The sequence below is a fragment of the Thauera humireducens genome (genome assembly GCF_001051995.2).
In the GTDB taxonomy this organism is placed as follows: domain Bacteria; phylum Pseudomonadota; class Gammaproteobacteria; order Burkholderiales; family Rhodocyclaceae; genus Thauera; species Thauera humireducens.
Genome location: NZ_CP014646.1, coordinates 3,791,182 through 3,847,993 on the forward strand (window position 1 = coordinate 3,791,182; position 56,812 = coordinate 3,847,993).

Below are 56,812 nucleotides of genomic sequence, written 5' to 3' on the forward strand. Positions count from 1 at the left end.
GTCTGATCGAGCGCCATGTCCGTTTCGCCGGCAGCGTTCGCGCCCGCGAGATCCTCAACAACTGGGCGACCTGGCGCAAGAAGTTCGTCAAGGTGTTCCCGCACGAGTACCGCCGCGCGCTGGCCGAGATGGCGCAGCAGCGCGAAGCACAGAAGGAGGCCGCATAAATGGGCAAACCAACTGGTTTCATGGAGTATCAGCGCCTGTCGGAGGCCTACGAGCCGGTCGGCAAGCGCCTGAAGAACTACAAGGAATTCGTCGTTCGCCTGAGCGACGAGCAGGCGTCGATCCAGGGCGCGCGTTGCATGGACTGCGGTATCCCGTTCTGCAACAACGGCTGCCCGGTCAACAACATCATTCCGGACTGGAACGACCTCGTGTATCGCGGCCACTGGCGCGAAGCGATCGAGGTGCTGCACTCCACCAACAACTTCCCGGAGTTCACCGGCCGCATCTGCCCCGCGCCCTGCGAGGCAGCGTGCACGCTGAACATCAACACCGAGGCGGTGGGCATCAAGTCGATCGAGCACGCGATCATCGACAAGGCCTGGGAAGAAGGCTGGGTGGTGCCGCAGGTTGCGGATGTCAGGACCGGCAGGAAGGTCGCCGTGGTCGGCTCTGGCCCGGCGGGCCTCGCGGCCGCGCAGCAACTGGCCCGTGCCGGCCATGACGTGACGGTGTTCGAGAAGAACGACCGCATCGGTGGGCTGCTGCGCTACGGCATCCCCGACTTCAAGATGGAGAAGTGGCTGATCGATCGCCGCGTCGAGCAGATGCAGGCCGAAGGCGTCGTGTTCCGTACCGGTGTGCTGGTGGCGGCCAAGGAAATGCCGGCCGGCATTGTCAGTGACGCCAGGGAAGTGGTCAGCGCCGAGCAACTGCAGAAGGACTTCGATGCCGTGGTGCTGGCGGGCGGCGCCGAAGTACCGCGCGACCTGCCGGTGCCGGGCCGCGAACTCGGGGGCGTGCATTTCGCGCTCGAGTTCCTGATCCCGCAGAACAAGCAGGTCGCCGGTGACAAACCCAATCCGATCTCGGCCAAGGGCAAGCACGTGGTGGTGATTGGCGGTGGCGACACCGGCTCCGACTGCGTCGGCACGTCCAACCGCCACGGCGCGGCGAGCGTGACCCAGTTCGAACTGATGCCGATGCCGCCCGAGGAGGAGAACAAGCCGCTGACCTGGCCTTACTGGCCGACCAAGCTGCGCACCTCGTCCTCGCACGAGGAAGGCTGCGAGCGCGACTTCGCCGTCGCCACCAAGGAGTTCATCGGCAAGAATGGCAAGGTCAAGGCGCTCAAGGCCTGTCGCCTGGAGTGGAAGGACGGCAGGATGTCCGAGGTGCCGGGTTCCGAGTTCGAGATCAAGGCCGACCTGGTCCTGTTCGCGATGGGCTTCACCCAGCCGGTGGGCGGCGTGCTCGAGGCCTTTGGCGTCGGCAAGGACGCGCGTGGCAATGCCAGGGCGACGACCGATGGCGAAGGCTGCTACGCCACCAACGTGCCGAAGGTGTTTGCTGCGGGTGACATGCGTCGCGGCCAGTCACTGGTGGTGTGGGCGATCAGGGAGGGGCGCCAGTGCGCCCGCGCGGTGGATGAGTTCCTGATGGGCGAGAGCCTGTTGCCGAGGTAAGGCGGAGAGCAGGCGTCGAGCCCGGAGGGGGCGGATCGGGTAAGTGATCCGCCCCCTCCGTCCGTTCACGGCGGCAGGGTGTGCCGCATACCGCCTGGCTAAGAACCCGTCCTCAAGGGCGCCCCTTCAGCGCCACCGCAGTGCGGCGAGATCATGGACGTAGATCGGATAGTTCACCCACAGCCCTTCCAGCCCCTTGCGTGCCACGGTGGACACCTGCGGCGCATAGATCCAGGCATTGACGGCATCGTCCGCCAACTTGCGCTGGATGTCGGCAAGCAGGCGGTTGCGCTGGCGGGGGTTGTCGGCGTTGCGGTGGGCCTCGACCAGCGCGCGGAAATCGGCGCTGTCGTAGCCGAAGTAGTAGGACGGGTCGGTGTAGATGTCGTAGTCGAGCGGCTCGACGTGGTTGATCAGCGTCAGCTCGAAGTCGCCCTTGAATGCGCCGTTCAGCCATTCGGCCCAGCTGACCAGTTCCACGTCCGTGTCGATGCCGATTGCGGCGAGTTGTTGCACGAGCAGTTGCCCGCCGTCCCGCGCGTAAGGGGTGGGCGGCAAGCTCAGCTTGAGCCTGAGGCGACCCTCGATGCCGGCCTCCGCCAGCAATGCCCTGGCGCGACCGGGGTCGTGGGGGTAGCGGTCGGCCAGATGCAGATAGCCGATTTCGGTGGGTGAGAAGTGGCTTCCGATCGCGCTGCCGCGACCATCGAGGATGTGCTGGATCACGGCGGCACGATCGATGGCATGGTTGATCGCGCGGCGTACGCGGACGTCGTCGAGCGGTTTGTGGCGGTTGTTGATCGCGAGCAGTGCCTTGCTGCTCGAGCCGCCGATGAGTACCTGATAGCGTTCGTTCAGCCGGTTGCGCAGAACCGTTTTTGTGGCGAAGTTGAAGAACACATCCACTTCGGGTGGCAGCTCGACTTTGTCGACGAAGGAGTTGGTGAAGCGGAACACCGCGCGCTGCAGGCGGACGGCATCGGCGTCGCGGTAGTCAGGCCATTTGACGAGCGTGATCGAGTGCCCCTTGTCCCATCGCTCGAAGCGGAAGGGCCCGGTGCCGATCGGGGCGGCCATGGCGCGATCGGCGCTGGCGGGATGCAGGATCACCGCGGGGCTCTCGCCGAGGCGATACAGCAGGTGAGGATCGGGATGACGCAGCACCAGCACGACCGTGAGCGGGTCGGGAGTGCTGATGCGCTCGATCTTGTCGAACAGTTTTTTTCGCGACTTGTTGCCGGAATCGGGTCGTCGGGCGCGCTCGAACGAGAACTTCACTGCGGCCGAATCGAACGCCTGTCCGTCGTGAAAGCGCACGCCGGGCCGCAACCGGAAGGTGTAGGTCCTGCCGTCGACCGACATGTCCCAGGATTCCGCAAGCATCGGGCTTGTCTGGCCGTTCTCTTCGATCTTTACAAGCCCCTCCAGCACGTTGTAGTGCACGACTTCGCCGATTGCCGCTGCAGGCGCGCTGGTCGGATCGAGCCGGTCGGGTTCCAGCGTGATCCCGAACACGACCTGGTCTTTCGCAGCAGCGTATCCTGAAACAATTGCCATCCCGCTGACCAATCCAGCCAGCAGGCAGCGTGCGAGCACTCGCCACGCGTTGGAGCATGCAGTCCTTGTCATGCGATTTCCTCGTTGATTCCCGAATTCTCTCGAGCCGGCCTTGCCTAGCGTACCCCCACCCGCATCCGATTCTGCCCTGAAGCGCCGCAAGGGGGCTTTTGCCGCCGCCGCGTTGCTCGTGCTGCTGGTGATCTGCCTGACTGCATGGCTTCACAGGGTGTATGTCGAGCGCGAGAACCGCCACCGCCATCAGGCCGAGAGAGAACTGCAGTCTATCAACCAGTTGCAGTTGCAGGCGGTCGTCGGCTGGCAGCAGCAATCATTGCGCGATGCGGAGATGCTGGTCGAGGACACCCTGCTGTCGGCCGCTCTCGGCCGCTGGTTGGGCGACGGCGAGGTCAGCGCTCGCGAAGGCGTGCGTCGCCGCTTGCGGGCGCTCAATGAGCTCGGGCACTACACCGCGGTGCATTTCGTCGATTCCGCGGGCACCGTCCTGCTGAGCAATCGTGCGGACGACGGTCGGGAAGGGACGCGGGTCCCCTTGGCCGATCTGGGCGCCTTGCGGTCGGCGCTTTCATCGGCCAAGGCCGTGATGGCGGAGCCGGTGTCCGATCGGGCTTTTGCCTTTCCCTTCATCAGTGTGTTCGCGCCGCTTTACGACGACGAGGTGGCAATCGGCGCGGTGTGGCTGGTGCAGGACCTGCGTTCGGTGCTCTTGCCGCTGCTCGAGCCCTGGCCGACGCCGAGCCAGACGGCGCGTTCCGGCGTTGTCTGGCGCGACGGTGAGCAGGCGCGCTATCTCAATGCGCCGCGCGGGGTCAAAGCGGCGGTGCTGCAGTATCGCTACCCGCTTGACGGCAATCCGGCCGCGGTCGTGCAGGCGCTGGGGGGCGTGCGGGGCGTGTTCTACGCAAGCGATGAACAGGGCCGCGCAGTGATGGCGATGGCCAGTCCGGTGTTCGGTACGCGCTGGCTGCTGCTGTCCTCGGTCGAGGTGGCCGAGGTGTTTGCCGACGTGCGCAGGCGGGAGATTCTGGCGTTGGCCTTGCCGGTCAGCCTGTTGCTGCTGGCTTCGGCCGGCGTGTTCGGCATCGTGTTGCGGCGTGCCTGGCAGCGCGAACGGGTGTTGACCCAGGCCCTGCAGCGCAGTCTTGGGGGACTGGAGGCGCAACTGCGGGTCGACCCGCTGACCGGCGTGGCGAACCGCCGGGCGCTCGACGAAGCCGCGAGCTTCCAACTGGCGCTCGCCGTGCGCGGCGAAACCCCGCTCGCGCTGCTGATGATCGATGTCGATCACTTCAAGCTCTATAACGACCACTATGGCCACCCGGCGGGTGATCAGTGCCTGAAGACCCTTGCCGCCGCGCTTCAGGCTCACGTCGGTCGTGCCGGCGAACTGGTGGCGCGCTATGGCGGTGAGGAGTTCGCGGTCCTGCTGCCGCTCACGGACGGGAAGGCCGCGCTCGACCTGGCCCAACGCATGTGCGAGGCCGTACGCAGGCTGCAGATTCCGCATGCTGCATCGACGGTGGCGTCGCATGCGACCGTCAGCATCGGCGTAGCCTGGTTGAAAGCCGACGCCGTCACGGTCGAGTACGCACGGACGCATCGGGTCGCGCCCGAGGGCGGGCCCGAGGGTGGACTCGAGTGGCCGCTCATGCGTGAGCTTTTCGAGCAGGCGGACGCGGCATTGTATGAAGCCAAGCGGCTCGGGCGGGACCAGGCAGTCCTGAACGTGGATCCGGATGGGGAGGTCCGATGAGCATGGATGTCGCAGGCTGGGTGGTGACCGCGATCGCGATCCTGCTCACCGGCATTTCCAAGGCGGGCCTCGGCGGCGCACTGGGCGGACTTGCCGTTCCCTTCATGTCGATGTGGATCCCGCCGCGCGACGCGGTGGCGGTGGTGTTGCCGGTCCTGATCGTGATGGACATGGCCGGTATCCGCGCCTGGCGTGGCAAGGCCGACTGGCGCGACCTGCGCATGCTGATCCCCGCCGCCCTGCTCGGCATTGGCGTCGGAACGCTCGCGTTCGGCGTCCTGTCGGACCGCATGGTCAAGATCGTGCTGGGTCTGATCGCGATCGGGTTCGCGGCCGACCGTCTGCTGCGCACCGGGCGGGCCGATGGCACCGGCGAGCTTCCCGCATCGCGTCGCTTCGCCTGGCTGTGCGGAGCTGGCTCAGGCTTTACCAGCACGCTCGCACATGCCGGTGGGCCGCCGATCATGGCCTACCTGCTCAGCCGTCGGCTGCCGAAGGACACCTTCGTTGCCACGTCCGTGTTCTTCTTCACCGTCATCAACCTCGCAAAACTGCCGTTCTACCTGTCGATCGGACTGTTCTCGCGCGACGGGTTGATCATGTCGGCAATGCTGCTGCCGCTGGTCCCCATCGGGGTCTGGCTCGGCTTGAGGCTGATTCGCCGCATCCCGGAGCGCCCGTTCTACCTTTTCGCCACGTTGGCACTCGGCCTGTCGGGGCTGAAGCTGCTGTGGGACGGGATCGTCGGCGCCTGAGTTCGCGCCGCGGGGGCGTCGAGCACGGCTGGGCGGCGCATCGATGCCGGTGCAGGGCACCGCTGTGATCCCGTGGCGACAGCGCCGCATCCGGTAACATGCATTCCGACTCACGCTTGTGTTACAGCGGTATTATCGGAGCCCCAGAATGGCTCCGGAAATCCGCCGTGCATCGATTCATTCATTCCTCGTCGTCGAACTGTCCGGGTGGAACGGGGGCCGCGACCGCGCGGGTGCGCGAGTGGATGTGGGCGCTGGGTCTGGTCACGCTGTGGTACCTGCTCGCGCAGATAGGTATCGCATTTGCCCTGGGCGTGTCGCCGGAAGCGGGTGCATGGCCGCGCGATCTTGGCGCACACCTGTTCGTGGGCGGGCTGCTGTTCATGATGGCGCGCAGCGTGATGCGTTTTGCGCTGGCAATGGGGGTGCTGTTCTCGGCCTTCACCGTTTCCAACGCAATCAAGCTCGCGGTGCTCGGTGGCCCGGTGATGCCCGACGACTTCGTTGCCGCGAAAAACCTTTTCCTGTTGCTCGAAGGCTGGCAGCTGTGGGGCAGCGTCGCGATGCTCGCCCTGCCGGTGGCCAGTTTGCTGTGGATGTTCGCATGGCGGCAACCCAGGGCCTGGGTCGCACTCGGAGGCGCGGTCCTGGCGGTGACGGCCGTGGTGTCGCATCCGGCGCCGGTGGTCGGCTGGATGGACGCGCGTTTTGGCGACTGGGTCTGGAATCAGCGTGGCAACTATGAAATGCGGGGCCTGCCCCTGCACCTCGTGCAGGAGACGGCGCGCAATCTCTCGCGCCGCGCGCAGCCACCGCAGATGGCCGAGGTCGATCAGGCCTTGAGCCTGCTCGGCGCGAAGCCCCCGGGCAGGCTCTTCAAGGCTGCGCTGCAACACCCTGACCGCGCCGGGCGCAACGTGCACATGTTCGTGCTCGAATCCTTCTGGGACCCCCTGCCGCTCAAGGCTGCCGGACTGTCCGCCGATCCGCTTGATCCGGCCTTCCGCAAGCTATGGAAGGCCGCGGGCAATGCGCGGGCGCTATCGCCCGTGTTCGGAGGCTACACCGCCAACGCCGAGTTCGAGGCGCTGTGCGGCTTCCCGGTGCAGACCGACGCGGTGTTCTTCGAAGGCCGCTTGCGCCGCGATGTGCCCTGCCTGCCCCGTCACCTGGGCGAGGCAGGGTATCGCAGCGTGGCCTCGCATCCCAACGCCGCGCCGTTCTGGAACCGCATCAACGCCTATCGCCGTGTCGGCTTCGAGCAGTACTGGTCCGACCGCAACTTCGTGCTCGACGACATGAATGGCGAGTTCCTCAGCGATGCCTCCCTGTATCGCCAGGTGCTCGAGCGCATCGGTCCCGAGCTCGACGGTGGTCGGCCGCTGTTCAATTACGTGCTGACCTACTTCGGGCATCTGGACTACCCGCTCAACGAAGCACGCCCGCCGGTGATCACCGCCGCGACCGACAACGGCCTGGTGAGCGCCTACGCGAACACCGTGTATTACAAGTCGCGAGAGTTGATGCACTTCCTGGCCGAGCTGCGAAGGCGCGATCCCGACGCGATCGTCGTGCTGTTCGGTGACCACCTGCCGTCGCTGGGCTGGAACCATGGTGGCTATGCCGAATCCGGGCTCCTCGCCGCGAGCCGCAGCGAGTTTGACGATGCAATGTTCCGTACCCTCGTCGCCACCCCGCTGATCGTCATCGACGGCCGGCGCGGCCCGGTCCGCACCGGCGACCTGCCGATCTACGCCTTGCCGGCATTGGTCCTCGACCTGCTGGGCGATGAACGCGAGACCATGTTGCGTTTTGCCGCGCATGCCGATGACGTGGTGCGCGTGCGCCCCTTGCCCGGCGTGCACTTCACCGTGGAAGGGAAGGCGCTGACCGTGTGCCGCGACGGCGAAGCGCAGATCGGCTGCGAGGCTTCTTCCGCCTGGGTTGAAGCCATATCGGTACTCAAGCGCGATCTGTTCAACGGCGGACAGCACGCCTTGCAGGCGCCCGACCGCCTGCGTCGTCTGCAGACCGTGGAGCTCGAGGTCGAGGAACTCGGCAGCGACGGGCTGGACGACGGCATCGCCAACGAAACCGACAACGACGTCTGACACGGCAGCCGTCGGATGCCGGACTGGTGTCGCGCTGGCGCATGCTCAGCCCTCGGTCAGTTGCGCGCTGGCAAGGGCGCCGAGCGTGCCCAGTGCCTGCACATGGCGTTCGGTGAACGGATAGCAGCCTGACAGGCGAAGGTGCCGGCTGTAGCGACCGCTGGGGGCGTAGAGCTTGCCGGGCGTGATGCCGATGCCAAGCGGCAAGGCCGCGTCGAACAGCGCGTTGGTGTTGCAGCCCTCGGGCAGTTCGACCCAGAGCAGGAAGCCGCCGCTGGGCTGCGTGGCGAGGGTGCCGCGTGGAAAGGACGCATCGATCAGGCCGCGCAGGCGTTCGATCTGGCCCGCATACACCCGCCGCAGCCGGCGCAGGTGTTGGGCGTAGCCGCCATTTTCCAGGAACCTGCCGACGGCCTCGGCCAGCAGCGCCGGCTGCGCCACCGAGGAGCAGAACTTCAGTTCCGCCAGCGCCCGGCCGAAGCGGCCGCCCTCCATCCAGCCGATCCGAAAGCCCGGTGCCAGCGTCTTGGTATAGGAGGCGCAGACGATGATCCAGCCGTCGCGGTCGAAGGCCTTGGCCGTCGGCTGCAGGGGCGTGGCGAACTGCAGTTCCGCGTACAGGGCGTCCTCGATCACCGGCACCCGGTACTGCGCGGCCAGGGCGGCGAGCCGGCGCTTGGCGGCCAGCGGCATGCCGGTGCCGAGCGGGTTGTGGACGTTGGGCATCGCCACCACAGCCTGCAGGCGCCCCTCGGACAGCAAGAGCTCGAGCGCGTCGAGCGAAAGTCCGGTGTCCGGGTGCGTGGGCAACTCGATGGTCTTCAGTCCGAGGCGGTCGATCAGCGGAATCAGGTTGAAGTAGGTCGGCGACTCCAGGCCCACCGTATCGCCCGGGCGGGTGACGGCGCGCAGCGCGAGTTGCAGCGCTTCCATGCAGCCGTTGGTGATCAGGATGGCGTCGGGGGACAGGTTCATGCCCAGCGCAGCGGCATGGAGGTAGATCTGTTCGCGCAGCAAGGCGGAGCCCGGTGGCAGCGAATAGTCGGTGAGCAGGGCGGGCCGGCGCCGCGACAGGTCGGCGACGATGCGCGCGAGGCGTTCGCCGGGATAGAAGTCACCGCCCTTCGGGCAGGCGAGCGAAAGGTCGATGGTGTCGGGGCGGGTCTGGGCCGCCAGCACGGTCGCGATGCGACTCAGCACGGCGCCATCGGCCGGGCGCCCTTCCTCCGGCAGTTGCCCGGCTGGCGCAGGGGGCGGCGAGGGCAGGCGCGAGCGCACGAAATAGCCCGACTGCGGGCGGGCCTCGACGAGGCCCGCGGCTTCCAGCTGACGGTAGGCGGCCAGTACGGTGTTGATGCTCAAACTGCGGCTGGAGGCCGCCTCCCGTACCGAGGGCAGGCGGGCGCCGGCAGGCAGGCGGCCGTCGCGCATCGCGTCGCGCAGTTCGTCGGCCAGTGACTGATACAGCGGCAGGGCTTCGGTGATGGACATGGATACAGATCGGTGAGCTGGCGGCGGATACAGAGCTGCATTTCTGCAGGCTGTACCCAATATAGACGACAAGCTCTGGCTCTGTATCTGTATTTGCCGTGCGCATAGAGTGGTTCTGCAGCGGGTCGTCCGGACCCGCCATGCAAGGAGACCGCCATGCTCGACCTGCCCCTCATGACCTACGTGGCCACGATGTCCGTCACGCCCGGACCGAACAACATCATGCTCGCCGCGAGCGGGGTCAATTTCGGCTTCCGCCGCACCCTGCCGCACATGCTGGGCATCAGCGTCGGGCATGGCGTGCAGGTCGTGCTGGTAGGCGGGACGGTGGCCTGGGCGATGAACTGGATCGAGGCCCTGCGCCTGCCGCTGGTGCTGCTGGGCTGCAGCTACCTGCTGTGGCTGGCGTGGCGACAGGCGCAGGCCGGGCGCCCGGGCAACGCTGGGCGGGCGCGACCGCTCGGTTTCGTCGGGGCGGCGCTGTTCCAGTGGGTCAATCCCAAGGCCTGGATGATGGTGCTCAACGTCGCGATCCTGTTCCTGCCCCAGGGAGCCGGCTGGGCTGCGGTTGCGCTGCTCGGCCTGTCATGTGCCGTCATCAACCTGCCGTGCATCGCATTGTGGGCCGGTATCGGTGACCGCATGCGCAGCCTGCTGGAACGGCCGGCTGCGCTGCGGACGTTCAACCTCACGATGGCGGCGCTGCTGGGCGCCACCGCCGTGTGGATCCTCGTCGATGAGTTGCCCGCAGGCGTGCTGGCCTGAACCGTCTACTGCTTCTGCACGATCGCGCTGCCGCCGCCGTGACGCAGCGGTTCGCTGACGGCGGTCACCGTGCCGTCGGTGTTGAAGCGGATGCCGTTGGCAGCGCCGATCTGGTCCGTCTCACGCCATCGGTGGCCCAGTGCTTCGAGCGCCTTCGCCTGTTCGCTGCCGGGGAAGCCGAGCAGCGTCTCGACCAGCGTGGTGTCGCCGTTGCGCTGGCTCATGCGGGGTGCGGCAAGGGCATCGGCCAGGCTCATGCCGAGGTCGATGTGGTTCACGAGGGTCTGCAGTGCGGTGGTGATGATGGTCGAGCCGCCGGGCGAGCCGATCGTGAAGGCCGGCGCACCGTCCTTGAGCACGATGGTCGGGCTCATGCTGGAGCGTGGCCGCTTGAAGGCCTCGGGCACGTTGGGGTGCGGACCGCTGAAGTCGAAGTCGGTAAGCTCGTTGTTGAGCAGGAAGCCGCGTCCCGGCACGACGATGCCGCTGCCGCCCCAGTCCTCGATGGTGAAGGTGTAGGCGACGACGTTGCCTTCGCGGTCGGACACCGCCAGGTGGGTGGTGTGCATCGACTCCCGTGCCAGTGGCTTCGGTTGCGGCCGCAGCGGTACCGACAGATCGTCCTCGAAGGGGTAGGGGTCCCCCGCGTCGACCTTGCCCGGCGCGGCGCGCGGGCCGATCTGCCGGGCACGTTCGCGCGCGTATTCCTTCGACAGCAGGCCGGCCTTCGGGACATCGACGAACGCCTCGTCGGCCACGTAGGCGTTGCGGTCGGCGAAGGCCAGGCGCGCAGCCTCGAGGTAAAGATGCTCGATCTCGGCGCGCGATCGGCCCGACAGGTCGAAGGTCTCCAGCATGTTCAGCGCCTGTGCGATCGCGATGCCGCCGCTGGAAGGCGTGGGCATGCCGTGGATCTCGTAGCCGCGGTAGGTCGAGCGGATGGGCTGGCGGATGCGCGCCTCGTAGTCCTTGAGGTCGGCCATCGTCATGTCGCCGGCTAGGACCGCGACACCGGGGTTGGCTGGCGGGTGGTTGACCGCGGCGACGATGCTGGCCGCGATCGGGCCCTCGTAGAAGGCCTTGACCCCGCCGCGGGCGATGTCGCGGTAGGTCTGCGCCATGTCCGGGTTGCGGAAGTGCGTGCCGACCGGCAGCGCCTTGCCATCTTTCAGGTAGAGCGCCGACGCGGTGGAGAAGCGGGCGAACTTGGCCTCGTTGGCGGTGTTGATGCGGTGGAAGTTGGGGCCGACCGCAAAGCCCTGTTCGGCGACGCGGATCGCCGGGGCCAGGACCCGCTCGAACCCCATCGTGCCGTAGCGCGCCAGCGCCTCGTGCCAGCCGCGCACCGTGCCGGGCACGCCGACCGAGAGACCGTTGGGGACGGCGGCCTTCCATTCCATCTCACTGCCGTCCGCGTTGCGGAAGATGCTGGGGTGGAAGGTCGCGGGCGCCACCTCGCGGTGATCGAGTGCGATCACACGCCGGTCCTTCGCCGAGTAGATCAGCATGAAGCCACCGCCGCCGATGCCGCAACTGAAGGGGTCGGTGACGCCCAGCGTTGCAGCCGCGGCGACCGCCGCGTCGATGGCATTGCCGCCGGCGTCGAGGATCTCCATCGCCGCCAGGCTGGCTTCGTGCGAGATGGTGGCGACGGCGCCGCCGTGGCCGGTGTCGACCGCCTGTTTTGCCCAGGCGCCGAAGGCGGCCATCAGCAGGGCGGTGGCGAGTAGGCTGCGCGTTTTCATGTCGTGCTCCGTCATGCGGGGAGCATGACGTTAGCACTGCGGGGGAGGGGCCTCAAGCAGGGATAACCCGGCAGAGCGCCTGGGAGGGGAGGGGGCGGATGGGCGCAGTCCGGCGGACTGCGCCCGGTGCGGATTACAGGCCGAGCGTCTCGACCGTGTAGCGCGCGATCATGCGCTCCTCGTTGGTCGGCACGACGGCGACGGCGACCCGGCTGTCCGCGGCGTCGATGCGGCGGGCGTGGTCGGCATTGGCGGCCGCGTCGATCTTCACGCCCAGCCAGGCCGACAGTTCGGCCACCTTCTCGCGCACCGCTGCGGCGTGCTCGCCGATGCCGCCGGTGAACACCAGTGCATCGAGCCCGCCGGCAGCCGCTGCCAGCGAGCCGAGTTCGCGCGCAATGCGATAGCAGAACAGGTCGACCGCTTCCTTCGCCTCAGGGGCGCCGGATGCAAGCAGCGTACGCATGTCCTGGCTGATGCCCGATACGCCGAGCAGACCCGATTCCTTGTACAGCAGGTTGGTCAGCGCCTTGGCGTCCATCGCTTTCTGCTCCATCAGGTAGAGCATCACGCCGGGATCGAGGCTGCCGGTGCGGGTGCCCATCATCAGGCCCTCGACCGCGGTGAAGCCCATCGTGGAGGCCACGCTCTTGCCGTCACGCAGCGCACACATCGACGCGCCGTTGCCGAGGTGGGCGATGACCACCGCCCCCTTCGCACGCTCGCCGATGATGTCGGGCAGCTGGCGCGCGACATAGTCGTAGGACAGGCCGTGGAAGCCGTAGCGCTTGACGCCTTCGGCCGAGATGCGGCGCGGCAGCGCGAAGGCCTGGGCGACGGCGGGCTGGGTGCGGTGGAAGGCGGTGTCGAAGCAGCCGACCTGTGGCACATCCGGCATCAGCGTTCCGACCGCGCGCACTGCGCGCAGGTTGTGCGGCTGGTGCAGGGGCGCCAGCGGCACGAAGGTGTCCAGCGTGCGCAGCACCGCCTCGTCGAGCCGGGTCGGCGCACTGTAATGGTCGCCGCCGTGCACGACGCGGTGGCCGGCAGCCACGATCTCGAGGTCGGGATTGTGCTGCGTCAGCAGGCCGAACACGTGGTTCAGCGCGTCGCGGTGCTGCTCGCTCTGGCTACCGGAGGTGCGTACGGCTTCCTGTATGCGGGCGCCGGACGCGGTCTTGAGGGTGATTTCGGGCGTCGCACCGATGCCCTCGACCTGACCGGAGAAAGCCGGCTCGGCAGCGAGTTCGCCGTTGATCGGGTACAGCGCGAACTTCAGGCTGCTGGAGCCTGCGTTGAGGACGAGGACGGCTTTCATCGCTTCAACATCTCCCGCTTCTTGTGCGCCATCAGTTGCACCACGGCGCACGAGGCGGCGCGGGTTTCGGCGGTGTCGGCACGGCTGGTCAGCACGATGGGCACGCGTGCGCCCAGCACCACGCCGGCCATCAGCGCGTTGGCCAGGTACTCGAGCTGCTTGGCGACCATGTTGCCGGATTCGAGATCGGGCACGACGAGGATGTCGGCATTGCCGGCCACCACCGACTTGATGCCCTTGGTCTTGGCGGCGACCAGCGACACCGCGTTGTCGAAGGCCAGCGGGCCGTCGAGCAGGCCGCCCTTGATCTGGCCGCGGTCGGCCATCTTGCACAGCGCCGCCGCTTCGATGGTGGAGCGGATCTTGGAGGTGACCGTCTCGACCGCCGACAGGATCGCCACCTTGGGCTCGGGCAGGCCGAGGATGTGGGCGAGTTCGATCGCGTTCTGGATGATGTCGACCTTATCTTCAAGCGTCGGCTCGATCATGATCGCGGCGTCGGTGATCATCAGCGGGTGCGGGTAGGTCGGCACATCGGCGAGGAAGACATGGCTGATGCGGCGGCCGGTGCGCAGGTGCTTGATGACCTGGCTCATCATCTCGTCGGTGTGCAGCGAGCCCTTCATCAGCGCTTCGGCGCCGCCGTCACGGCACAGGCCCACCGCGATCTCGGCCGAATTGTGGCTGTGCTCGGCATTGACGATGCGGAAGCCCTTGATGTCGATGCCGTGCTCCTCGGCCACCGCGCGGATCTTGCTCTCCGGCCCGACCAGAATCGGGTCGACCAGGCCGGCCTTGGCCGCCTGCACGGGACCGGACAGGGACTCCTTGTCGCACGGATGCGCCACGGCGATCGGAATCGGCGACAGGCCAGCCGACACTGACAGCAGGTGGCGGTAGCGCAGTTCGCGGTCGTTGATGGTGACTGCCGGAAGCACCACGCGCTCGCGCTTGATCTTCTGCGTCGGGGCCATCACTTCGGCAACGCCGTCGATGACCTTGAGACCGTCCTGGTTGAGCGCCTGGCAGTCGAACACGATGTGATGGTTGTGCTCGTACTTGGCCTTGCAGGTCACCGTGATCGTCAGCGTGTCGCCGATCGTGATCGGGCGCCAGAAGTTCAGTCCCTGCGACACATAGACGGTGCCGGGGCCGGGAAACTCCGTGCCGAGGATGGTCGAGATCAGCGTGCTGCCCCACATGCTGTGGCCGACCACTTCGCGGAACTGGCTCGATCGTGCGTACTCGACGTCGACGTGGGTCGGGTTGACGTCGCCGGACATCGCGGCGAACAGGTGGATGTCTTCGGGACGCAGGGTGCGTATCAACTGGGCGAAGTCGCCAACCTGGATCTCGTCGAAGGTGCGGTTCTGGATGAACTGGGTGGTGGAGGAATGTTCCATGGCGGATCTCTTGGATGTGCTTTGCAGCATGGGATTCTAGATGCGGTCCATGACCAATATAAGCGCTAAACGGTGGCGATTGTGCAATGCGTCAATCTAGGTGCAATTTGCTGCGCCGGCATTGTGGTTTTCACGCATTCGCCATGCGTTCGTTCACGGAGCCTCGCCCGTCACGATGATAAACTCCGGCCCCATTCGCCAAACCGCTGGAAATACATCCATGGAAGTCGTCGTTCTCGCTGCCGGCCAGGGCAAGCGCATGCGTTCGGTCCTGCCCAAGGTGCTGCAGCCCATCGCGGGCAAGCCGATGTTGGCCCACGTGCTGGATACGGCGCGCACGCTCGATGCGCAGCGCATCTGCGTGGTCTACGGCCATGGCGGCGAAGTGGTGCGTGAACGCCTCGATGCCCCCGATCTCGCCTGGGCACGCCAGGCACCGCAACTTGGCACCGGTCATGCGGTGCAGCAGGCGCTGCTGCACCTCACCGACGGCGAAATGGCGCTGGTGCTGTACGGCGACGTGCCGCTGATCGGTGTGCCGACACTGCGTCGCCTGATCGCCGCCGCCGGCGGTGAGCGCCTTGGGCTGCTGACCGTCGAGATGGACGACCCGACCGGCTACGGCCGCATCCTGCGCAATGCCGCGGGCGACGTCACCCGCATCGTCGAGGAAAAGGACGCGACCGACGACGAGCGCAAGGTGCGGGAGGTGAACACCGGCATCCTGGTCGCCCCGGTCGCCCGCCTGCGCGACTGGCTCGGCCGCATCGGCAACGACAACGCCCAGGGCGAGTACTACCTGACCGACATCATCGGCCTCGCGGTCGCCGACGGCGTCGAGGTCGCCACCGTGCAGCCCGACGCCTTCGCCGAGACCCTGGGTGTCAACAACAAGCTGCAGCTCGCCGAGCTCGAGCGCATCCACCAGGGCAACATCGCCCGCCGCCTGATGGAAGAGGGCGTCACCCTGATCGACCCGGCGCGCATCGACGTGCGCGGCAGCCTCACCGTCGGCCGCGACGTCGAGATCGATGTCGGCTGCGTGTTCGAGGGCGAGGTCGAACTCGGCGACAACGTGCGCATCGGCGCCCACTGTGTCATCCGCAATGCCCGCATCGGTGCCGGCACGCGTATCGAGCCCTTCTGCCACGTCGACAGCACCACCATGGGCCAGGCCTGCGTGATCGGGCCCTACGCCCGCACCCGGCCGGGCACCGTGCTGGGCAGCGACGTGCATCTGGGCAACTTCGTCGAGATCAAGAACAGCGTCATCGCCGACCACTCCAAGGCCAACCACCTGGCCTACGTGGGCGACGCGGACGTCGGCAGCAAGGTCAATATCGGCGCCGGCACCATCACCTGCAACTACGATGGCGCCAACAAGCACCGCACCATCATCGAGGACGAGGTCTTCATCGGCTCGGACACTCAGCTCGTCGCGCCGGTGCGCGTGGGACGCGGCGCCACGCTGGGCGCCGGCACCACGCTGACCAAGGACGCGCCCGCCGGTCAGCTCACCGTGTCGCGCAGCAAGCAGATCAGCCTCGAAAACTGGAAGCGTCCGGTCAAGCAGCCGCGTTGAGCGCGCCCTGTTGCCGAACCCCACGAATCACGCCTTCAAGGAAGCTTCGCCATGTGTGGCATCGTCACTGCAATCGCAACGAACAACGTCGTCCCCATGCTGCTCGAAGGGCTGCGCAAGCTCGAGTACCGCGGCTATGACTCGGCCGGCCTGGCCGTGCTGTCGGGCGAGCTGACCCGCCTGCGCTCCGCCGGCCGTGTCGCCGAACTCGCCGCGCTGGCCGATGCGCGCCAGCTGTCGGCCAGCATCGGCATCGCGCACACGCGCTGGGCCACGCATGGCGTGCCGTCGGAGCGCAACGCCCACCCGCACATCTCGGACGGACTGGCGGTGGTGCATAACGGCATCATCGAGAACTTCGAGGCGATCAAGACCAGCCTGCAGGCGCGCGGTTACGTGTTCACCTCCGAGACCGACACCGAGGCCATCGCCCATCTCATCCACAGCAAGCTGCAGGGCACGCCCGACCTGTTCGAGGCGGTCCGCCTGGCCACCAACGAGCTGGTCGGCGCCTACGCCATCGGCGTGCTCGCCGAGGCCGATCCCTTCCGCGCCATCGTTGCGCGCCGCGGCTCCCCCTTGCTGCTGGGCGTGGGCGAGGACGGCGTGTACGCCGCGTCCGACACCGCGGCGCTGCTGCAGGTGACGCGCAAGGTGGTGTATCTGGAAGATGGCGATCTCGCCGAGCTGCGCCGCGACAGCTACCGCATCGTGCTGGCCGACGGCACGCCGGTCGAGCGCGAGGTGCACCTGTCCAGCCTGTCGGCCGATGCGGTCGAACTGGGCAAGTTCCGCCACTACATGCAGAAGGAAATCTTCGAGCAGCCGCAGGCGCTGGCCAATACGCTGGAACTCATCGCCGGCGGCGGCGGCATCAGCCCGCAACACTTCGGCGCCCGTGCGGGCGAAGTGTTCGAGGGTGTGCGCCGCGTGCTCGTGCTGGCCTGCGGCACCAGCTACCACGCCGGCCTGGTCGCGCGTTACTGGATCGAGGCCATCGCCAAGCTGCCGGTCACGGTCGAGATCGCCAGCGAATACCGCTACCGCGAATCGGTGCCCGACCCCGACACCCTGGTCGTGGTCATCTCGCAGTCGGGCGAGACCGCCGACACCCTGGCCGCGCTCAAGCACGCGAAATCGCTCGGCATGGCGCGCACGCTGGCCATCTGCAACGTGCCCGAGTCCGCCATCGTGCGCGAGACCGCGCTGCGCTTCATCACCCGCGCCGGCCCCGAGATCGGCGTCGCCTCGACCAAGGCCTTCACCACCCAGCTCGCCGCCTTCGCGCTGCTCACGCTGGCGCTGGCCAAGATCAACGGCCGCCTGCCGGCCGCCGACGAGGAACGCCACCTCGCCGCGCTGCGTCACCTGCCGGTTGCGGTGCAGAAGGTGCTCGAGCTCGAGCCCGAGATCGAGAAGTGGGCGCAGCGCTTCGCCGGCAAGGAGCACGCGCTCTTCCTCGGCCGCGGCAGCCACTGGCCGATCGCGATGGAAGGTGCGCTGAAGCTCAAGGAAATCTCCTACATCCACGCCGAAGCCTACGCGGCCGGCGAGCTCAAGCACGGTCCGCTGGCACTCGTGGACAAGGACATGCCGGTCATCGCCGTGTCGCCGCACGACCAACTGCTGGAAAAGCTCAAGTCCAACCTTCAGGAAGTCCGCGCCCGCGGCGGCGAACTGTACGTGTTCGCCGATGCTGGCAGCGAGATCCCCGAGTCGGAAGGTGTGCACATCCTGCACATGCCCGAGCACTACGGCATGCTGTCGCCGGTCCTGCACGTGATTCCGCTGCAGCTGCTGTCGTACCACGCGGCGCTGGTGAAGGGGACCGATGTGGATAAGCCCCGCAATCTGGCCAAGTCGGTCACCGTGGAGTGAGCGGAAGGCCGCGTCCGGCCGTTGTTCCTTGCCATTAAAGTCGAAAACGTGGCAATAAAGTTGAAAACGCCCGGGCATCTCGTCCGGGCGTTTTCGTTTGCGTGGATTTGTAGGTCTCTGACCACCGATTTGCGCACGGATCGCCGAGCGGGGAGCCTTCGGCTGTGTGCGACATCGGTGAGTGGCTGGTGATCGGCCTTTGCAGTCGGTGGCCTGCTGGAGGAAGTCAGGCCGCAAAGCGCCGGTCACCTGCCATTCGTCCGTGACGCGACCGCGAACGACAGCTTCCACACTCTGCGTGCTGGAGCTATCGACCCAGACCCGGCGGTCGCTAATGCGACAGTCAGGTGGCTCATTCCTGAGCGAACCCGCCGTTTGCCAGCGACTTTACGCCGCTGGCAAACGCCCGCCCGCTTCCCGGTGCGCCGGTCGGCCTCCTCTACGGGCAGTGAAGCGGAGGTGTCATGCGCTTTAACACTTCCGGGTTCTGCTGTCGAAGGGGTCGGAAGTCCTCTTGGCCGAACCCGCTGTGGGAGTGACGCTGCATCTCGTGGCGGAACTGGCGGACCCGGTCATCGACCTGGCGGTGATCGATCTCCTTGTGGCGCTACATGTTGTTTGACTGTTCAGTGAGTGGGCAGGATGAAGGTGCTCTTTTCGCGCACGGCAAGACCGGGATCGTGCAGCGCGACCGTCTCGAACGCGATCGGCTGTACGCCGGTGGGCATGCCTCCGACTGGGGATGACAGGGTGAGCGTGACGCTGTGGACGCGCCCCGGCTCGACCACGAACTCGGTGGCCCCCTCGATCCGCAGCCCCGGCAGGCCGCTCACGCCGATGCGGAACCGACGAGTCGCCTCTTCCATGTTGATGAGCTTGAGTGTGTAGCTGTTCTCGATCCTGCCGTCGATGGTCTCCTGCATTAGGGTGCCGCGATCCCGGTGCACCTCCACCCGCAGCAGCACACGCTCGGTCAGCGTCCACGTACCCAGCGCCGTGAACACGAGCAGCAGGCCGACATAGACCAGGGTCCGTGGCCGGGACCAGGCCCCGGCGACCTTGGGCTGGCCGGCAAGCTCGCGCTCGCTCGTGAAGCGGATCAGGCCGCGCGGTGCGCCGATTTTGTCCATGACTTCGTCGCAACCGTCGATACACAGACCGCAGTTGATGCACTGGTATTGCAGGCCGTCGCGGATGTCGATGCCGGTCGGACACACCTGCACGCAGATGCCACAGTCGATGCAGTCGCCCTTGTTGACGGCACCGGCCTGGCGCAAAGCGCCGCGGGGCTCCCCGCGCTTGGCGTCGTAGCTGACGTTTGCCGTCTCCGGATCGATCATCACGCCCTGGAAGCGCGAGTACGGACACATGTGTTGGCATACGGCCTCGCGCGCCAGCCCGGCCTGCAGGTAGGTGAAGGTCGCGTAGAAGATCAGCCAGAAGGTTTCCCACGGCCCGGTCTGGAAACTGGCGATTGCCGGCAGCAGTTCCCGCATCGGTGTGAAGTAGCCGACGAAGGTGATCGCGGTCCACGCAGCCACCAGCGCCCAAATGCCGTGCTTGACCGACTTGATCAGCAGCTTGCGCGCCGACATGGGGCGCTGGTCGAGGCGCAGGCGCGCGAGGTGATCGCCCTCGATCTTGCCTTCGATCCACACGAAGATGGACGTATAGACCGTCTGCGGACAGGCAAAGCCGCAGAACAGGCGCCCTGCGATGGCGGTGGTGAAGAACAGCGCGGTCGCGGCAAGGATCAGGACGATGGCGAGCAGCAGCGCATCCTGCGGCCACAGCACCAGATCGAAAAGGTAGAGCTTCTCGTCGACGATGTCGAACAGGATCGCCTGCCGCGCGCCGGCTTCCGTCGTCCACGGCAACCAGCAGGCGCCGTAAAACACGATCTGGGTGAGCCACACCATGGCCCAGCGCAGGCTGTTGAAACGGCCCTGCACCGCTTTGGCGTGGATCTTTCCCTTCTTGCGATAAAACTCCAGCTTAGCTTCGCGCACCTTGCTGACGGCTGGGTTCATGAATGTGCTCCGGCTCTGAGGATGGCTGGGAGTACATCACCCTGGGCGAAACAGGTGCAGATTCAGATCGGTTGATTTTGAACAGGTACAGATTCGGACTGGGCGTCTTGCTGTGCCTGCTGACTATCCGCCCGAGTGTTCCTGTCCACGCCTCGGCAGGCGCCCACAATCACGGTATCGAGTCAGGAGTGGAACACCGTGATCGCCAATACGATGAGTTTGCCCACCACGTTGGGCGACGCCCCCCCAGCCACCGGTCGGGTGCCCGGCAACAAAGGAATCTGGGTCGGGATCTGCTGCGAGTTCGTCGAGTTTCTAGTGCTGTTCATCGTGTATTTCGTCGCCCGCGCGCACTTTCCCGACGCCTTCCATAGCGGGGCGGAGCGGCTCTCTCAGACCGCAGGCGTGGCGATCACCTTGCTGATGGTGAGCAGCAGTTTCTTCATCGCCTGCTCGGTGACGAGCCTGCGTGCCGGGCGCGGACGTGAATCGATCGCCTGGCTGATCGCGGGCCTAGTCGCGGCGCTGGGCTATCCGGTGGCGAAATACCTCGAGATCCAATGGAACCTCGCGCACGGTATCGACGGCGAGTCGGGGATCTTCTTCACCGTCTACTACTACCTGACCTTCACCCATATGGTGCATGCATTTTGGGGCATCCTCGGCATCCTGTGGGTTCTGACGCGTCATTCATTCGGGATCTATACGGCCGACGAGCACAGCGGTCTGGAGGCGCTCGCGAGCTACTGGCACGCGACCGACATCATCTGGCTGGTCATCTTCCCCTTCTTCTACGTCCTGGCCTGATCATGGAATCCATCGAGCGCAAACCCGTCACTTCACTCCGGCCCCTGGTCCTGACCTGGCTGGCCCTGGTCGCGCTGACCCTCGTCAGCCCGCAACTCGGCGACGGTCTCGGGGGGCAGGAGGTCATGCAGTTGATCGTGGCCGCGATCATCTGGATCAAGGGTCACCTGGTCGCACGCCACTTCATCGAGGCGGAACTGGCGCATCCCTTCCTGCGCAACGTACTGCGCTTCTTCATCGCCTTTGCGCCGATCGCGATCGTGGTGACGACCTTCTTCGGCGACCGCTTCGCCCGTTTTGCGACTCTATAGCTGGCGCTTGATCAGCCTGCCGAGCGTCGCCAGAGCCTGATCCTGGCAGGGCGTCGTGGGATGACCGAAGTTGAGCCGCAGGTAGTTTGTAAACTCCCGCTTCGCCGAAAAGATCGGGCCGGGTGCGATGCTGATGCCGTGTGCGAGTGCTTCTTCGTGCAAGCGCAGCGTATCGACCTGACCGGGCAGTTCCAGCCACAGGAAGTATCCGCCATCCGGCCGGGCCAGGCGGATACCGCCAGGAAAGTGCCCTTCGATGCCGGCCAGGAGTTGCACTTCCTGGGCGGCAAGCTGCCTGCGCAACTGACGCAGGTGATTGTCGAAGCCACCATGCTTCAGGTAGTCGGCCAGCGCGATCTGCAGCGGGACGGCGGTGGCCAGGCTGGTCGAGTATTTCTGCCGCTGCACCTGCTTGGCGAAACGCCCGGCCGCAACCCAGCCCACCCGGTACCCCGGGGCGAGGCACTTCGAGAACGACGACACGTGCAGCACCAGTCCATCGGTGTCCATCGCCTTGCTGCACAAGGGCGCCTCTCGCCCAAAATACAACTCAGCATAGACGTCATCCTCGATCAGCGGTACCTGGTGCCTGTGCAGCAGCGCCACCAGCGCACGCTTGTTCTCGTCCGAGACGCAACTGCCGGTCGGGTTGGCGAAATTCAGCATGAACAGGCAGGCCTTGATCGGATGATGGCACAGCGCATCGGCCAGCGCATCCAGGCTGACCCCTTCGCGTGGGTGGCTCGGGATCTCGATGACCTTGAGTCCTAGGCGCTCGCTGGCCTGCAGCCCCGCATAGAAGGTGGGCGATTCGATAGCGATCAGATCGCCGGGTCGGGTCAATGCTTGCAGGCAGAGGTTGAGCCCTTCCAATGCGCCTGACGTGACGACGATTTCCTGCGGCGATACCGAGGCGCCATGGGCGAGGTAACGCAACGCGAGTTGCCGGCGCAGTTCGTCGTTGCCCGGCGGCAGGTCGGTCACCGTGGCCAGCGGATCCAGATGACGCGCCGCCGCAGCGAGGAAGCGGCCGAGCTTGTCGAGCGGATAAAGCCGCGCATCGGGAAAGCTCGACCCCAACGGAACGATGGCGGGATCGCGCACGCTGTCGAGAATCTGGAAGATGAAGTCGCTGACCTCGAGTGCCGTCGACCCGCCCACGGGATGGGTCATCTCCGGCTCGGGCAGCTTGCTGCCAAGCCGCGCGCGCACGAAGTAGCCAGACTTCGGCCGCGCCTCGATCAGGCCTCGGCTCTCGAGCAGGTGGTAGGCCTGAGTGACCGTGATCGGGCTGATGCCATGGGTCTTGCAGGCCTGGCGGACGGAAAGCAGCTTCTCGCCGGGGCGCAAGACGCCCTCAGCGATCAGCTTCGCGGTCCGGTCGGCATAATCATGGTAGAGGCCCATACGCGGATCTTAGCTGTAAAGCAGTGGAACACCTTTGGCATAGATCATTCCTCAGGGACGCTTTGTATAACGGTCGAAGACTCGAGTTCAATCAACTGAAGGTCCTCCGTCCAGTTGCACTGCTCCCGGCAAATCTGTGGGCATGTTTCCCCATAGCCGCCGCAAGCCACGGGTTCAAGAATCAGACTCCGATCAACACCAAGGAGTCTGTCATGGAAACCCGAGAACATCCGCATCGGGAAGCCTGGAACAAGGGGAAGCTGGTTGGCCAGAAGGCGCCGCTCAAACCCAAGGACATCTGGGCCATCCGTATCCATCTGCAGAACGCGCATAAGGTGCGCGATCTCGCCATGTTCAACCTCGCAATTGACAGCAAGCTCCGAGGCTGTGACCTCGTCAGCCTGCGGGTGCGTGACGTGACGCATGGAAACCAGGTTCTCTCACGTGCCATGGTCGTGCAGCGGAAGACGCAGCGGCCTGTGCAGTTTGAACTGACCGAGCCCACGCGCACGGCCGTGGCTGCCTGGATCGAAAAGGCGGCCTTGAGGGCGGAAGACTTCCTCTTTCCGAGCCGCCTGCACGACTCTCCGCATGTCTCTACCCGGCAATACGCGAGGATCGTCGAGCACTGGGTGGTGGCCGCCGGCCTCGATCCGTCCGCCTACGGTACGCACTCCATGCGGAGGACGAAGGCGACCTTGATCTACAAACGCACGAAAAACCTGCGCGCCGTTCAGCTCTTGCTCGGCCACTCCAAACTTGAGTCGACGGTGCGATACCTGGGCATCGAGGTCGATGACGCCTTGGAGATCTCCGAGCAGATTGAGATCTGAACCCGGAGCGGCTTCCCGCCGAGCACCCTGTACCGGCGGGCGGCTGCTTACGGCGGTGATGCTGAGAGCGTACTATCGGCCATTTGCTGCCACACATGGTAGTGGCAGAGTCGTCATTCGAGCGAACGGTGAGATCCGAAACGAGCCATATGACGAGTTGAGACCAGCGTGGTCCGTAAGTGGGCCGGCACTGCGCTTTTAAAGCCGATGTTCGTCAGCGCTGCCGTCAGTGTCGGGCAAAAACCGTCGCGCTTCCGTCAAGCCCAACCAGAAGCGTCTCGTAGGGTTGCGGGGTCGAGGTCTCCATTCCCGGAGATCCCTGTGGCATGCCGGGCGTAGCCAGTCCGATTGCCTTTGGGGACCCCGAGAGAAGACGTCGGATGTCGTCCGCAGGGACGTGCCCCTCGACGGAGTAGGACCCGACCTTAGCCGTGTGACACGAGCCGTATTTTTCCGGCATACCCAGTGCCTTGCGGGCTGCGGGGACATTGTCGACGTCCTTCGTCACGACATCGAACCCGTTCTTTCTCAGGTGCTCGACCCATTTCCCGCAGCACCCGCAGTAAGCGCTCTTGTAGACCTCTACACGAATGGGTCCCTGCGCAGACGCTGCGCTTCCCATGATCATCAGGCTTGCCAGGAGTCCGCCGAGCAAAGTCTTCGTCTTCATGTTCATCTTCCGGTTGATGGCGTCGAGACAGAGTTTGGCACTTCGAGCCCAACAGGAAGCTGACTTCAAAATTACATTTCCGTCAGACAGCCTGAACACCAGTCGACTTTGCCGGATCAGGAAGGCGATGAGGCTTCGAGGCGAGGCAAGGTGATCGCGAAGCAGGTGACACCTTCAGCGGAGTGCGCAGTGATTTGCCCCCCGTGGGCCTGGACGATGGAACGCGTGATCGCAAGCCCGAGCCCGGCGCCTTCACCGCGAGACTCGCGCTGAGCGCTACCACGATGGAAGCGTTCGAAGATCCGCTCGATCTGATCGGCGGGGATGGGGTCGCCGACATTGCAAACGGCGAGACCTACGCCGGCTGCGTCCGCGTCGATCCTGATCGTGATCTGTCCCTCTTTCGGTGTGTGACGAAGCGCATTCGAAATCAGGTTCGACAAGGCGCGCCGCAGCATCAGGCGATCACCCTGAACGCTCGCCTGGCCTTGGCGCACGATACGGACTTGGCCCTCTTCGGCCAAAGCTTCGTAGAAATCGATCAGCGCATCCGCCTCGAGGGCAAGGTCGACAGGTTCGCCGGCATGCGCGAGGGTGTTCTCCTCGGCCTTGGCGAGAAACAACATGTCGCTGACCATGCGTGCGATGCGCTCGTATTCCTCGAGGTTCGACGCCAGGATGTCCTGATATTCGTCATTCGTGCGTGGCCGCGACAGCGCCACCTGGGTCTGCGTCATCAGGTTCGAGATCGGCGTACGCAGTTCGTGGGCGATGTCCGCCGAATAGTCACCGAGGCGCTGGAAAGCAGCCTCGAGCCGGGCGAGCATGCCATTGAAGGCTTCGATGTGGTCGCGTACCTCCAGCGGTGCATCATCGATGGCGAGACGCTCGGCCAGTTGCCGTGCAGACAGCTTGCGGGCGGTTTCGGTGACCTGGCGCAGCGGGGCGAGGCCGCGGTGCGCAGCAAACCAGCCGAAGAGCGCCGCCGCCAATGCTGCGACGACGACGCCCGCCCACGTCGCATTTCGCACCGACGCGAGGAAATGGACGTGATGCGACAGATCGAGTGCGACCAGCGCCTCGATCGACTGGTCCCTCGATGCGAGGGGCGGTAGCGTGATGCTGACCTCAACCCCTCGATGTGGATGCCCGTCGACCGTCCAGTCAGTCAGCCCGCCCGAAAGTCGTTCTCCAGCCCGCTGGGCAGCGGTGAAGTGCTCGGGGTGGATAACGTGGATGACGCGTCCCTCGACGTCGCGAAGCAGGACACCCACACTCTCGTGTCCAACGAAAGAGCGAGCGAGTGCCTGGATGCGTTCCGATCGCCCCCCAGTCGCAGTGTCATCCTGCAGCGCGTTGCGTATGAGTGCGGCCTTGCCCTGCAATTCGTGCAGGTCTAGCTCCTGGAAATGCGCGTCCAGCATGCGCCCAAAGAGTACCGCCACCAGGACAAGCAGGCTCGCAGCGAGGACGGCAAAGAGCGTTGCCAATCGCGCCGTCAGCGAGTGAATACGGATCATCGTTAGCTCGGCTCCATCGCTTCGAGCACGTAGCCCATGCCGCGCACGGTGCGGATCAGCTTGGGCTCGAAGGGGTCGTCGACTTTCACCCGTAGCCTGCGCACTGCGACCTCGATCACGTTGGTGTCGCTGTCGAAGTTCATATCCCACACCTGCGAAGCGATCAGGGAGCGCGGCAACACTTCACCTTTGCGGCGCAGCAGCAGTTCCAGCAGGGCAAACTCCTTGGCGGTCAGATCGATGCGCTGCCCGCATCGCGTCACCCGGCGGCGAAGCAGATCGAGTTCCAGGTTTGCCGAGCGCAGGATCTCCGGTTCATGACCCCGTCCCCTGCGCAGCAGGGTGCGGACTCGCGCGAGGAATTCCGAGAACGCGAAGGGCTTGATCAGGTAATCATCGGCGCCGAGTTCGAGGCCACGAACCCGATCCTCAACCTGGTCACGGGCAGTCAGGAACAGCACGGGCGTCTCACGACCGCCGCGCCGAAGCGTCTGCAAGATGCCCCAGCCGTCGAGCGACGGCAGCATCACATCCAGCACGATGAGGTCGTAGTCGCCAGCAAGCGCGAGGTGAAGCCCATCGAGGCCATCTCTTGCGAGGTCGACGACGAACCCGGCCTCGGTCAGCCCCTGGCGCAGATAGTCGCCGGTCTTCACTTCATCTTCGACGATCAGCATTTTCATTATTTCGCTCCTACGCGCTTCGTGCGGCCGGTGACCGATTTTGCCCCGGGGTGCCGGATAGCGCCCGGGTTTACAGAAATGTAATTTCCCGGTCAGGCCAATGACAGGCAGGCAGGCGCAAGATGCTCTGCGTGGCACAGCGTTCCGTACCACGACGGAACCCCGCAACTGATGGGAGAACGATCATGGAACTGCGTTATTTCCGACTTGCCGGGCTCATGCCCGTCGTCGCTCTGGCCGCAGCCCTGCATGGCAGTCCGGTCGTCGCTCAGACGACTGATCAGGCGCAAGCCTGGCCGCCCGCAGCGAGTGTCCCCGCGCTTCAGGCGCGGATGAAGTCGATCCGTGCCGAGTCCGATCCGGAACGGCGGATGGCTCTGATGGAAGAGCAGATCAAAGCCCTGGACGCGGCATCGCAGGGCACCCCCGCTGGTTGCCCAATGATGGGTGGGCAGATGAGGGCAGGTCCGATGATGAAGGATAGTGGTCCTGGACCCGGGGCTGGACCTATGGGCGGCATGATGATGGATCCCAAGCTCATGCAGGAGCACATGAAGTTGATGCAAGAGCACATGGGCATGATGCAGAACATGATGAAGATGAATCCGGCCGCCAGGCCGGCAATGCCCAACTGAGCATCGAGACGCGGAGCGGCGGTTGTCGATCGCCCCGCGTCCGCTTCACCACAAGACCAACAAAGAGACATTCCCCATGCAGAGACGACTCATCCACCTCGGTGGAGGATTGGCCGTCGCCGTGACGCTCGTGTCGGGCGTACAGGCCGAGTCCTCCTCGCCATCGAGCCCCGCTCACCCCGCGCTCGGCGCGACCCAATCTGCGCCACCGAGTGAGCAATCCAAGCCCCAGGTCCTTCCGGTCTATCGCTCGCCCCTGAACGAATATCGCTCCTACCGTGTCGACGAGCCCCTGCGCTCGTGGAAGGACGCCAACGACGAGGCCGGGCGCCTGGGCGGGCACATGGGTCACCTTACGCCGTCTGCCGAAGGAGGCGAACGATGAGAGCCAGCCTCCCCATATCCTTGCTGGCTGCCACCGTGCTAACCGGGTGTGCCAGCGTTGCGATTGATGAGAACTTCGCTGAGGTCGAACGCTTTGCCCGTGACGAGGCTGGCAGCGAAGTGCGCTGGCTGCGCTCGGACGCCGAGCGCGAGGCGATGCGCGCCGAGGTAGATCGTCTGCTCGCCCAGCCGCTCGCGATCGACGACGCCGTGCGCATCGCGCTCGGCTACAGCCCGGCGTTCCAGTCCCTGCTGGCGGAGGCTGCCGTGGTCTCGGCGGATGCGACCGGGTCGGCCCGCATCGGCAATCCGGTGTTCACCTTCGAGCGCCTGTTTCGTTCGGGTGCCGAGGGGCGCGAACTCGACATTGGCCGTTCGCTCGGCATTTCGCTGTTCGACTTGCTGTTCCTGCCCGCGCGGCTGGAGCAGGCCGAATTTCGCCAGCAGCAGACCCGGCTGCAGTCCTCCATTGCGCTGTTGAGCACCGTCACCGAGGTGCGTCAGGCCTGGGTCGATGCGGTCGCGGCGCGACAGGTCGCCCGCTACCGCGAGGAAGTGGCCACGGCCGCTGGTACCGCTGCCGAGCTCGCGCGTCGCATGCAGGCCACGGGCAACTTCAGCCGCCTGCAGCGTGCACGCGAGCAGGCCCTTGCCGCCGAGGAGACGGCCAACCTGATCCGTGCGCGCCAGAACGCCACCGCCGCGCGTGAGGCGCTGATCCAGCGCCTGGGCCTGACCCCGAGCCAGGCGCAGGCGCTGCGCCTGCCAGATCAGTTGCCGGCCTTGCCCGAGGCGCCAATGGATGAAGCGACCACCGGCGCGGCGCTGCTGGAGAACCGTCTCGACGTGCGCATCGCCCGCACCGATCTCGACCGGACGGCGAAGAGCCTGGGTCTCACGCGGGTGACCAGCGTGGTGAACGGCCTGCATGTGGCGGGCGTACGCAACAGCGAAACAGGTGAATCGACGCAACGTGGCTTCGAGATCGAGCTGCCGCTGCCCCTGTTCGACTTCGGCGATGCGGTGCGCGCCGGCAGTGAGGCGCGCTATCTCTCAGCCTTCAATCGCACGCTCGAGCTTGCCAACAACGCCAGTTCGCAGGTCCGGGTGGCCTACGAGGGTTACCGCAGTGCGTACGATCTCGCGCGTCACTACCGGAACGAGGTGGTCCCACTCCGTCAGAACATCACCGAAGAGTCGGTGCTTCAGTACAACGGCATGCTGATTGGCGTGTTCGAGCTGCTTGCCGCTGCCCGCTCCCAATCGGCCAGCGTGGTGCAGGCGATTGAGGCCGAACGCGACTTCTGGCGTGCCGAGGCGGCGCTCAAGGCCAGCCTGCTCGGCCAGCCGATCGTGCCGCTCACCCTTCAATCGGGCGCATCGCCGGCAGAAGCCGGCGGTGGCCACTGAGCTTTCCGGAGACGCTGATGACCACCCGACGCAGCTTTCTCGCCGGGGCAGGCCTGCTGGCCGCTGCCGGAACCGTCAACCGCACCGCGCTCGCCGCGCTGCCCGAACCCGTGATTCAGACCAGCGCCGCGACGGCCGCGCCGCTGACACCACCCAATGGCCGCCCCTACGACCCGGTCGTCACCTTGAACGGCTGGACCGCGCCCTGGCGCATGCGCAACGGCGTGAAGGAATTCCACCTCGTCGCCGAGCCGGTCGAGCGCGAGATCGCGCCCGGCATGGTGGCGCGACTGTGGGGCTACAACGGCCAATCGCCCGGGCCGACGATCGAGGTCGTTGAGGGCGACCGCGTGCGTATCTTCGTCACCAACCACCTGCCCGAGCACACCACCATCCATTGGCACGGCCAGCGCCTGCCCAACGGCATGGACGGCGTCGGCGGCCTCAACCAGCCGCAGATCCCGCCCGGCAAGACTTTCGTCTATGAGTTCATCGCCCGTCGCCCTGGTACCTTCATGTACCACCCGCACGCCGACGAGATGGTGCAGATGGCGATGGGCATGATGGGCTTCTGGGTCACGCACCCGCGCGAAGCACACCCGCACATCGCGCGCGTGGACCGCGACTTCTGCTTCCTGCTCAACGCTTACGACATCGAGCCGGGCAGCTACGTGCCGAAGATCAACACCATGCTCGACTTCAACCTGTGGACCTGGAACAGCCGCGCCTTCCCCGGCATCGACACGCTCAATGTCCGGAAAGGCGACCGTGTGCGAGTGCGGATCGGCAACCTGACGATGACCAACCACCCGATCCACATCCACGGTCATGAGTTCGAGGTCACCGGCACGGACGGCGGGCCGACGCGGCCGGAGTCGCGCTGGCCCGAGGTCACCACCGACGTGGCGGTGGGCCAGATGCGCCAGATCGAGTTCATCGCCGACGAGGAAGGCGACTGGGCGATGCACTGTCACAAGTCGCACCACACCATGAATGCGATGGGCCACGACGTGCCGACCATGATCGGCGTCGACCATCGCGGCCTGGTCGAGGACATCCAGAAGCTGGTGCCCGACTACATGCTGATGGGTGAGCGCGGCATGGCCGACATGGGCGAGATGGAGATGCCGCTGCCCGACAACACGCTGCCGATGATGACCGGGCAGGGGCCCTTCGGCGCAGTGGAGATGGGCGGCATGTTCACCGTTCTCAAGGTGCGCCGTGACCAGAAGCCGGGCGACTACCGCGACCCGGGCTGGTTCAAGCATCCGAAGGGCACGGTGGCCTACGAGTGGGCCGGCGCCGGCCTCCCTGAACCCGCTCGTAGCGACGCAGCGGGCTCCTCGAGCATGCCGCGTACAGGGGGGCGACAGTCTGTCGAGATGACCGTACGCAAGCCCACTGGTCATCAAGGTCATTGACGTCGAACGCCGTGCAATCGGTGCAAACCCCGGGCGCAAATGAAGCCTCACCCACGAGAGAGATGGAGATCCCCATGAAAAGTCGTCGTCGATTTCTCGCCACCAGCCTTGCCGCCGGTGCGCTTGCCGTTCACCGCAGCACGTTCGCCCATGGAAATGCCGAGCATGCCGACAAAGCATCGTCCGATACCCCCAAGGAGCAGCAGCAATGGGGGATTGCGGGGGACGCGAAATCCGTTTCGCGCACGATCGCCATCGCGATGACCGATGAAATGCGCTTCGTGCCGGACCGCATCGAGGTGCGCCTGGGGGAGACGATCCGATTCACCCACGAAAATCGAGGCGCGGTGATGCACGAGATGGTGGTCGGTACGCCCAAGACGCTTGCCGAGCACGCGGAGATGATGCAGCGCTTTCCGGAGATGGAGCATGACGAACCGTGGATGTCGCATGTCGCTCCGGGTGGGCGCGGCGAGATGATCTGGCACTTCAACCGTGCGGGGGACTTCCAGTTCGCCTGCCTGATCCCCGGCCACTTCCAGGCCGGCATGATCGGCACGATCAAGGTCGGCTGACAGAAATGTAATCCGTGCGTCAGCGTCCTGTCGGGGAGTGCTTCGCATAATTGTGCTCACTCTCGAACTGACACAGCAATTCAACCTTTGGAGAACCTCATCATGAAGAAGACCCTAATTACCACTGCGCTCTTGGCCTTGCTCGGCGGCGGTGCTCCGCTTGCGTTCGCACAGGCCGATCACGATGCACATCATGGCGGGGCGAGTGCCCCGGCCGAAGCCGACGCGAAGCTGGCCGAGGGCACGGTCAAGAAGATCGACAAGGCGGCCGGCAAGCTCACCATCGCGCACGGCCCGCTCGAATCGCTCGGCATGCCGCCGATGACCATGGTGTTCCGCGCGGCAGAGCCGGGCCTGCTCGATCAGGTCAAGGTGGGCGACAAGATCCGCTTCGCGGTCGAGAAGGTCGGCGGTGCGCTGACCGTGACGTCGCTCGAAGCTGCTCAGTGACGCCGACCCCGCAGGTGCGTCGTATTCCACTCTGACCAGTCACTCCGGGGGAGCCCCTCGGTGGGTGAACGATGAGGCGGGTAGCGAAGGGCCTGCGCATGCACTTCACCGCCTGCCGGAATCGTTTCCCGATGAAATCCCCGTTCGCAGTACCCTCATCGCTCCTGCCGCGCCCCGCAGCGCTTGCGCTTGTGTTCGCGCTCGCGTTGGGAAGTGGTCGTGCCTGGGCTCAGGGCTCACCCGACACTCCAACGCTCGGCGCGAGCCCCCATGCGCTGATTGAATATGCGCGCCAAAGCAACCCCGGCTTTGCCGCTGCACGCGCGGAAGCATCTGCAGCGCAGGAGCGTGTGACGCCCGCCGGCGCGCTGCCCGACCCGACGTTCGAGGTCGAGTTGATGGATGCCACCAACACCATGAGCGGACGTTCGGCTTCCCTGCTGCCCGGCCAGGTGGGCGAGACGCGCTACCGTATCACCCAGCCGCTGCCCGGGTGGGGCAAGCGCGAGCTGGCGGTGAAAGCCGCTGAGGCCCAGGCAATCCAGGCTGATGCGATGCGCGATACCTCCTGGGCTGAGCTCGCGGCAAAGATTGAGGCGCTGTGGTTGCGCTACTACGCGGCCAACCGCGAGCTCGTCCTCAACCGCGACGGCTTGGCCTTGCTGAAGAGCCTGGAGGAACTCAGCCTGGCCCGTTACGCGTTGGGTCTGCTGCCGCAGCAGGCGGTGTTGCGCATGCAGCGAGAGATCAGTGCCCAGCGCCTCGCGCTCGTCGAGATCGAACAGCGGCGCAAGGGCCTGGCAGCAGGGCTGAACGGCCTGCTCGGCCGGTCGCACGACGCGCCGCTGGCTGCACCAGCTGATCCCGCCCCCTTGCCCGAGCATCTGGACGCTGGTGCCCTTTTCGAGGCAGCGGCGAGCGCCAACCCGGAAGTGAATGCTGCCACCTACGGCATCGATGTTGCGCGTGCCGAGCGCGAACGGACCTATCAGGACCGGCTGCCGGACTTCGCCGTCGGCGTGCGCAACAACCGCCCGGATGAAGGTAAGTCGTCCTGGGACGTGATGTTCGAGGTGATGATCCCGCTGCAGCAGTCCAGCCGTCGCGCCAGGGAGCGCGAAGCCGAATACATGCTGATGGCGGCCGAGGCGCGACGGGAGGATGCCAAGGCGCGCGCATCCGGCGAACTTGGTATCGCCTGGTCGATGTACGCGCAGGGTCGCGAAACCTTGCGCCTGCTCGAACATACGCTGCTGCCGCAGGCTCAGGCCACCCGGGATGCAAGTCAGGCCGCGCTCAGCAGCGGCAAGGTTGACTTCGACAGCGTGATCGAAGCCGAGCGCCAGCTCATCGACATCCGGACTCAACGATTGAAGACAGAGCTCGACACGCGCCTGGCGCTGACAGAAATCAAGAAACTAACAGGGGATCTGAAGTGAGCTCAGCCGTTCGAATGACGGCGATCGCTGTGGGCGTGGCGATTGCCATAGGTGCGGGGTACGGGATTGCGCACCTGCAAAATACTGGAAATGCAGCTCCCATGATCAGCGAAAGCCAGGCGCAAAGCGTTAGCGCAGTCCCGGCCGATGGCGAACGCAAGATCCTCTACTACCGCAACCCGATGGGCTTGCCCGACACCTCGCCGGTGCCGAAGAAGGACTCGATGGGCATGGACTACATCCCCGTCTATGCCGACGACAAGCCGGACGACAGTGGCGCGGTGGTGGTGAGCCCGGCGCGCATCCAGACCCTGGGGGTGAAGACCGCAGAGGCCGAACTGCGCGCCGTGGATGCGGCGGTGCGCGCGAGCGGCCGGATCGAGCTCGACGAGCGCAGGCAGGTGGTGGTGGCACCGCGCTTCGAGGGCTGGATCGAGCGCCTGCATGTGAATGCGGTCGGCGATCCGGTGAAAAAGGGCCAGCCACTTTTCACCGCCTACAGCCCCGAGCTGCAATCCACCGGCGAGGAACTGCGCATTGCCGAGCGCCTGGCGAGCCAGAGTGAGTCGCAAGATCCAGTCGCGAGCGAATCCGCCCGCCGCCTGGCCGAGGCGACGCGTGCGCGCCTTCGCAACCTGCAGGTCGCCGGCCAGGCGGGGGCGCGCCAGGTGTTCCACGCCCCGGCGAGCGGCGTGGTGCTGGAGAAGGAGGCAATCGAAGGCGGACGCTTCATGCCGGGAGACGCACTGTTCCGCATCGCCGACCTGTCGAAAGTGTGGATCATTGCTGATGTGTATGAACAGGACCTCGCTCGCGTGCAGGTTGGTCAGACTGCGCAGGTGGCGCTCGAGGCCTATCCTGGTCGCAGCTTCGCGGCGCGGGTCGATTATCTCTATCCGACGTTGGACGCCGCGACGCGCAGCACCCGCGTGCGGCTGGCAATGGACAACACGGAAGGCCTGTTGCGCCCGGGCATGTTCGCCCAGATCGCGCTGGCGACAGGTGATGCCACTCCAAAGGTTACCGTGCCGACCTCGGCGATCATCGATGATGGCGAGCGCCGGGTCGTTCTCCTCGCCCTCGCTGAAGGCCGCTTCAAGCCGCAGGCAGTGAAGCTCGGCCAGCGCGGACGTGATGTGGTCGAGGTGCTCGACGGCGTGGCGGCGGGCGATCGCGTGGTGGTTTCGGCCAACTTCCTGATCGACTCGGAGAGCCAGCTCAAGGCGGCACTCTCCAACCTCGTCGAGCCCGATGCCGGCGAGCAGCCCCAAGCGAGCCCGACGCGTTACGAAGCGCAAGGGACGTTCGATGCCCTCGATGCCGAAGCCGGCAACGTGACGATGACGCATGGTGAGATCCCGGCCCTCCAGTGGCCTGCGATGACCATGGACTTCATGATTGCCGATCCGGCGCTGGTCAAGAGTATCGCCCCGGGCTCGCCGGTGCGTTTCGTCTTCGAGGCGGGTGAGCCAGGCGAGTACATCGTCACAGGCATCGAGCCGGTTGCAGGTGTTGCACCTTCACCTGCGGCGACCGCCGCCGGTCACGGGGGACACTGAAATGCATGCCCCCGTGACGGACACTTCGGGCCCCGTGCCGACCGATGCTGCAGCTGGACCGGCAGCACCCGGCCTGCTCGATCGCATCATCGACTGGTCCGCGCACAACGTCTTCCTGGTGCTGCTCGCCACGCTGTTCCTGATCGGCGGTGGCCTCTACGCGGTCAAGCACACCCCGCTCGACGCGTTGCCCGACCTGTCGGACGTGCAGGTGATCGTATACACCGACTACCCCGGCCAGGCGCCGCAGGTGGTGGAGGATCAGGTCACCTATCCGCTCACCACCTCGATGCTGGCGGTGCCGCGCGCGAAGGTGGTGCGCGGCTTCTCGATGTTCGGCGCGTCCTATGTGTATGTGATCTTCGAGGACGGCACCGACATCTACTGGGCGCGCTCGCGCGTGCTCGAGTACCTGAGCACCGCCGCCAGCCGCCTGCCGCAGGGCGTGGCGCCGCAGATTGGCCCGGACGCCACCGGCGTCGGCTGGGTCTATCAATATGCGGTGCTGGGCAAGGACATGAGCCTGGCCGACACCCGCAGCCTGCAGGACTGGTACGTGCGCTACCAGCTCACCAAGGCGCAGGGCGTGTCCGAGGTCGCGAGCCTGGGCGGCTTCGTGCGCGAGTACCAGGTCACCGTCGATCCGCTGCGCCTCGCGGGCTACGGCATCACCCTTGATCAGGTGACACAGGCGATCCGCGCCTCCAACCGCGACGTCGGCGGGCGGGTGGTGGAGCTCGCCGAGAAGGAATATATGGTGCGCGGTCGGGGCTACCTGCAAAGCGTGCAGGACATCGCCGATATCGTGCTCAAGGCCGAGCGCGGCACGCCGGTCCGCGTGGGCGACGTGGCCCGCGTCGAGCTGGTGCCGGCCGAGCGGCGCGGCATCGCCGAGCTGAACGGCGAGGGCGAGGTGGCCTCCGGCATCGTGATGGCCCGCTTCGGCCAGAACGCGCTCGATGTGATCGCCAACGTCAAGGCCAAGATTGCCGAGATCGCTCCCGGGCTGCCGGCAGGCGCGGAGATCGTGCCGGTGTACGACCGCTCCGAACTAATCGAGCGCGCGATCGGCAACCTGCAATGGACGCTGCTCGAGGAAAGCCTGATCGTCGCTGCCGTGTGCGTGATCTTCCTGCTCCATGTGAGGAGCGCGCTGGTGGCGATCATCACGCTGCCGCTGGGCATCCTGTTTGCCTTCATTGCCATGCGTTCGCTCGGCCTGGGCTCCAACATCATGAGCCTGGGCGGGATCGCGATCGCGATCGGGGCGATGGTGGACGCGGCGATCGTGATGATCGAGAACGCGCACAAGCACATCGAGCGCCTGCCCGCAGGGGCGACCCAGAAGGCGCGCGGCGCCGCGATCGTGCTGGCGTGCAAGGAGGTCGGGCCGGCGCTGTTCTTCTCGCTGCTGATCATCACCGTGTCCTTCCTGCCGGTGTTCGCGCTCGAAGGCCAGGAGGGCCGGCTGTTCTCGCCGCTCGCCTTCACCAAGACCTTCGCCATGGCCGGCGCCGCGCTGCTGTCGGTGACCCTGGTGCCGGTGCTGATGCTGTTCTTCGTGCGCGGGCGCATCCTGCCCGAGGCGAAGAACCCGGTGAACCGGCTGCTGATCTGGCTGTACCGGCCGATCATCAAGGGCGTGCTGCGCTTCAAGGTCCTCACGCTCGTGCTCGCCGTGCTGGCGATGGCTGCCACCATCGTGCCCGCGCGCCAGATCGGCTCGGAGTTCATGCCGACGCTCAACGAAGGCACGCTGTTCTACATGCCGGCGGCGCTGCCGGGCATGTCGGTGACCGAGGCCGGGCGCCTGCTTGCGACCACCAACCGCATCATCAAGGCCTTCCCCGAGGTCGAGTCGGTGTACGGCAAGGCCGGCCGCGCCAACACCGCCACCGATCCGGCGCCGCTCGAGATGTTCGAGACCGTCATCAACCTGAAGCCGCAGGACCAGTGGCGGCCGGGCATGACCACCGACAAGCTCATTGCCGAGATGGACGCCGCGCTCAAGTTCCCCGGCCTGGCCAACTCGTGGACGATGCCGATCAAGGCCCGCATCGACATGCTCAGCACCGGCATCCGCACGCCGGTGGGGGTCAAGGTCTTCGGCAAGGATCTGGAGACGCTGGAGAAGGTGGCGCAGGCGGTGGAGGCGGCGGTGCGCAAGGTGCCGGGCGCAAGCAGCGCCTACGCCGAGCGCGTGGCCGGCGGCTACTACGTGGACATCGTGCCGCGCCGCGACCAGCTCGCGCGCTACGGGCTCACCATCGGCATGGTGCAGGACGTGATCGCCACCGCGCTCGGCGGCGAGATGGTGACGACCACGGTCGAGGGCCTGGAGCGCTACGGCGTGTCGGTGCGCTACGCGCGCGGCCTGCGCGACGATCCGGCGCGGCTCGCGTCCGACGTCCTCGTGCCGACCATGAATGGGCCCATTCCGCTCGGCCAGCTCGCCGAGGTGAAGCTGACGCGCGGCGCCCCGGGCATCCGCACCGAGAACGCGCTGCTGGCGGCCTATGTGTATGTCGACACGCGCGAGGCCGACCTCGGCGCCTTCGTCAAGCGCGCGCAGCAGGCGGTGGCCGAAGAGGTCGAATTCCCGCAGGGCTACTACGCCACCTGGAGCGGCCAGTTCGAGAACATGGAGCGTGCCAAGGAGAAGATGAAGATCGTGGTGCCGGTCACGTTGGCGCTGATCTTCGTGCTGCTCTACCTCAACTTCCGGCGGCTGACCGAGACGCTGATCGTGATGCTGTCGGTGCCTTTCGCGCTGGTCGGTGGGGTGTGGCTGATGTGGTGGCTGGGCTACCAGATGAGCGTCGCCGTTGCGGTGGGTTTCATCGCCTTGGCTGGGGTGGCGGCGGAGACGGGCGTCATCATGCTGATCTACCTCGATCATGCATGGAAGGAGGTTCGTGAGCGCAGGCACGCCGAAGGCCGCGAGGCCGGGGTCGCCGATCTGTACGAGGCGATCATGGAAGGCGCAGTCGAGCGCGTGCGGCCGAAGATGATGACCGTGGTCGCGATCATGGCCGGCCTGTTGCCGATCATGTGGAGCACCGGTACCGGCGCCGAGGTGATGAGCCGCATCGCCGCGCCGATGGTGGGCGGCATGGTGTCCTCGACCGTGCTGACGCTGGCGGTGATTCCGGCGCTGTACGCGCTGGTCAAGCAGTGGGAGTTGCGCCGCAGCGCTAAGACAGCACCCGCGCAGGCACTGGTCACGGTGTCGAATTTGTAATGCACCGGTCAGCGCCGCGACAGCACCGGGGGCGTAGCCTGTTTCCAAGGCCCCGTTCCCGAGGCCGCCCCTGAACGTGACGAGGAGCATTGCGATGCTTGCCTGGCTGAAATCCCTCTGGCAATCCTTCAGGAATTGGTGTCGCGAGAACGAGCGAGCCCACCGGGATGCCCCGCTCTCGCCGTGCTGCTCGAAGCCGCCCGCAGCCGTTCGCCATTCGCCGACCCGCAAGGTATGAAGCCATGAACACAAAGCCTGCTCATGATCCTGGACTCCCTCGATCTGTCGCCTGGTATCGCTCCCCCGGCGTCATCGCCGGCCTGATGCTGGCGGCGATCGCACTGTTCTTCCTGTTGCGCGAACACTGGGCGCATGTGTCGGGCAATTGGGTGTATCTGATCCTGTTGCTGTGTCCCCTGATGCACCTGTTTGGCCATGGAGGACATCACGGCGGGCACCGCAGCAACGACACCGATTCGGAGAAGCGCTGAGATGTCGATGACAGGGGCGTGCCTTGGCCGTGGCGTCGTCATCGCGGCGCTTTCGGGCGTCTTGATTTCGAGCGCAGCGGCGCAAGGCTGGAAGATCCCGCAGCCCTCTCCGGGGCTGATGCCCAATCCGGCGCAAGGAAAGGGACTCTACGCACAGCACTGTGCCGCTTGCCATGGGACCGACCTCAAGGGCTCGGACAAGGGGCCGCCCATGCTCCATAAGGTCTACGAACCCAGTCATCACGCCGATATCGCCTTTCAGTTGGCGGTAGCGAACGGTGTGCGCGCCCACCACTGGCAGTTCGGCGACATGGCACCTGTTCCCGGCCTGACGTCGGACGAGGTCGCTCATGTCACGGCATTCATCCGTGGTGAACAGCGCAAGGTCGGCATTCGATAACAACAAACGCCGGGGAGAAGCATCATGACCCACGAACATTCGCAGGGTGGCCATTCCGGCCACACTCATCGCCACGATCATGCATCGACAGGCAATGACACCGATCCGGTCTGCGGCATGACGGTAAAGCCCGACTCTCCGTATCGGGTCATTCACGCCGGACACGAATACCGGTTCTGCAGTGCGAAGTGCCAAGGCAAGTTCGAGACTGATCCGGCGCGGTATCTGGCACCGGAGACAAGTCAGCCTTCAACGGAACCCGCACCGGTGCCCGGCACGGAGTACACCTGCCCGATGCATCCGGAGATCCGCCAGATTGGACCGGGCACCTGCCCGAAATGCGGTATGACACTCGAGCCGGTGATGCCGGGTCTTGAGGATGAGGACAATCCCGAGCTCGTCGATTTCCGCCGCCGCTTCTGGTGGACGCTGCCGCTGACGGTGATCGTCACCGCGATCGCCATGTCCGGTGGCGTCTTCGATCCGATGCTGGGTGCGGCGCGCCCCTGGGTCGAGCTGGCCCTGGCGACACCGGTCGTGCTCTGGTCCGGTTGGCCGTTCTTCGTGCGCTGCGCGCAGTCGATCGGCAACCGCAGCCCGAACATGTGGACGCTGATTGGACTGGGAGTTGGGGCGGCCTATCTATATAGCGTCGTCGCTACGGTTGCGCCCGAAGTGTTTCCGGCCTCTTTCCGCATGGGCGAACACGTGGCGGTGTATTTCGAGGCAGCAGCGGTGATCATCTCGCTGACGCTGCTCGGCCAGGTGCTGGAGCTGAAGGCGCGATCGGAGACCGGCGCCGCGATCAAGGCGCTGCTCGGCCTCGCGCCCAAGACCGCGCGGCGCATTCGCGCGGATGGCACCGAAGAGGATATCCCGCTGACCCACGTCCATCCTGGCGACCGGCTGCGTATTCGTCCGGGCGAAAAGGTGCCGGTCGACGGTTCCGTTGCCGAAGGCGAAAGCGCGGTCGATGAATCGATGCTGACCGGCGAGCCGATCCCCGTGACCAAGCGCCCCGGCGACAAGGTGATCGGCGCCACGCTCAACACCAGCGGGGCGCTGGTCATGGTCGCAGAGAAGATCGGCGCACAGACCATGCTCTCTCAGATCGTGCAGATGGTCGCGCAGGCCCAGCGCTCGCGCGCGCCGATGCAACGCCTGGCGGATGTCGTCGCGGGCTGGTTCGTCATCGTCGTCGTGCTCATCGCCCTCACCACGTTCGTGGTGTGGGGACTCTTCGGACCCCAGCCGAGCTGGGCCTACGGCCTCATCAACGCGGTGGCGGTGCTGATCATCGCCTGCCCCTGTGCGCTCGGCCTGGCCACGCCGATGTCGGTGATGGTCGCGACCGGCAAGGCCGCCACCCAGGGCGTGCTGTTTCGCGATGCGGCGGCGATCGAGTCGCTGTGCAAGGTCGACACCCTGATCGTGGACAAGACCGGCACGCTGACCGAAGGGCGCCCCGCATTCCATCGTGTGGTGGCGGTGCCGGGCGTTACGGAGGCCAACGTGCTTCGCATCGCAGCCAGCCTCGATCAGGGCAGCGAGCACCCACTCGCCCAGGCCATCGTGACCGAGGCCCGCGAGCGCGGTCTCGCGCTCAGCACACCGGAGACATTCGAGTCCTCTTCCGGCATCGGCGTGCGCGGCACGGTCGATGGCCAACGCGTGGTTCTGGGGAACACCGCCCTGATGGAGGATGAGCGGATCGATTGGCGCGTGCTCGCGGAGCGCGCCGAGGCGCTGCGCCTGGAGGGTGCAAGCGTGATGTACCTCGCCGCAGACGGCGTGCTCGTCGGCCTCATCGCCGTTGCCGATCCGATCAAGGCTTCGACCCCGGAAGCGCTCGATGCGCTGCGGGCGAGCGGGCTCAGGATCATCATGGCCACGGGTGACGGCCTCACCACGGCGCGCGCGGTCGGCGCCCGCCTGGGCATCGACGAGGTCTATGGCGAAGTGAAGCCCGCCGACAAGCATGAGCTCGTCGGCAAACTTCAGGCCGAGTGTCGGATTGTCGCAATGGCCGGCGACGGCATCAACGACGCGCCGGCGCTCGCGCGCGCGAATGTGGGTATCGCGATGGGCACGGGGACCGACGTCGCGATGAACAGTGCCCATCTGACTCTGGTCAAGGGTGATCTTCGGGGCATCGCCACCGCACGCAGCATCTCAGTCGCCACCGTGCGCAACATGCACCAGAACCTCGTGTTCGCCTTCCTGTACAACGCAGCGGGTGTTCCGATCGCGGCCGGGGTGCTCTATCCTGCGTTCGGACTGCTTCTTTCACCGCTGATTGCCGCCCTGGCGATGAGCTTCAGCTCGGCATCGGTGGTGGGGAACGCGTTGCGCCTCGGGCGGAAAAGCATCTGATCGTCCTCAGTTTGTCCGCACGGATAGCTGGGTAGTTTTAGACGCGCGCCGACCGATGAACAAGGACAGCCGTGTCCGCTATGAGTGGGTGAGCGCCGGTAGCCCGGTGAGCTTCGACACCATGGCGACCCCTGCGACGCGCCGAAGAACTTCTATCATAGCTACGGCAAGGGGCGTAACGAGCTCGGTAACCAGGGCGAACTGGTTGCCGCGTTCGACGGCATGCACGGCTGGTTCTGGCGCAACCGCTCCGGCTACGCGGTCACGGTGACGCTCAAGACCCAAGGCGATTACACCAAGATCGAGCGCGTGCTTTAAGCGCAGCGCCCCCATCCCGACGGGGTGGGGGCGTTTTCGATCATTCGCTCCCGGGGGAGATTGGTAACACCGGTCTGGCAAGGGCAATGAACAACATCTACGTGATCCATGCGCTGCTCGCGGCCGCCTTGTTCGGTGCGAGCACCCCGTTTGCCAAGTTGCTGGTCGGCGAGATGTCGCCTTGGCTGCTGGCCGGGCTGCTCTACTTTGGCAGCGGGCTCGGGCTCGCTGTGGCTCGCCTGATCCGCGATCGCTGCTGGACGCCCTCCGGCCTGGCCGAGGGTGAATGGCGGTGGCTGCTGGGGGCAATCTTCTTCGGCGGCGTGCTCGGCCCGCTCGCGCTCATGTTCGGCCTCACACGCACCAACGGTTCGACTGCGTCGCTGTTGCTCAACCTCGAAGCGGTGTTGACCGCCGTAGTCGCGTGGGTCGTGTTCCGGGAGAACGCCGACCGCCGCATCGTGCTCGGCATGCTCGCGATCGTGGCCGGCGGAGTCGTGCTGTCCTGGTCGGGTGGCGAAGGGGGCGTGAACGAATGGATCGGTCCGCTCGCCATCGCCGCCGGCTGCCTGTGCTGGGCGATCGACAACAACCTCACGCAGCGCGTGTCGGCCTCGGATGCGCTCTTCATCGCGGGCACGAAAGGTGCGGTGGCGGGCACGGTCAACGTTGGGCTGGCGTTTGCGCTCGGTGCGAGCCTGCCGGACCGCACGGTCTTGCTCGGCACCCTGGTCGTCGGGTTGTTCGGCTATGGCATCAGCCTGGTGCTCTTTGTGCTTGCGCTGCGCGGACTGGGGACGGCGCGCACCGGCGCCTACTTCTCGACCGCGCCCTTTATCGGTGCGGCCGTGTCGCTAGTCCTGCTCGGCGAATCGACCTCGATCGCATTCTGGATTGCGGCAGTCCTGATGGGCTGGGGGGTGTGGCTACACCTCACCGAGTACCACGAGCACGAGCACACACATGAGCCGATGGAGCATAGCCATCGGCACACCCATGACGAACACCACCAACACGAACACAACTTCGCCTGGAACAGTGACGAGCCACATGAGCATTGGCACCGCCACGAGGGGCTGGTCCACAAGCACCCGCACTTTCCAGATATCCACCATCGGCATTCACATTGATTGAACGAAGCACCAATTTCGCGTCCCCCAGCATGTCATGCGAGGTGACGGCTTCACTCGGTTACTTGCCGTTCGCACCGCGAAGTGCCCGACGGCTGGATTGGGTCGGTACTTCCAGTTGGCAGAATGGGGAAGCTGCCGTTCGCCCTCGCCTGACGCTCGAACGGCAGGTGACCAGCACATTGCTGCCTGACTGCGCCATCGAGCCACCGGCAGCTGAGGCCGAGTTGCTTCCGTTGGCCATCCGGCAAATTTCGGAGTTATGCGATCTCTTGAGCATCCTTGCTCCAGGCATATCGACGACCGGTCATTGTCGATCCGAGACCTCCAGCCGCCTCCTATACCGGGACGCGGCGAACTGACTGCCACCGTCTTCAACCGACCGGGCAAGGACGGCCGGGAGAGTGAGACAGACCCTGCTGGTATTACTCGCGCTGCACTCGCGGATCTCCGACTGCCGGACTCACAGGGTAGGCGTCCATCGTGCCGACGGCGTCACGCAACATCAGCGTGTCGCCGTCGGGGATCTCGTGAAGGAAAAGTTCGCAGCTGACGACGCCTATGCGCGGGCGATGACCGACTTTTTCTCTCGCGGTCCGTATTTACAGGCGAAATCCCGGGAAGACGGACGAGCCTGGCCTTCACGTCACGCACTGTATGACCGCAAGGCGTTGCGGTGAGCCTCGTCCTCGTCGGTGCCAACACGCTGGCCTGAGCCAGAGGAGCCTGAACCATCGTTGCCGTTCATGGCCAAAGAGCAAAACGCGGCCTGCGGCTGGACTCGAAGCGCATTGAACCGCAAGTCCGGCAGGGCTCCACAAGCCGCCGGTCAAGGAGGAGTTCGATATGCAGGAAGTACGAGCGATCCGGCCAGACCGTGAAGTCCTGACGCGTCAGCGACTCCCGTATTTCGTTGGTATTTCTGGAGAGACGGTCGGGGCAAGCGGAATGAGCATGCATCTGGTGACGATCCCGCCTGGGGCGAAGTCAGAGCCGCACTACCATGTCGGCTACGAAACCGGAATCTATGTGCTGGAAGGAAAGGTTCTGACGCGCTGGGGCGCGAAGCTGGAGAATGAGGTTATCAGCGAGGCAGGGGAGTTTCTGTTCATCCCGGCAGGCGTTCCCCACGAAGCGATCAATCTGAGCACCACGGAAGCGGCCCGCGCCGTGGTCGCGCGCAATCATCCGGCAGAGCAGGACCAGGTACGGCCCTATGTTGCCGAGTAGTTGCCGCTGCGAAGTCCGCGCGCGGACTGCCGTGGTGCGGTCACGACGTGCGCTACCGGGGCTGGAGTTCCTGCGACTCGATGCGTGCGAACAGCGTGTCGTAGGCTTCGATCAGGTGGGTGCGTTCGGACTCGTTGTCCTGCCATCTGCCCTCGAGCGCCACTGACAGGGCCTCGCGTTCGATTTCCGGGCGGGACGACAGGTCGAGCGCTTCGCCGTTGATCACCTGATTGATGTTGGCTCGCGCGTTCTGGGCGAGCGAAACCCGGCTCATGAGCGCCGTCATGGTGTCGGCACCGTCGGCGATCGTGCTGGCGAGGCGCTCGATCTGCGATGCGGCACTGGCTGAGCGGCTCAATTCGTCACCAAAGGCATCTGCGGTGCTGCGGGCCCCGGCAACGGCCTCGCCGAGGCCTTCCATGCGGCTGCTGACGGCGTCCATCGCTTGCGATACGGCCGAAATCGCGGTGGTGATTTCGTTCGCCGCGCGCTGCGACTGGTCGGCCAGCTTGCGGACCTCGTCGGCGACCACCGCGAAACCGCGGCCGGCTTCGCCGGCGCGGGCGGCCTCGATCGCGGCGTTGAGCGCGAGCAGATTGGTCTGCTTGGCGATCTCGTCGACCTGCCCCGACAGCGCACGGATGGCCGCCGTCTTCTGGTCGAGATCGGACAGCGAAGCGGCGCTCTCACGCGCGGACTCATGCGCGCTGCCGAGCGAGCTCGACATTGCATTGGCGGAGGAGGACATGCGGGTCGCGGTTTCGAAGAAATCCTGTGCCAGCGTGCGCACCTCCGAGGCGTCGTCATCGACCTGCGCCAGGGCGTGGTTGACGCGGTCGATGGCATTGGAAAGCCCGCGTTCCGAGCGCATGAAGATGCGTGACAGCAGGGCTTCGCGGACGATGGACTGTCGCGCCTGGTTGAGTCGCTCGAGCAGAGTCTGCATGCGCTCGAGCACGATCCGGAAGGTGCCGTGCAGCCCCGAGGTCTGCAGGCGGCGCCAGTCATGCCCTTCTGCCGACGCTTCCATCGCGCCCAGCATCTCGCGGAACGCCGCCTCGGTCTGGTCCAGCGACGAATTGAGGTGGCGGCGGATCTGCTCGAGGCGCGGATCGGCATAGGCGCGCGGCAGGCGCTCGACCAGCCGTCCGTCGCTGAAGGCGGTGAGCAGCCGGTCGAGGTCGGTCAGCGGGGCGGTCGTCGTGCGTGCCGGCCAGAGCAGGACGGCGATCGCACCGAGCAGTGCGGGCAAGGCATGCAGCGGACCGAAGAACGCACCGCCTGCGCCGAGCAGCACGAGCCCGCAAGCGATCCAGCGTTGGCGCTCAGAGCGCGAAAACAAGCTGTTCATAGCTCATCCTCGATTGTTGGAGCAGGTCCGTCAGGACCTTCGTACCCGCACCGATCGCGTCGCGGGTGCCGGCCGCGCGTTCCGCGTCCAGCATCTGGCGATACACCGGCTCGATCTTGGCCAGGGCGTCGCGTCGCGGGCAGCGCCGCACCGAGTAGTAGCCGACGATCTCGCCTCGCGGGCCGAAATCCGGGGTGATGTGGGTGAACACCCAGTAGAAGCCGCCGTCCTTCGACATGTTCTTTACGTAGGCGAAGAACCCGTGGCCGGCCTGGATGGTGTCCCAGGCAAGCTTGAACGCCGCACGCGGCATGTCCGGATGGCGGATGATGTTGTGCTGGCTGCCGAGCAGTTCGTGTTCGGTGTAGCCGGAGAACTCGATGAAGATCTCGTTGCCGTAGGTGATCCGGCCCTTGAGGTCGGTCTTGCTGACGATGAAATCGTCCTCGCGCATGATGCGCTCGTTGCGGGTAGGCGTAATCGCCCTGTTTTTCATTGGAGCGTCTCCACGGGGCCAGGCGGGGGCGATCCTGGTCGCCCGCAATTCGCGCGTGCGCTGCATGCGCGGTGCATATATTGAATATTTGATGATTTAACGGCAGATTCGGGAAAAACTTTAGGCGCGAGCGGCAGGCGGGGATCGAATAGAATTCCGATCCATGACGTACCCACCCCTTTCCCTGGAAAACAAGGCGCAGAGCAGACTCATGGAACGGAACAGGCTGTCCCGAGGCGGGCTGATGTGGTTGGGCGCGATGCTGGGTGCGCTGATGGCGACGCCGGGCGTGAGCGCCGCGGAGGGAATCCGGCCCGGGCTGTGGGAGTTTCGCTCGACCCACCTGAGCGTGGGCGGCCTGCCCGACCTTTCGTCACAGATGGGCATGCTGCAGCAGCAGTTGCAGCTGCTGCCGCCGGACGTGCGCGCGAAGGTCGAAGCGCAGATGGCACAGCGCGGTGTGCGTCTGGGGCAGGACGGCACCGTGCGCAGTTGCATCACGCCGGCGCAGGCGCGTAGCGACACCATCTACTCGGGCAAGGTCGAAGGAAACTGCACGCTCACCGATGTGCGCAAGTCGGGCAACACGGTGACGGGACGCCTGAACTGCACCGATCCGCAGGCCGCCGGTGATTTCCGTGCCCGGGTGGACAGCCCGGAGCGTTTCGCGACCCGCGTCATGCTCAAGTCGCCGCGCGGCGACCTCGATCTCGAGACCGACGCACGCTGGGTTGCAGCCCGCTGCGACGCGGATTTGGGGCGCTGAGCCTTGACGGAGATTCCGCATTGACCCGCTGATCGTCGATAATTCCGCCTTATGGGCTGAGCCCCGCTGCCCGTACGGAGGGGCGGCGAAGCGGGCTGTCAGCTTCATTCCAAAGCACCTTGGCAGAGACCCGGACGACGGTGGAAACCGGCCGTCTCGGACGTTCCGACGGATCGCGCACGCATGACTAATCCAGCTGTCCCCGCTTCAGCAGACAGGGTCGCGGGCGCGCCTCGCCGCCCGTGGCGGCGCTTCGTGCTGCCGCTGCTCGCGCTGTCAGTGCTGATCGGCGTGCTCGGCACGGTGGGCTACCGCTATCTCGCCGAGGAGATCCGCCGCGAGACGCATCGGACGCTGGCCGTGATCGCCGAGCAGAAGCGCCAGCACATCGAGGACTGGCTGGGCAAGGCGCACGTCGATGCCGAGTTGTACTTTTCCGGCCATTCACAGCTCGACAGCCTGTTCGCTGGCTGGCTGGACAGCGGGCGACGCGACCCGGTGGCCTTCGCACGGATGCAGGCGCTGATGCGGGACGCCCAGCGCGCGCGGGGCTGGGAGGGCGTGGCGGTGATCGACGCCGACGGGCAGCCCGCCTTCGTCATCGGCGATGCGGACAGCGGCGCCCATGCCGAGTTGATCCGCAAGGTGCTGCACGAGCGGCGCGTAGCCCTGGTCGACCTGTACCTGAATGCGCGTGGCGAGGCGCGCTTTGGCGTGCTGGCGCCGATCGGCGAGGCCGGCCGTGCACCGCGCGGCGTGGCCTACCTGACCTGGCGTGCGGATGCGGTGCTGTTCCCGATGGTGGAGTCCTGGCCCGTCCCGACGCGCACCGCGGAAACCTATCTCGTGCGGCGCGACGGCAGCGGCGTCCGCTTCCTCACGCCGCTGCGTCATCAGCGCGATGCGGCCCTCGTGCTGACCCTGCCGCTCGCTTCGCCCAACCTGCCTGCGGCGCGCGCCGCGCAGGGCGAGGCCGGCATCCTCTCCGGCGGGCGGGACTATCGCGGTGTGCCGGTGCTGGCCTACGCGTCGCCCATCGGCGGGACGCCCTGGCTGATGCTCGCCGAGATCGACGAGCGCGAGGCCTATGCGCGCGTGCGCCTGATGACCTGGGTGACGGCGCTGGTCATGGGGTTGTTGCTGTTGCTGGTGTATTCGGCCGGCTTCCTGTTGTGGCGGCGCGACCTGCAGCGGCAGGAGGTGGTTGCGCTGCGTGCCCAGCGTGCCGCGGAGGCACGGTTCCGCGTGATCTTCGAGCAGGCGCCGGTCGGCGTCGTGCTGGTCGACTCCGGCAGCGGGGTGATCACCGAGGTGAATCAGCGCTTCGCCGACATCGTCGGCCGCAGCCCGGCACAACTGGTCGGGCTCGACCCGCGCGCCATCACCCACCCCGAGGACGTGGCCGAGAGCGCGGACAACCTGCATCGGCTGTCGGCGGGCGAGATTCCGGGCTACCGCGTCAACAAGCGCTACCTGCGGCCCGATGGCTCGGTGGTGTGGGTCAGCCTGAGCTTTGCGCCGGTGCAGGTCGAGAGCGAGGAGGCGCCGCGCTACCTCGGCATGGTCGAGGACATCACCGCGCGCAAGGCGATGGAGGAGCGCCTGCAGGTCAGCGAGGCGCGCCACCGCCAACTGGCGGACGAGGCCGCCGCCGCCAACGCGGCCAAGAGCGAGTTCCTCGCCCACATGAGCCACGAGATCCGCACGCCGATGAACGCCGTCCTCGGCCTGGCCCAGGTGCTGGCACGCGAGAACCTCTCCGCCGGCCAGCGCGACATGGTCGAGCGCATCCGCAATGCCGGCCAGTCGCTGATGGCGATCCTCAACGACGTGCTCGACCTGTCGAAGATCGAGGCCGGGCAGCTGCGCATCGAGCCGCGCCCCTTCGATCTCGCCGCCTTGCTGGCGAACGTCGACAGCCTGATGGGGCAGGTGGCGCGCAGCAAGGGGCTGGCCCTGCGCGTGCAGATGCCCGAGCCGCCGCCCGGCCTGCTGCTGGGCGACGGCCTGCGGCTGGAGCAGGTGCTGTTCAACCTGGTGGGCAATGCGATCAAGTTCACGGAACGCGGCGAAGTGGCGGTGCGCGTGCGCAGCCTCGAGACGCGCGAGGCCGAACTGCGACTGCGCGTCGAGGTGCGCGATACCGGTATCGGCATCGCGCCCGAGGCGCTCGGCCGGCTGTTCTCTCCCTTCACCCAGGCCGATGCCGGCATCGGCCGCCGTTTCGGCGGCACCGGTCTCGGTCTGTCGATCTGCAAGCGTCTGGTCGAGCTGATGGGCGGCAGTATCGGTGCCGACAGTCAGCCGGGCCTCGGCAGCACCTTCTGGTTCGAGCTGCCGTTGCAGCGCGCCGCGGCCGACCAGTCCGTGTTACCTCGCACCGCGCCGGCAGCGACCTCGGGCCCGCGCCTGGCGGGCGCGCATGTGCTGGTGGTGGACGACAGCGCGATGAACCGCGATCTGGTCGAACGCGCGCTGGCGCTGGAGGGGGCGAGCACGACGCTGGCGGCCGACGGGCAGCAGGCGCTGCAATTGCTGAAGACCCGCCCCGATGGCTTCGATGCGGTGCTGATGGACGTGCAGATGCCGGTGATGGACGGCCTGAGCGCGATGCGTGCGATTCGCGGCGAACTGGGCATCGTCGGCCTGCCGATCATCGCCTTCACCGCCGGGGTGCGCGACGACCAGCAGGCGGCGGCGCGCGAGGCGGGCGCCAACGACGTGCTGCCCAAGCCGATGGATCTCGAGGAGATGGCACAACTGCTGGTGCGCTGGATCGGTCCGCGTGGGCAAGGGGATACGCCGCGTCCGGCCCTGTCCGCGGGCGCGGCGAGCGTCCTCGGCGCGGGCCCGGCATCCGCAGCCGATGCCTTCCCCGACATTCCCGGCATCGACCGCGAACGCGCGATCCAGCGCGTCGGCGGCGACCTCGGGATGTTCGTCGGCCTGCTCGAGTTCTTCATCGAGGACAATGCCGATGCCGCCGCCCAGGCCCGCCGCGAACTCGCCGAAGGCCGGCGCGAGGATGCCGCGCGGCGCATGCACACCCTGCGCAGCAACGCCGGCTTCATCTGCGCGATGGAGCTGATGGAGGAGGCCGGCGCGCTGGAGGCGGCGATCGAGAACGACGAACCCGACGTCGATGCACGCCTTGCGGTCGTGGGCGAGCGCATCGAGCGGCTGATCGGGGCCAGCGCGCCGTGGCGCTGAAGGCCTAGTGTTCGCTGTAGTCCGCGTCGCAGCCGTCGCCGGCCGCGATCCAGCGCCGCACCAGCCGCCTCGCCCACGCCGCCGGTAGCCAGCGCAGGTGGTGCTCGGGGTGGGCGAGGGCGCCGCATACGTAGCGCGCCTGCTCTGCGTTCCACGTCAGGGCGCTGCAGGCGCCACGCAGGCGGCGGGACAACAGCACGCCCAGCGGGCAGGGTTCGGCCGCGCAGCACACGCCGCAGCCGTTGCACGGCGCGCCCGTCGCGGGCTTGGGCGGTGCGGCGGTGTGCAGGTGGATCACCTGGTAGCGGGCGGAGGCGGTCATCGTGGCGGAACGGATTCGGGTCGCGGGGCCGGGCGCGCGTGCGAGGACGTGGCCGGCGCATTAACATAGCCGACTTCCGCCGCCGAAACTGCCCCGACCCCACCCCGATGCTGCTCGATACCTGGATTTCCTTCTTCGTCGCCTGCTGGATCATCAGCCTGAGCCCGGGCGCCGGCGCGATCGCGTCGATGTCCTCGGGGCTGAACTACGGTTTTCGCCGCGGCTACTGGAACGCCATCGGGCTGCAGCTTGCGCTGGCGCTGCAGATCGGCATCGTCGCTACCGGGTTGGGGGCGGTGCTGGCCACGTCCGAGCTGGCGTTCTCGGTCATCAAGTGGTTCGGCGTGGCGTACCTGGTCTACCTTGGCTGGAAGCAGTGGGTGGCGCCGCCCGCGGCGATGGCGGTCGAGTCGGGCGATGCCGCGCACGGCCGGCCGTGGCCGCTGGTGATGCGGGGCTTCGTCGTCAATGCCAGCAACCCGAAGGCGATCGTGTTCATCCTCGCGGTGCTGCCGCAGTTCCTCGATCCGGCGCGCCCGCTGCTTGCGCAATACTTGATCCTCGCGGCCACCATGATCGCCGTCGACCTGATCGTGATGGCCGGCTACACCGGCCTGGCGGCGCGCGTGCTGCGCCTGCTGCGCGCGCCGCATCAGCAGCGCCTGCTCAACCGGACCTTCGGTGGCCTGTTCGCCGCGGCGGCGCTGCTGCTGGCCACCGTCCGGCGTGCCGGCCACGCCACGCCGGGCGCCTAGCCGCCGAGTGGGGCGCGGTCGATTGCCGACAGCGCGGGATTGACGTCGAACAGCTTGACATTGACCTGCGGCACGCCGAAGCCCAGCAGGCGGGCGCGGTGCATCTGCAGATAGGCCTCGGCGCTGGCGCGGTCGGCGAACAGGTAGATGCCGCCGGCCTCGCTGGCGTCGCGGTTCTCGGTCCAGATCTTCCATAGTAGACCGGGTTCCTGCGCGATCGATTCGGCCAGGCCGCGCATGGCCTGCGCCATGTCCTCGCCCCACGGACCGGAATACGGAAAGTCGACTTGAAGCAGTACTGCCATGTGCGTTCTCCTGGGTGATGTATGGCTGCGGCGCGGAACGGTCGGATCAGCCGGCGGCGTCCGCATCCGCGTCGGGCGCCGGGGCGGCAACTGAGCGCGTGTCGCACTGCGGCTCGCCGGCAAAGAAGCGCTCGCCCAGTTCCTCCAGCCCCAGCGTCTGCAGCAGCTCGCGCAGGCGCGCGGACGGGCGGTTGCGCGGCAGGCCCCGGTCGCTCGCGATGATGAGTTCGTTCTTCATCGAGTGCTCCCAGCCCACCAGTTCGGTGACGTTGACCTGGTAGCCGTGCGATTCGAGCTGCAGGCAGCGCAACACGTTGGTGACGTGGCTGCCGAACTCGCGCGTGTGGATGGGGTGGCGCCACAGTTCGGTGAGGCTGTTCTTCAGCTGGCGCTGCTTGTTCTTGCGCAGTACCGCGGCGACTTCGGCCTGGCAGCAGGGCACGAGCACGATGAAGCGCGCGCGCTTTTCCAGCGCGAAGCGGATCGCGTCGTCGGTGGCGGTGTTGCAGGCATGCAGCGCGGTGACGACGTCGATGCGCTCGGGCAGGCGCTCGGAGCGGATCGACTCGGCCACCGTCAGGTTGTGGAAGCGCATGCCGGCCGAGAAGCCGAGCTTGTCGGCCAGGCGGCGCGAGCTCATCACCAGTTCGTCGCGCGTCTCGATGCCGTGGATGCGGCCGCCGGGGGCGTGCTGCTTGAAGAACAGGTCGTACAGGATGAAGCCGAGGTAGGACTTGCCCGCGCCGTGGTCCACCAGCTGGATGTCCGGCCGTTCGGCCAGCGCCTCGGCCAGCAGCGGCTCGATGAACTGGTAGAGGTGATAGACCTGCTTCAGCTTGCGCCGGCTGTCCTGATTGAGCTTGCCGTCGCGCGTCAGGATGTGGAGCTGCTTGAGCAGTTCGATCGACTGTTCGGGACGGATGTCGGGGTGCTGGGCGGTCATGGGTGCAGGGGGACGATGGCTGGGCGTGCGGAAGTGGGCGCCAATGTACTCCCGCACCGCGCGTGGACCAAGTGCGGCCTTCCCGGGGTGCGATCGCGGCTTCAGCTTGCCGGCCGTCCCCGCCGGTAGCTGCCGGGTGGCGTGCCGGTCCATTGTTTGAAGGCGCGGTTGAAGGCGGCCGGATCGTCGAAACCGAGGTCGGCGCCGATGCTCGCGATCGGTTCGTCGGTGCGCGAGATGCGGGCGATCGCCACGTCGCGCCGCAGGGCGTCCTTGACCGCCTGGAAGTGCGTGCCCTCGGCGTCGAGCCGGCGCGCGAGCGTGCGTGGCGAGATGTGCAGCGCGCGCGCGGTGTCCTCCACCGTCTGCGGCCGGCCCAGGCCGGCTTCCAGCAGGTCGCGCACGCGGTGGGTGAACAGGCGCTCGCTGACCGAGACGTGGATCCAGTCCATCGGCGCCTTGCGCAGGAAGGCCGACAGCGAGGCCTTGTCCTGGCGGATCGGCGCGTCCATGAACGCCGGCTCGATGCAGAGCGCGGTCCGCGCCTGATCGAAGCGCGCCGGTCCGGCGTACATGTTGATGTATTCGCCGGCATGCGCCGGGGCGGGGTAGCCCAGGTCCACCCGCGCGAACAGCAGCTTGCGCTCGATCATCCACGAGGCGATGCCCTGCACCAGCATCAGCATCAGCTCGAGGATCAGCATGCGGTGGCGGCCGAGGTCGGCGCGCTCGACCAGCGTGATGCGCGTCAGGCCGTCCTCTTCGTCCATCGTGTAGTGAAGGTCGTCCAGCACCAGACGAAAGAACCAGCAGAACCGATGCAGCGCGACGCGCAGGTTGGCGGCATCGAGCATGCCGAGGCACAGGAACTTGAGCGTGCCTGCGCGCAGGGGGCGCGAGAACATGCCCGGCGTCTCGTCGTCGAGCTCGATGGCGAGCGTGCGGTAGAACAGCGCGAACTGCTCCACCGTGACCCGGGCCGACTCCTGTTCAAGCAGTGCCGGGGCGATGCCGGCGCGACCGACGCAGTCGAGCGCCAGCGGCCGGTGTTCCCCGAGGCGGTCGAGGAGCTGGCCGATCATGCGGATCGGTACGGTGACGGCAGGGGCATTCAGGCGTTCGGTCATGGTGGTTGCGATGCTGCGGTGCATCGTCGGGATGTCTCGATCATGTGGCAGGAAATGTCAATCGATCGGCCGGATCTGCCATCCACAACTCGGCCCGTACTGCCTAGTATGGCCTGCAAATAGCGGCAGAAAAAAGATTAATGCCCGCGCCGGCGCTTCGCGATCCCCGATGGGATCGCGTTCGCTGGCAATTAAAGCACAGCACGCACAGGCCGCCCGGGAAGAGGCGGCTGGCAGGAGGAGACAAGGTGCATCCAGGCAAGGCCAGTCCGATCCTCGAGGTCGAGGGGCTCACGTTGTCGTTCGGCGGTATCAAGGCGCTGACAGACGTGGGCTTCGAAGTCGCTCCGGGGTCCATCACCACCGTCATCGGTCCGAACGGCGCGGGCAAGACCTCGCTGTTCAACACGATCTCCGGTTTCTACAAACCCTCGACGGGGCGTATCCGCTTCCAGGGCGAGGACATCACCGCCACGCGGCCGCCCGAGCGCGCCAGGCTGGGCCTCGCGCGCAGCTTCCAGAACATCGCGCTGTTCCGCGGCATGACCGTGCTCGACAACATCAAGCTCGGCCGCCATGCCCACCTGCGCACCAACGTGCTCGACGCGCTGTTCTACTTCGGCCGCGCCCGGCACGAGGAAATGAAGCTGCGCCAGGAGGTCGAGGAACGCATCATCGACTTCCTCGAGATCGACCACATCCGCCACATGCCGGTCTCGGTCCTGTCCTACGGCCTGCAGAAGCGGGTGGAGATGGCGCGCGCGCTGGCGATGCGACCCAAGGTGCTGATGCTGGACGAGCCGGTCGCCGGCATGAACCGCGAGGAGACCGAGGACATGGCGCGCTTCATCCTCGACGTGCGCGAGGAGTGGGGCGTGACCGTGCTGATGGTGGAGCACGACATGGGCATGGTCATGGACCTGTCCGACCACGTGGTGGTGCTCAACTTCGGCCAGGTCATCGCCGACGGAACGCCGGCCGAGGTGCAGGCCAACCCTGAGGTGATCAAGGCCTACCTGGGTTCGGGCGATGTCTCGGAGTTGCGCCAGCGCCTTCATCAACCGCTTGCAGTGGGGGCCTGAGATGGACTTCGACTGGCTTTTCCTGGCCGAGATCGTGCTGGCCGGCCTTGGCGCCGGCGGCCTGTACGCACTGACTGGCCTCGCTTTCGTGATGATCTACAAGGCCACGCGGGTGGTGAACCTGGCCATCGGCGAGATGCTGATGATCGGCGCCTACCTGTGCTTCGGCCTCGCCACGGCGATGAACATGCCGATGTGGCTGGCGATCCTGGTTGCGGTGATCGGCAGCGGGGTGGCGGGCGCGACGCTCGAGCGGGTGGCGATCCGGCCGATGCTGGGCGAGTCGCCGATCTCGGTGTTCATGGTGACCGTGGGCCTGGCATCCATCCTGGTCGGCGTGGTCGAGCTGATCTGGACCTCCGAGCCGCGCCGCCTGCCGGAGTTCATGCCCAGCGCGCCAGTGATGATCGGCGAGGCCTTCGTGCCGCCCAAGGTGTTCTACGGCTTCCTCGTCGCGGCGGTGTTGATCGGCGTGGCCCTGGCGGTGTTCCGCTTCTGGCGCGGTGGCGTGGCGCTGCGGGCGACGGCATCGGACCAGCAGGCGGCCTACTCGATGGGCATCAACGTGCCCAAGGTGTTCTCGCTGTCCTGGACCGTGGCGGCAATGATCGCGGCGATCGCCGGCGTCATCGTCGGCGCGGTGGGCGGCATCTCCTCGACCATGGGGGTGTTCGGCCTGTCGGTGCTGGTGGTGGTGATCGTCGGTGGCCTGGACAGCGTGCTCGGCGCGCTGGTCGCCGGCCTCTTCATCGGCGTCGTCGAGTCGCTCGCCGGTGGCTTCCTCGGCGGCGAATTCAAGCTGCTGGCCACCTTCATGATCCTGATCGTCGTGCTGCTGGTCCGTCCCTACGGTCTGTTCGGCACCCACGAAATCGAGAGGTTGTAATGCGCATCGGAACCGCACGCTCCAGCTACCGCCACGACGAGTCGCTGTTCGACAGCCGCACCCAGCACGCCTGGCTGGCCGTCCTCGCCGTCGCGCTGCTCGGCTTCCCCTTCCTGGCCGACGAGTACTGGCTGTACCTCGCCTGCCTGGTGGCGATCAACATCGCCAGCACCACCGGACTCAACATCCTCACCGGCTACACCGGGCTGGTGAGCCTGGGGCAGGCCGCCTTCATGGGCATCGGCGCCTACACGGTGGCTGCGCTGGAGCTAAAGTTCGGCACGCCGGTGCTGCTCAACCTGCTCGCCGGCGGCTTCGTCGCCATGCTCGGCGGACTGGTGGTGGGCCTGCCCTCGCTGCGGGTGAAGGGGCTGTACCTGGCGATCGCGACCATCGCCGCGTCGGTGGTGCTGCACTTCGTGTTCGCCAACTGGCATGCGGTCACCGGCGGCCACGCCGGCATCACGGTGGCGCCGGCGGAGATCCTCGGCCTCAGCTTCGACACCTCGTTCCGCCTGTACTGGCTGTTCGTGCCGATCACCATCCTGATGGTGCTGGGCGCGGCCAACCTGTTCCGCACCCGTATCGGCCGCGCCTTCATCGCGATCCGCGACCGCGACATCTCGGCCGAGGTGCTGGGCATCCCGCTGCTGCGCTACAAGCTGCTGTCCTTCGGCCTGTCGTCCTTCTATGCCGGCGTGGCGGGCGGCATGTGGGCCTACTTCTTCCGCGTGGTCACGCCGGAGAGCTTCCCGCTGATCATGTCGATCTTCTTCCTCGCCGCGGTCATCGTCGGCGGCATGGGCACCATCCTCGGCGCCATCCTCGGCGCGGTCTTCATGACCATGGTGCCCGAGGCCCTCAAGCTCATCGTCGGCTGGCTGCCGCTGTCGGCCGACGCCACGCTGATCCTGTCGCCGGTGCGCACCATCGTGTTCGGCGCGCTGATCGTCGGCTTCCTGGTGTTCGAGCCGCTCGGCCTGCAGGAAATCTGGCGCCGCATCCGCCGCTTCTTCCACCTCTGGCCGTTCCGGGCCTGAGTTTTCCTCGCCTCACTGCATCACCACATATAAAGAGAAGGAGACAAGCATGAGAAGAACCGTACTCAAGAGCCTGCTGGCCACCGCGGTCCTGGCCGCCACCGCAGGCTTGCCGGCTGTCCAGGCTGCGGACAAGGAAATCGTCATCGGCGGCTCGATCCCGATGAGCGGCGTGTTCGCCTTTGCTGGCATCGGCATCCACGCCGGCATCCAGGATTACGTGAAGATGGTCAACGACGCCGGCGGCATCGAGGGCCACAAGCTGCGCTACGTGCCCGAGGACAGCGCCTACAAGGTCGACCAGTCGGTGGCCGCATTCAAGAAGATCACCAGCCAGAACAAGGTGAACTTCTACTACGGCGACTCCACCGCCTTCAGCAAGACCATCAACCCCGAGCTCGACCGCGCCGGCAGCATGATCATGTCGGGCGCGTCCTTCGCCACCGAGCTCAACGACCCGAAGAAGTACCCCTACCAGTTCATCGCCGGCCCCGACTACACCCAGCAGTTCGGCATCCTGCTGCGCTACATCGCAAAGGAAAAGCCGGGCGCCAAGGTGGCCTTCGTCTTCTCCGACACCGAGTTCGGCCGCGACCCGATCGAGACCAGCCGCGGCGTCGCCAAGGAACTGGGCCTCAACGTCGCCATCGAGATCATGACCCCGCCGGGTGCGGTCGACGTGTCGACCGAGATCGCCAAGCTGCGCCGCGCGCGGCCCGACTTCACCATCTTCCACGGCTACATCCTGGGGCCGATCCCCGAGTTCATCGGCCAGGCACGCCAGCTCGGGCTGGACACCAAGTTCATGGGCACCTTCTGGACCATGGACAACAGCACCGTGATGCAGATGGGCGACGTGGCCGAGGGCTTCATGGGCGTGATGCCCTACAACTACTACTACGACACGGCCACGCCGGCGCCGATGCTGGACAAGATCCGCGCGATGCGAGCGGAGTACCAGAACGTGCCCTACATCCAGGGCTTCCTGTCCGCCATGCTCTACGCCGAATCCGCCCGCCGCACGATCGCCGCCGGCAAGGAGATGACCGCGGCCAACTTCAAGGTGGCGCTGAACTCGATCGAGAACTTCGACACCGGTGGCCTGATCGGCGTGCCCATCACGATCCGCGGCAACACCATCCCGGTCGGCCGCATCTATCGCGCCGACACCAAGGCCAAGCGCATGGTGCCGGCCTCCGACT

At 66.3% G+C, this 56,812-nt stretch carries 49 protein-coding genes (2 of these 49 running past the window's edge); 33 read left to right on the forward strand and 16 right to left on the reverse strand.

Going from position 1 to position 56,812, the window contains the following annotated elements:
• On the forward strand, window positions 1-167 hold the 3' end of the coding sequence (locus AC731_RS17585; protein ID WP_004253801.1) for a glutamate synthase-related protein. 4,516 nt of this gene lie to the left of the window's left edge; the window shows 167 of its 4,683 coding nt (coding positions 4,517-4,683); the start codon falls outside the window, past its left edge; its stop codon occupies window positions 165-167.
• Window positions 168-1,631 carry a glutamate synthase subunit beta gene (locus tag AC731_RS17590; protein WP_048708098.1) on the forward strand — a complete coding sequence of 488 codons (1,464 nt, stop codon included), beginning with the start codon at window positions 168-170 and terminating at the stop codon, window positions 1,629-1,631.
• 126 nt (window positions 1,632-1,757) lie between these two features.
• On the opposite strand, the gene AC731_RS17595 is transcribed toward AC731_RS17590, so the two are convergent.
• Window positions 1,758-3,188, reverse strand: coding sequence for an ABC transporter substrate-binding protein (locus AC731_RS17595; RefSeq protein WP_082794366.1), 1,431 nt, complete (start codon window positions 3,186-3,188; stop codon window positions 1,758-1,760).
• Window positions 3,189-3,300: 112 nt separating this feature from the next.
• Between AC731_RS17595 and AC731_RS20295 the strand changes: the two genes are divergently transcribed.
• The 3 genes from AC731_RS20295 to AC731_RS17610 all read left to right on the forward strand — a co-directional run bounded on the left by AC731_RS20295 (window position 3,301) and on the right by AC731_RS17610 (window position 7,828).
• Complete coding sequence (locus AC731_RS20295) at window positions 3,301-4,962, forward strand: GGDEF domain-containing protein (RefSeq protein WP_156480739.1); 1,662 nt, start codon at window positions 3,301-3,303, stop codon at window positions 4,960-4,962.
• Entirely contained in the window at window positions 4,959-5,717 is a 759-nt protein-coding gene (locus AC731_RS17605) for a sulfite exporter TauE/SafE family protein (RefSeq protein WP_004253811.1), read from the forward strand. Before AC731_RS20295 ends, AC731_RS17605 begins: the two co-directional genes overlap by 4 nt.
• A 167-nt stretch (window positions 5,718-5,884) precedes the next feature.
• Complete coding sequence (locus AC731_RS17610) at window positions 5,885-7,828, forward strand: LTA synthase family protein (RefSeq protein ID WP_237266560.1); 1,944 nt, start codon at window positions 5,885-5,887, stop codon at window positions 7,826-7,828.
• A gap of 45 nt (window positions 7,829-7,873) precedes the next feature.
• Here the strand turns inward: AC731_RS17610 and AC731_RS17615 are convergent, their stop codons facing one another.
• Window positions 7,874-9,319, reverse strand: coding sequence for an aminotransferase-like domain-containing protein (locus AC731_RS17615; RefSeq protein WP_048708105.1), 1,446 nt, complete (start codon window positions 9,317-9,319; stop codon window positions 7,874-7,876).
• A gap of 156 nt (window positions 9,320-9,475) precedes the next feature.
• Between AC731_RS17615 and AC731_RS17620 the strand changes: the two genes are divergently transcribed.
• Entirely contained in the window at window positions 9,476-10,084 is a 609-nt protein-coding gene (locus tag AC731_RS17620) for a LysE family translocator (RefSeq protein ID WP_048708108.1), read from the forward strand.
• 5 nt (window positions 10,085-10,089) lie between these two features.
• On the opposite strand, the gene ggt is transcribed toward AC731_RS17620, so the two are convergent.
• The 3 genes from ggt to AC731_RS17635 form a co-directional block, all read right to left on the reverse strand.
• Window positions 10,090-11,829 carry a gamma-glutamyltransferase gene (ggt, locus tag AC731_RS17625; protein WP_048708111.1) on the reverse strand — a complete coding sequence of 580 codons (1,740 nt, stop codon included), beginning with the start codon at window positions 11,827-11,829 and terminating at the stop codon, window positions 10,090-10,092.
• 133 nt (window positions 11,830-11,962) lie between these two features.
• Window positions 11,963-13,147: an acetate/propionate family kinase gene (locus AC731_RS17630; protein WP_048708113.1), complete on the reverse strand. Its 1,185-nt coding sequence runs from the start codon at window positions 13,145-13,147 to the stop codon at window positions 11,963-11,965.
• Window positions 13,144-14,550: a bifunctional enoyl-CoA hydratase/phosphate acetyltransferase gene (locus AC731_RS17635; protein ID WP_004253826.1), complete on the reverse strand. Its 1,407-nt coding sequence runs from the start codon at window positions 14,548-14,550 to the stop codon at window positions 13,144-13,146. Before AC731_RS17635 ends, AC731_RS17630 begins: the two co-directional genes overlap by 4 nt.
• Window positions 14,551-14,770: 220 nt before the next feature.
• Here AC731_RS17635 and glmU point away from each other — a divergent pair, with 220 nt between their 5' ends.
• Entirely contained in the window at window positions 14,771-16,132 is a 1,362-nt protein-coding gene (gene glmU, locus AC731_RS17640; protein WP_048708115.1) for a bifunctional UDP-N-acetylglucosamine diphosphorylase/glucosamine-1-phosphate N-acetyltransferase GlmU, read from the forward strand.
• A gap of 51 nt (window positions 16,133-16,183) precedes the next feature.
• On the forward strand, window positions 16,184-18,010 hold the full coding sequence (gene glmS, locus AC731_RS17645) for a glutamine--fructose-6-phosphate transaminase (isomerizing) (RefSeq protein ID WP_048708118.1): 1,827 nt from the start codon (window positions 16,184-16,186) through the stop codon (window positions 18,008-18,010).
• Window positions 18,011-18,636: 626 nt separating this feature from the next.
• Here glmS and ccoG read toward each other — a convergent pair.
• On the reverse strand, window positions 18,637-20,040 hold the full coding sequence (ccoG, locus tag AC731_RS17650) for a cytochrome c oxidase accessory protein CcoG (protein ID WP_048708121.1): 1,404 nt from the start codon (window positions 20,038-20,040) through the stop codon (window positions 18,637-18,639).
• A gap of 213 nt (window positions 20,041-20,253) precedes the next feature.
• Between ccoG and AC731_RS17655 the strand changes: the two genes are divergently transcribed.
• Window positions 20,254-20,847: a cytochrome c oxidase subunit 3 family protein gene (locus AC731_RS17655; protein WP_048710328.1), complete on the forward strand. Its 594-nt coding sequence runs from the start codon at window positions 20,254-20,256 to the stop codon at window positions 20,845-20,847.
• A 2-nt stretch (window positions 20,848-20,849) separates the two neighbouring features.
• Window positions 20,850-21,158: a hypothetical protein gene (locus AC731_RS17660; protein ID WP_048708124.1), complete on the forward strand. Its 309-nt coding sequence runs from the start codon at window positions 20,850-20,852 to the stop codon at window positions 21,156-21,158.
• Here the strand turns inward: AC731_RS17660 and AC731_RS17665 are convergent.
• Window positions 21,153-22,565 carry an aminotransferase-like domain-containing protein gene (locus AC731_RS17665; RefSeq protein ID WP_048708129.1) on the reverse strand — a complete coding sequence of 471 codons (1,413 nt, stop codon included), beginning with the start codon at window positions 22,563-22,565 and terminating at the stop codon, window positions 21,153-21,155. The genes AC731_RS17660 and AC731_RS17665 overlap by 6 nt on opposite strands.
• Before the next feature lie 212 nt (window positions 22,566-22,777).
• Between AC731_RS17665 and AC731_RS17670 the strand changes: the two genes are divergently transcribed.
• Entirely contained in the window at window positions 22,778-23,398 is a 621-nt protein-coding gene (locus tag AC731_RS17670) for a tyrosine-type recombinase/integrase (protein WP_048708131.1), read from the forward strand.
• 226 nt (window positions 23,399-23,624) lie between these two features.
• On the opposite strand, the gene AC731_RS17675 is transcribed toward AC731_RS17670, so the two are convergent.
• The 3 genes from AC731_RS17675 to AC731_RS17685 form a co-directional block, all read right to left on the reverse strand.
• Entirely contained in the window at window positions 23,625-24,068 is a 444-nt protein-coding gene (locus AC731_RS17675; protein WP_048708133.1) for a DUF411 domain-containing protein, read from the reverse strand.
• A gap of 116 nt (window positions 24,069-24,184) precedes the next feature.
• The gene (locus AC731_RS17680) at window positions 24,185-25,588 is read right to left on the reverse strand and encodes a heavy metal sensor histidine kinase (RefSeq protein ID WP_048708136.1); all 1,404 of its coding nucleotides are present in this window, start codon (window positions 25,586-25,588) and stop codon (window positions 24,185-24,187) included.
• Window positions 25,589-25,590: 2 nt separating this feature from the next.
• The gene (locus AC731_RS17685; protein WP_048708138.1) at window positions 25,591-26,271 is read right to left on the reverse strand and encodes a heavy metal response regulator transcription factor; all 681 of its coding nucleotides are present in this window, start codon (window positions 26,269-26,271) and stop codon (window positions 25,591-25,593) included.
• 185 nt (window positions 26,272-26,456) lie between these two features.
• Here AC731_RS17685 and AC731_RS17690 point away from each other — a divergent pair, with 185 nt between their 5' ends.
• The 15 genes from AC731_RS17690 (at window position 26,457) to AC731_RS17755 (ending at window position 43,327) form a co-directional block, all read left to right on the forward strand.
• Entirely contained in the window at window positions 26,457-26,906 is a 450-nt protein-coding gene (locus AC731_RS17690; protein ID WP_048708141.1) for a hypothetical protein, read from the forward strand.
• 76 nt (window positions 26,907-26,982) lie between these two features.
• On the forward strand, window positions 26,983-27,291 hold the full coding sequence (locus AC731_RS17695; protein ID WP_048708143.1) for a hypothetical protein: 309 nt from the start codon (window positions 26,983-26,985) through the stop codon (window positions 27,289-27,291).
• Window positions 27,288-28,700: a TolC family protein gene (locus AC731_RS17700; RefSeq protein ID WP_048708146.1), complete on the forward strand. Its 1,413-nt coding sequence runs from the start codon at window positions 27,288-27,290 to the stop codon at window positions 28,698-28,700. Before AC731_RS17695 ends, AC731_RS17700 begins: the two co-directional genes overlap by 4 nt.
• 17 nt (window positions 28,701-28,717) lie before the next feature.
• Entirely contained in the window at window positions 28,718-30,121 is a 1,404-nt protein-coding gene (locus tag AC731_RS17705; RefSeq protein WP_048708149.1) for a multicopper oxidase family protein, read from the forward strand.
• Between the two features lie 74 nt (window positions 30,122-30,195).
• Window positions 30,196-30,696 carry a cupredoxin domain-containing protein gene (locus tag AC731_RS17710; protein WP_048708151.1) on the forward strand — a complete coding sequence of 167 codons (501 nt, stop codon included), beginning with the start codon at window positions 30,196-30,198 and terminating at the stop codon, window positions 30,694-30,696.
• A gap of 102 nt (window positions 30,697-30,798) precedes the next feature.
• A complete protein-coding gene (locus AC731_RS17715) occupies window positions 30,799-31,146 on the forward strand; it encodes a copper-binding protein (protein ID WP_048708154.1) in 348 nt (115 codons plus the stop codon).
• Between the two features lie 191 nt (window positions 31,147-31,337).
• On the forward strand, window positions 31,338-32,585 hold the full coding sequence (locus tag AC731_RS17720) for a TolC family protein (RefSeq protein WP_082794425.1): 1,248 nt from the start codon (window positions 31,338-31,340) through the stop codon (window positions 32,583-32,585).
• A 14-nt stretch (window positions 32,586-32,599) separates the two neighbouring features.
• Window positions 32,600-34,144 carry an efflux RND transporter periplasmic adaptor subunit gene (locus tag AC731_RS17725; protein ID WP_048708159.1) on the forward strand — a complete coding sequence of 515 codons (1,545 nt, stop codon included), beginning with the start codon at window positions 32,600-32,602 and terminating at the stop codon, window positions 34,142-34,144.
• A 1-nt stretch (window position 34,145) separates the two neighbouring features.
• Window positions 34,146-37,385, forward strand: coding sequence for an efflux RND transporter permease subunit (locus tag AC731_RS17730; RefSeq protein WP_269465506.1), 3,240 nt, complete (start codon window positions 34,146-34,148; stop codon window positions 37,383-37,385).
• 242 nt (window positions 37,386-37,627) lie between these two features.
• Window positions 37,628-37,876, forward strand: a complete 249-nt coding sequence (locus AC731_RS19700; RefSeq protein WP_012586265.1) for a DUF2933 domain-containing protein — start codon at window positions 37,628-37,630, stop codon at window positions 37,874-37,876.
• Window position 37,877: 1 nt separating this feature from the next.
• Window positions 37,878-38,276, forward strand: a complete 399-nt coding sequence (locus AC731_RS17735) for a c-type cytochrome (RefSeq protein WP_004265696.1) — start codon at window positions 37,878-37,880, stop codon at window positions 38,274-38,276.
• Between the two features lie 24 nt (window positions 38,277-38,300).
• Entirely contained in the window at window positions 38,301-40,649 is a 2,349-nt protein-coding gene (locus AC731_RS17740; protein ID WP_048708166.1) for a heavy metal translocating P-type ATPase, read from the forward strand.
• Window positions 40,650-41,053: 404 nt separating this feature from the next.
• Window positions 41,054-42,097, forward strand: a complete 1,044-nt coding sequence (locus tag AC731_RS17750; RefSeq protein ID WP_048708169.1) for a DMT family transporter — start codon at window positions 41,054-41,056, stop codon at window positions 42,095-42,097.
• A gap of 404 nt (window positions 42,098-42,501) precedes the next feature.
• On the forward strand, window positions 42,502-42,777 hold the full coding sequence (locus AC731_RS19705; RefSeq protein WP_156480740.1) for a hypothetical protein: 276 nt from the start codon (window positions 42,502-42,504) through the stop codon (window positions 42,775-42,777).
• A gap of 166 nt (window positions 42,778-42,943) precedes the next feature.
• A complete protein-coding gene (locus tag AC731_RS17755) occupies window positions 42,944-43,327 on the forward strand; it encodes a cupin domain-containing protein (RefSeq protein WP_048708171.1) in 384 nt (127 codons plus the stop codon).
• Between the two features lie 52 nt (window positions 43,328-43,379).
• Here the strand turns inward: AC731_RS17755 and AC731_RS17760 are convergent, their stop codons facing one another.
• Together AC731_RS17760 and AC731_RS17765 are read right to left on the reverse strand one after the other, a co-directional pair.
• A complete protein-coding gene (locus tag AC731_RS17760) occupies window positions 43,380-44,678 on the reverse strand; it encodes a methyl-accepting chemotaxis protein (RefSeq protein ID WP_048708172.1) in 1,299 nt (432 codons plus the stop codon).
• Complete coding sequence (locus AC731_RS17765; RefSeq protein WP_048708175.1) at window positions 44,653-45,174, reverse strand: PAS domain-containing protein; 522 nt, start codon at window positions 45,172-45,174, stop codon at window positions 44,653-44,655. The genes AC731_RS17760 and AC731_RS17765 overlap by 26 nt, the downstream gene beginning before the upstream one ends.
• A 244-nt stretch (window positions 45,175-45,418) precedes the next feature.
• On the opposite strand from AC731_RS17765, the gene AC731_RS17770 reads away from it, so the two are divergent.
• A complete protein-coding gene (locus AC731_RS17770) occupies window positions 45,419-45,940 on the forward strand; it encodes a DUF3617 domain-containing protein (RefSeq protein ID WP_048708176.1) in 522 nt (173 codons plus the stop codon).
• A gap of 255 nt (window positions 45,941-46,195) precedes the next feature.
• Window positions 46,196-49,150, forward strand: a complete 2,955-nt coding sequence (locus tag AC731_RS17775; protein WP_048708179.1) for an ATP-binding protein — start codon at window positions 46,196-46,198, stop codon at window positions 49,148-49,150.
• A 4-nt stretch (window positions 49,151-49,154) separates the two neighbouring features.
• Here AC731_RS17775 and AC731_RS17780 read toward each other — a convergent pair whose 3' ends face one another.
• Window positions 49,155-49,472, reverse strand: a complete 318-nt coding sequence (locus tag AC731_RS17780; protein WP_048708182.1) for a hypothetical protein — start codon at window positions 49,470-49,472, stop codon at window positions 49,155-49,157.
• Window positions 49,473-49,579: 107 nt separating this feature from the next.
• On the opposite strand from AC731_RS17780, the gene AC731_RS17785 reads away from it, so the two are divergent.
• On the forward strand, window positions 49,580-50,227 hold the full coding sequence (locus AC731_RS17785; protein ID WP_048708185.1) for a LysE family transporter: 648 nt from the start codon (window positions 49,580-49,582) through the stop codon (window positions 50,225-50,227).
• Here the strand turns inward: AC731_RS17785 and AC731_RS17790 are convergent.
• The 3 genes from AC731_RS17790 to AC731_RS17800 all read right to left on the reverse strand — a co-directional run bounded on the left by AC731_RS17790 (window position 50,224) and on the right by AC731_RS17800 (window position 52,602).
• The gene (locus AC731_RS17790) at window positions 50,224-50,532 is read right to left on the reverse strand and encodes a monooxygenase (RefSeq protein WP_048708188.1); all 309 of its coding nucleotides are present in this window, start codon (window positions 50,530-50,532) and stop codon (window positions 50,224-50,226) included. The genes AC731_RS17785 and AC731_RS17790 overlap by 4 nt on opposite strands.
• A 46-nt stretch (window positions 50,533-50,578) precedes the next feature.
• A complete protein-coding gene (locus AC731_RS17795) occupies window positions 50,579-51,475 on the reverse strand; it encodes a class I SAM-dependent methyltransferase (RefSeq protein WP_048708191.1) in 897 nt (298 codons plus the stop codon).
• A gap of 101 nt (window positions 51,476-51,576) precedes the next feature.
• Window positions 51,577-52,602, reverse strand: a complete 1,026-nt coding sequence (locus AC731_RS17800) for an AraC family transcriptional regulator (RefSeq protein WP_048710331.1) — start codon at window positions 52,600-52,602, stop codon at window positions 51,577-51,579.
• Window positions 52,603-52,850: 248 nt separating this feature from the next.
• On the opposite strand from AC731_RS17800, the gene AC731_RS17805 reads away from it, so the two are divergent.
• The 4 genes in view from AC731_RS17805 to AC731_RS17820 are tightly spaced (at most 49 nt apart) and all read left to right on the forward strand, a layout consistent with a single transcriptional unit that may run on beyond the window.
• Window positions 52,851-53,684, forward strand: a complete 834-nt coding sequence (locus AC731_RS17805; RefSeq protein WP_048708193.1) for an ABC transporter ATP-binding protein — start codon at window positions 52,851-52,853, stop codon at window positions 53,682-53,684.
• A gap of 1 nt (window position 53,685) precedes the next feature.
• Window positions 53,686-54,570, forward strand: coding sequence for a branched-chain amino acid ABC transporter permease (locus tag AC731_RS17810; RefSeq protein ID WP_048708195.1), 885 nt, complete (start codon window positions 53,686-53,688; stop codon window positions 54,568-54,570).
• Window positions 54,570-55,610 (forward strand): branched-chain amino acid ABC transporter permease, encoded by a 1,041-nt coding sequence (locus tag AC731_RS17815; RefSeq protein ID WP_048708197.1) that lies wholly within the window; start codon window positions 54,570-54,572, stop codon window positions 55,608-55,610. Before AC731_RS17810 ends, AC731_RS17815 begins: the two co-directional genes overlap by 1 nt.
• A 49-nt stretch (window positions 55,611-55,659) precedes the next feature.
• Window positions 55,660-56,812, forward strand: partial view of an ABC transporter substrate-binding protein gene (locus AC731_RS17820; protein WP_048708200.1) — the 5' portion only. Its footprint extends 17 nt past the window's final position; only the first 1,153 of its 1,170 coding nucleotides appear in the window; the start codon lies at window positions 55,660-55,662; the stop codon falls past the right edge of the window.

Excerpts from the sequence above, each read along its gene's own strand:
- AC731_RS17765 (WP_048708175.1), bottom strand. The coding sequence starts at position 45,174 with ATGAAAAACAGGGCGATTACGCCTACCCGCAACGAGCGCATCATGCGC.
- AC731_RS17740 (WP_048708166.1), top strand. The coding sequence starts at position 38,301 with ATGACCCACGAACATTCGCAGGGTGGCCATTCCGGCCACACTCATCGC.
- AC731_RS17615 (WP_048708105.1), bottom strand. The coding sequence starts at position 9,319 with ATGTCCATCACCGAAGCCCTGCCGCTGTATCAGTCACTGGCCGACGAA.
- AC731_RS17675 (WP_048708133.1), bottom strand. The coding sequence starts at position 24,068 with ATGAAGACGAAGACTTTGCTCGGCGGACTCCTGGCAAGCCTGATGATC.
- AC731_RS17770 (WP_048708176.1), top strand. The coding sequence starts at position 45,419 with ATGTGGTTGGGCGCGATGCTGGGTGCGCTGATGGCGACGCCGGGCGTG.
- AC731_RS17670 (WP_048708131.1), top strand. The coding sequence starts at position 22,778 with ATGGAAACCCGAGAACATCCGCATCGGGAAGCCTGGAACAAGGGGAAG.
- AC731_RS17605 (WP_004253811.1), top strand. The coding sequence starts at position 4,959 with ATGAGCATGGATGTCGCAGGCTGGGTGGTGACCGCGATCGCGATCCTG.
- AC731_RS17705 (WP_048708149.1), top strand. The coding sequence starts at position 28,718 with ATGACCACCCGACGCAGCTTTCTCGCCGGGGCAGGCCTGCTGGCCGCT.
- ggt (WP_048708111.1), bottom strand. The coding sequence starts at position 11,829 with ATGAAAACGCGCAGCCTACTCGCCACCGCCCTGCTGATGGCCGCCTTC.
- AC731_RS17635 (WP_004253826.1), bottom strand. The coding sequence starts at position 14,550 with ATGGAACATTCCTCCACCACCCAGTTCATCCAGAACCGCACCTTCGAC.
- AC731_RS17760 (WP_048708172.1), bottom strand. The coding sequence starts at position 44,678 with ATGAACAGCTTGTTTTCGCGCTCTGAGCGCCAACGCTGGATCGCTTGC.
- ccoG (WP_048708121.1), bottom strand. The coding sequence starts at position 20,040 with ATGAACCCAGCCGTCAGCAAGGTGCGCGAAGCTAAGCTGGAGTTTTAT.
- AC731_RS17815 (WP_048708197.1), top strand. The coding sequence starts at position 54,570 with ATGCGCATCGGAACCGCACGCTCCAGCTACCGCCACGACGAGTCGCTG.
- AC731_RS17655 (WP_048710328.1), top strand. The coding sequence starts at position 20,254 with ATGAGTTTGCCCACCACGTTGGGCGACGCCCCCCCAGCCACCGGTCGG.
- AC731_RS19700 (WP_012586265.1), top strand. The coding sequence starts at position 37,628 with ATGAACACAAAGCCTGCTCATGATCCTGGACTCCCTCGATCTGTCGCC.
- AC731_RS17665 (WP_048708129.1), bottom strand. The coding sequence starts at position 22,565 with ATGGGCCTCTACCATGATTATGCCGACCGGACCGCGAAGCTGATCGCT.
- AC731_RS17710 (WP_048708151.1), top strand. The coding sequence starts at position 30,196 with ATGAAAAGTCGTCGTCGATTTCTCGCCACCAGCCTTGCCGCCGGTGCG.
- AC731_RS17620 (WP_048708108.1), top strand. The coding sequence starts at position 9,476 with ATGCTCGACCTGCCCCTCATGACCTACGTGGCCACGATGTCCGTCACG.
- glmS (WP_048708118.1), top strand. The coding sequence starts at position 16,184 with ATGTGTGGCATCGTCACTGCAATCGCAACGAACAACGTCGTCCCCATG.
- AC731_RS17725 (WP_048708159.1), top strand. The coding sequence starts at position 32,600 with ATGACGGCGATCGCTGTGGGCGTGGCGATTGCCATAGGTGCGGGGTAC.
- AC731_RS17590 (WP_048708098.1), top strand. The coding sequence starts at position 168 with ATGGGCAAACCAACTGGTTTCATGGAGTATCAGCGCCTGTCGGAGGCC.
- AC731_RS17790 (WP_048708188.1), bottom strand. The coding sequence starts at position 50,532 with ATGGCAGTACTGCTTCAAGTCGACTTTCCGTATTCCGGTCCGTGGGGC.
- AC731_RS17595 (WP_082794366.1), bottom strand. The coding sequence starts at position 3,188 with ATGGCAATTGTTTCAGGATACGCTGCTGCGAAAGACCAGGTCGTGTTC.
- AC731_RS17780 (WP_048708182.1), bottom strand. The coding sequence starts at position 49,472 with ATGACCGCCTCCGCCCGCTACCAGGTGATCCACCTGCACACCGCCGCA.
- AC731_RS17695 (WP_048708143.1), top strand. The coding sequence starts at position 26,983 with ATGCAGAGACGACTCATCCACCTCGGTGGAGGATTGGCCGTCGCCGTG.
- AC731_RS17735 (WP_004265696.1), top strand. The coding sequence starts at position 37,878 with ATGTCGATGACAGGGGCGTGCCTTGGCCGTGGCGTCGTCATCGCGGCG.
- AC731_RS17800 (WP_048710331.1), bottom strand. The coding sequence starts at position 52,602 with ATGACCGAACGCCTGAATGCCCCTGCCGTCACCGTACCGATCCGCATG.
- AC731_RS17755 (WP_048708171.1), top strand. The coding sequence starts at position 42,944 with ATGCAGGAAGTACGAGCGATCCGGCCAGACCGTGAAGTCCTGACGCGT.
- AC731_RS17715 (WP_048708154.1), top strand. The coding sequence starts at position 30,799 with ATGAAGAAGACCCTAATTACCACTGCGCTCTTGGCCTTGCTCGGCGGC.
- AC731_RS17700 (WP_048708146.1), top strand. The coding sequence starts at position 27,288 with ATGAGAGCCAGCCTCCCCATATCCTTGCTGGCTGCCACCGTGCTAACC.
- AC731_RS17795 (WP_048708191.1), bottom strand. The coding sequence starts at position 51,475 with ATGACCGCCCAGCACCCCGACATCCGTCCCGAACAGTCGATCGAACTG.
- AC731_RS17660 (WP_048708124.1), top strand. The coding sequence starts at position 20,850 with ATGGAATCCATCGAGCGCAAACCCGTCACTTCACTCCGGCCCCTGGTC.
- AC731_RS17730 (WP_269465506.1), top strand. The coding sequence starts at position 34,146 with ATGCATGCCCCCGTGACGGACACTTCGGGCCCCGTGCCGACCGATGCT.
- glmU (WP_048708115.1), top strand. The coding sequence starts at position 14,771 with ATGGAAGTCGTCGTTCTCGCTGCCGGCCAGGGCAAGCGCATGCGTTCG.
- AC731_RS17630 (WP_048708113.1), bottom strand. The coding sequence starts at position 13,147 with ATGAAAGCCGTCCTCGTCCTCAACGCAGGCTCCAGCAGCCTGAAGTTC.
- AC731_RS17750 (WP_048708169.1), top strand. The coding sequence starts at position 41,054 with ATGAACAACATCTACGTGATCCATGCGCTGCTCGCGGCCGCCTTGTTC.
- AC731_RS17685 (WP_048708138.1), bottom strand. The coding sequence starts at position 26,271 with ATGAAAATGCTGATCGTCGAAGATGAAGTGAAGACCGGCGACTATCTG.
- AC731_RS17690 (WP_048708141.1), top strand. The coding sequence starts at position 26,457 with ATGGAACTGCGTTATTTCCGACTTGCCGGGCTCATGCCCGTCGTCGCT.
- AC731_RS17680 (WP_048708136.1), bottom strand. The coding sequence starts at position 25,588 with ATGATCCGTATTCACTCGCTGACGGCGCGATTGGCAACGCTCTTTGCC.
- AC731_RS17810 (WP_048708195.1), top strand. The coding sequence starts at position 53,686 with ATGGACTTCGACTGGCTTTTCCTGGCCGAGATCGTGCTGGCCGGCCTT.
- AC731_RS17785 (WP_048708185.1), top strand. The coding sequence starts at position 49,580 with ATGCTGCTCGATACCTGGATTTCCTTCTTCGTCGCCTGCTGGATCATC.